This is a genomic window from Devosia sp. (assembly GCF_039927955.1).
Taxonomy (GTDB): Bacteria; Pseudomonadota; Alphaproteobacteria; order Rhizobiales; family Devosiaceae; genus Devosia.
In genome coordinates, this window is sequence record NZ_JBDSUA010000046.1 from 1 (window position 1) to 42299 (window position 42299).

Genomic DNA, 42299 nt, shown 5'->3' on the forward strand with positions numbered 1-42299 from the left:
CGGCTGGGTCCGACAGCATCGGACCCAGCCGCTTCCCGCCTCCGGGAGGAGGTTATGCCGCCACTGTCGCTCCGGGCGCATTCTTGGCGCCAGTCATGAACGCCACTGCGTCCGACATGGTATAGTCCTTGGGGTCGATGACGCAAAGCCGCCGGCCCAGCCGATGCACATGAATGCGGTCGGCCACTTCGAACACATGCGGCATATTGTGGCTGATCAGGATGATCGGAATGCCGCGCGCCCGCACATCCTGGATCAGTTCCAGCACACGGCGCGATTCCTTGACGCCGAGCGCCGCAGTCGGTTCATCAAGGATAATCACCTTGGACCCGAACGCTGCAGCCCGCGCCACCGCCACGCCCTGCCGCTGGCCACCCGACAGGGTTTCCACGGTCTGGTTGATGTTCTGGATCGTCATCAGTCCCAGATCGTTGAGCTTTTCGCGAGCAATCTTTTCCATGCGCGGCCGGTCGAGCTGCCGCAACACATTGCCCATGAATCCCGGCTTGCGCAATTCGCGGCCCATGAACATGTTGTCGGCAATCGACAGCGCCGGCGACATGGCAAGCGTCTGGTAGACGGTCTCGATCCCGGCATTGCGACCATCGATCGGCGAAGTGAAATTCACCTTCTGCCCCTCGAGAAAAATATCGCCGCTGTCTGGCGTTATGGCCCCCGATATCGCCTTGATCAGCGAGGACTTGCCCGCGCCATTATCCCCGATCACCGCCAGGATTTCTCCCGGCATCAGATCGAAATCGCAGTTGTCGAGTGCCGTCACGCGACCATAGCGCTTGGAAAGGTTGCGCGCCTTGAGGATGGGTTCCATTATGCCGATACCTTTCTGATCCACTGGTCAACCGCCACGGCTGCAATGATCAGCGCGCCGATGAGCAAATAGGTCCACTGCGCATCCGCGCCCATCAGGCGTAGCCCCAGCGAGAACACGCCCACGATCAGCGCGCCGAACAGCATGCCCAGGATCGAGCCACGTCCGCCAAACAGCGAGATGCCGCCGATCACCACGGCGGTGATGCTTTCGATATTGGCCGACTGGCCCGAGGTCGGCGACACCGAACCGATGCGCCCGATCAGCGCCCAGCCGGCAAAGGCGCAGATCAGGCCCGAAAGCACATAGACCGAGATCAGGATGCGCTTGGTGTTGACGCCCGACAGCTCCGCCGCATCAAGATCATCGCCCACGGCATAAACATGCCGCCCCCAGGCGGTGTGGCGCAAAACATAGGCCAGCAGCGCTACCAGCAGCACGAAAAAGAACACGCCATAGGTGAATACCGCGCCGCCAAAACTCACGGTCTCGCCAAAAAACTGCAGGATCGGCGCCTGCGTTTCAATGTCCTGGGCGCGGATGGTTTCGTTGCCCGAATAGAGGAAATTGGTCGCCAGCGCGATCTGCCACACACCCAGCGTCACGATAAACGGCGGCAGCTTGACCATGGCAATCAGCCAGCCATTGACGAACCCGACAAACGCCCCGCAGGCGAGTCCGATCACGATCGAAATCCCCGGCGGTATGCCGTAGCGGAAGGTGAACTGGCCCATCACCACTGAACTCAGCACCATGATGGCGCCCACCGACAGGTCAATACCGGCGGTCAGGATCACCAGCGATTGCGCCGCTCCAACGATACCGACAATCGCCACCTGCTGCAGGATCAGCGTCAGCGCGAATGAGGAAAAGAACTTCGATCCCAGCAGCGCACCAAACACCGCGATCGACGCCACCAGTACGATCAGCGGCACCAATGACGGCGTTCCGTGCAGGGCGTGCTGCAAACGCGACATCAGGCCGGACGGGCCTGTATCAAATATGGCAACAGATTCCACGCGCGCAGCGGGCGCAGTTTCCAATTCAGATTCGTTTGTCATGGCCATGTCCTCCGCCACCCACATTACACTGGAGAAGGGGCGAACGTGATGTCCGCCCCTCCAATCCAATTTCCGGCTAGCGAATGCTTAGCCCCAGCAGAGCTTGGCGCCTTCGGCGGCGTCGATGGAGTCAACGCCGGCAACCGGGGCGTCGGTGATCAGCTTCACGCCAGTATCGAAGAAGTCCTTGCCTTCGGTCGGGGTAGGCTTGGTGCCGCTATCGGCCCAGGTCTTGATCGCCTCCACGCCAAGCGCTGCCATCTGCAGCGGATACTGCTGCGAGGTCGCGCCGATGACGCCGTCCTTGACGTTGGCCACGCCCGGGCAACCGCCGTCAACGGAAACGATGGTCACGTCCTTTTCGCGGCCGATCGACTTCAGCGCTTCATAGGCGCCGGCAGCGGCTGGTTCGTTGATGGTATAGACGACGTTGATGGTCGGGTCCTTGGCCAGGAGGTTTTCCATCGCCTTGCGGCCGCCTTCTTCATTACCGGCCGTGATGTCGTGACCAACAATGCGCGGATCGCTTTCATCGCCCCACTTGGCCGGGTCACCCAGATCGATTCCGAAGCCCTTGAGGAAACCCTGGTCGCGCAACACGTCCACCGTCGGCTGGCTGACGGCCAGATCCAGCATGCCGATCTTGGCAGTTGCAGCATCGGCGCCCAGCTTGCCGGCAGCCCATTTGCCGATCAGTTCACCAGCGATGAAGTTGTCGGTGGCAAAGGTCGCATCGGCGGCGTCAGCCGGGCTGAGCGGGGTATCAAGAGCAATCACCAGCAGGCCGGCATCGCGGGCCTTCTTGACCGACTGGACGATGGCCGAGGTGTCCGAAGCGGTGATCAGGATGCCCTTGGCGCCGTCGGCAATACAGGTTTCGATAGCGGCAACCTGGGTTTCGTGGTCGCCGTCGATCTTGCCGGCATAGGACTTCAAAGTCACGCCGAGTTCCTTGGCCTTGGCTTCGGCACCTTCCTTCATTTTCACGAAGAAGGGGTTGGTATCGGTCTTGGTGATCAGGCACGCGCTGACGTCGGCGGCCATCGCCACGCTCGACAGGGCAGCAAAACACAGGGCAGTGCCCAGTAGCAGCTTCTTCATGATGTCTCTCCCTGAGGCTGGCTGCGGAATGGGCTCCTCCCTGTTCCGTCAGCGTCTGGCCCCTTGTTTAACCAGACCATGGTGTCTCAACTTCCCAGCCCCCGTCAATATATAAATCTAATTTATTTATTTATCCACGCCGGACCATCTTCCGCCCCGGCAAACCTGCAACTATGGTGCCGCCATGGACACCGTAAAAATCCGAAGCCTCAGTAGCGGCGTGAACCAGAGTGGCGTGCGCGACTACAATGAGCGCCTGCTGCTGACCCTGCTGCAACGCAACGGCCCCACCGCCGGCAGCGATCTGGCGCGCATGGCGGGCCTTTCCCCGCAGACGGTTTCCATCATCCTGCGCGAAATGGAAGGCGAAGGCCTGTTGGTCAAAGGCACGCCAATCAAGGGCAAGGTCGGCAAGCCATCCGTGCCGATGAGCCTGGCCGATGGTGGTGTTCTATCCTTCGGCTACAAGATCGGCCGCCGCAGCGCCGTGCTGCTGCTCACCGACTTTCGCGGCATCGTGCGCGAAGAATTGCAGCTCACCTACAAATACCCGATGCCCGCCCCGATCTTCCGCTTTCTGGAAGACGGAATGGCGACGATCCTCGCCAAGGCCACCGACGCCGAACGCCAGCGCATCTGCGGCATCGGCATCGCTACCCCGTTCGAGCTGTGGAAATGGAGCGAACTGGTTGGCGCCCCGGCCGAGGAATTCGCCTCCTGGAAAAACGTCGATTTCCGCAAGGAACTGGCCAAATTCACCGGCCTGCCAGTCAGCGTCGTCAATGACGCAACGGCGGGTTGCCAGGCCGAGCATATCTATGGCCGCGGCAAGGAATTTCGTGATTACGCCTATTTCTTCGTTGGCGCCTTTATCGGTGGCGGCATCGTGCTCAACCACTCCGTCTATCAGGGCCATCGCGGCAATGCCGGCGCGCTGGGTTCGCTGCGCAGCTTTGGCCCCCATGGCGAAAGTCAGCAATTGATCGACACCGCCTCGATCCACCTGCTCGAAGCGCGCCTCGCCGAATTCGGCCTCGACCCGCGCCATCTGTGGACCCATCCGCAAGACTGGAGCGAATATATGCGCTTCGTCGAACCCTGGCTTGGCCAGACCGCACAGGAACTGGCCAAAGCCAGTCTGTCGGTCTGCGCCGTGATCGATTTCGAAGCCATCGTCATCGACGGGGCTTTCCCCGACGCCGTCAAGCACGCGCTGGTCGAGCGAACCCGCCGCTATCTCACCAATCAGGACATGCGCGGCCTCATCGCCCCGCAAATTGAGGCCGGCTCCGTCGGCGGCAATGCCCGCGCCATTGGCGCTGCAACAAGTCCATTATTTGACCGCTACTTCATGAACGGTAATATCCGCCTGCAGGCCAGCTAACTGGCTCAGTCGAGAGGCACCGCACAATGAACAGTTTTCCGCGTCACTTGGTCTATGCTTTAGGAATAACGCTCGCCACCGCTGCCCCAACCTTGGCTGAACCAGCCAACTGGGCGATCGCGCCGGGCGAAGACGGCCATTCACTCAATTTCTTTTATGAAGATATCAGCAATGCCGAAGACTTGGGGCTGCGCCTCGTCTGTGCTCACGATGAAGGCGACGCCAGCATCGGCACCTCTCTGATGATCATCTCGGACGACAAGAACGCCACCGCCGCCAAGGCATTGGTGGACTTCAATCCTTTTGGCGACGACGCTGCCGCGCACCTCGTTTTTGGCACCACCGCCATTCCCGCCCCAATCTGGGCCTTCAAGCTTGAAGCCGATGCCATGAACGGAGCCTGGGACCTCACCCTTGATTTCAGCGATGGCGACGGTGAACTGATCAAAAAACTCGCCGCGGCCACCAAGCCGGGACCCATCCAGCTTGTTGTGGTCGGGCAAACCTTCGACCTGACGCCACGGCCCGCAGATTTTGCTGCATTCAAGAAGTTCGCTGCGAAGTGCTAGCGCCCAATGGGCGATAGACAGGCGGCGCGCTGTGGGCGCGCCGCCTGCGTCGATTATTCCGCCGCTGCAACCGGGTCGAGCGACACCTTCATGCGGCTGGCAATGCCCAGGCCATAGGCCGGATCGCAGCGATAGAAGTGCTCGACCTGCCGCTTGATGATGAACACGGGCACCCCATCCATCGCCGCCGCGATATTGTCCATCAACTGGCGCTGCTGATCTGCCGACATTAGCCGGAACAGATCGCCCGGCTGGCGGTAATCATCATTGCCGATGCGGTGGTTGTAGCGCGCCGCATCGCCGGACAGCGCCAGCGGTGGCTCAACAAACTTGGCGTTGTCAGTGGCCCCGCCAAAGCTGTTGGGTTCGTAATAGGCATCCGGATTGGAGTGTCCGCCAGCGCTCATCGCACCGTCGGCATTATAGGTGTGAACGGCGGTGCGCGGCTTGTTTACCGGCAATTGGTGGCTGTTGATGCCCACCCGATAACGATGCGCGTCGCCATAGGAAAACACGCGCGCCTGCAACATCTTGTCGGGCGAATGGCCGATCCCGGGCACCACATTGGCCGGGCTCAGTGCCGCCTGCTCTACTTCGGCGAAGTAGTTTTCCGGGTTTCTGTTCAACTCCAGTTCGCCTACTTCGATCAGTGGGTAATCGGCATGCGGCCATACCTTGGTCAGATCGAACGGGTTGTACCAGTGCTTGTCGGCGTCCGCCTCCGGCATCACCTGCACGCTGAACGTCCATTTCGGGAAGTTGCCCTGTTCGATCGCCTCGAACAGATCACGCTGATGCGACTCGCGGTCGGCCGCGATCACATTGGCGCCTTCGGCATTGGTCCAGTTGGCAATGCCCTGCCTGGTCTTGAAGTGGAACTTGACCCAGAAGCGCTGGTTGGCAGCATTGATGAACGAATAGGTGTGTGAACCAAAGCCATCGATATGGCGATAGCTCTGCGGCAGGCCACGATCCGACATCAGGATGGTCACCTGATGCAGGCTTTCTGGCGACTGCGACCAGAAATCCCACATCGCCGTTGGCGACCGCATATTGGTTTTCGGGTGACGCTTCTGGGTGTGGATGAAGTCGGGGAATTTCAGCGGGTCGCGGACGAAAAACACCGGCGTATTATTGCCCACGATGTCCCAGTTGCCCTGGCCCGTATACATACGCAGCGCAAAACCCCGCACGTCGCGCTCTGCGTCAGCGGCGCCCCGTTCACCCGCGACGGTCGAGAACCGCAGGAAGGTTTCGGTGCTGCGCCCGGGCTGCAATGCATCAGCGGTAGTGAAGCGCGAAATATCGCCCGTGATACGCAACACGCCATACGCCGCTGAGCCCTTGGCGTGTACCGTGCGCTCCGGAATACGCTCGCGATTCTGGTGAGCCAGCTTTTCCAGCAGCTGGAAATCCTGCAGCAGCAGCGGGCCGTGCGCGCCCGCGCTCAAGGAATTCTGGTTGTCGCCCACGGGGGCGCCGCTGGTGGTCGTCATCGTCGGCTTATCGGTCATCTCAACAATCCTTGCTGCTTGCCCCACTTTACAGCGCGCTTCACGATTGGATCAAATCGTATTATCTGTCACTATCGATAAGAAAAACTGATCATGGAAGATTCATGGTTTCACTCAAGCAGCTTCGCTACTTCGACGCCATTGCCCGCACCGGTCATTTCGGCCGTGCGGCTGAAACCGTTGCCGTCAGCCAACCGGCTCTGTCGATGCAGATCCAGGAGCTTGAGCGCGCGCTGGGCCTGAGCCTGATCGAACGCCGGCGTTCCGGCATGCGGCTCACCCCGGCGGGCGTCGAAGTCGCCCAGCGCGCCGCCCGCATTCTCGCCGATGTCCTCGATCTGACCCATTTCGGACAGCATCGCGGCGGCGAACTGACCGGGCGGCTGCAATTTGGCATTATTCCCTCCGTGGCCCCCTATCTGCTGCCGCGCCTGCTGCCGGAATTGCATCGCCATTTCCCGACGCTCGAATTGCAGGTGCGCGAAACCCAGACCCGCCAGTTGCAACGCGAACTGCTGGAAGGCGTTCTCGATGTCATGCTCGTTGCCCTCCCTCTGGAGGACCCCGAAATTGAAACGCTGACGCTGTTTGAGGATCGATTCCTGCTGGCTTTGCCCGCTTCCCGGCAGATCGACAGCCAGGTGCGCGCCACGCCCGATATCTTCAAACAGGATAAATTGCTGCTGCTTGAAGAGGGGCACTGCATGCGCGATCAGGCGCTGACCTATTGCAACCTGCGGCGCGTCGAAAATATCGACACCTTCGGTGTGTCGTCGCTGTCCACGATCGTGCAAATGGTTGCCAACGGGCTGGGGCTGACCCTGCTGCCGGAAATTTGTCTGGATGTGGAGACCGCCAGCGGCCAGCTCAATATCGTACGCTTTGCCGATCCGGAGCCGAGCCGCACCCTTGGTCTGGCCTGGCGAACCACCTCCCCGCGCAAGCCCGATTTCCACCGCCTCGGCGCCCTGATCGGCGCAGCACGCGGCCAGCCTCACGTCAGTCTGGCGAACGCAGCCTCACTGTCCTGACGCAACGAAGCGTCGTTCACGGCGTTGTGTACATGCGCAATACGCGCGTTAACGGAGAGCCCTCATGGGAGCGTCAGTCCTAATCAGCATCCTGATCACCTTCTTGGTGATCGTCCTCATTCTCTGGCTCGTGCAGCGCCTCCCCATCGAGGCGCGCATCCGTCAAATCCTGCAGATCATTGTCATCGTCATCGGCATCGTGTCGATGCTGAAATATCTGGCGATCTTTTAGCACCACTTGCCCATCAGGCGTGCGCCACGGCCCCGGTTTTCCCAAACCGGGGCCGTGGCGTTTGGTGCTAGCCGCCGATCTTGCCGCCCAATTCATCCTCAATATGGATGCGGATGATCTCATCGAAGCTCTGCTCACCTCGAAATCCTAGTCCGTAGGCGCGCTGCGCATCGAACGCCTGCGGCCAGCCGGCGACGATATCGATAATCGTCTGGTTGGCCTCCCGCTTGATCAGCGCCACGGCCTTCGGTCCGGCCACCCGCTCCAATGCCGCAATCTGTTCGCCCACCGTCGCTGCCAGCCCCGGCATCGACAGCGACCGCCGGTTGTCCAGCAGCGTGGTGTCGATCTCGGCGGCGTGGATCAGGAACCCGACAGCCGCGCGCGGGCTGGCAAACCAGTGCCGCACGCTATCGGCCACCGGCAGGATCGCCGCCATGCCCGCCAGCGGTTCACGGATAATCCCCGAGAAAAACCCCGAGGCCGCCTTGTTCGGCTTGCCCGGACGCACCGCAATGGTGGGCAATCGAATCCCCACGCCATCAAAAAACCCGCGCCGCGAGTAATCCGCCAGCAGCAATTCACAGATCGCCTTCTGCGTGCCGTAGCTGGTCAGCGGTGTGCGCTCATGCGTATCGCCGATTACCCCCGGCAGTGGCTCCCCAAACACTGCGATGGACGAGGTAAACACTACCCGAGGATAATACCGCTCCGTTGCGCTCGCCAGCCGGATCGCCTCAAACAGCAGCCGGCTGCCGTCGAGATTGATCCGGTAACCCTTCTCGAAATCCGCCTCAGCCTCGCCCGAAACGATCGCGGCCAGATGGAAGATCACGTCCGGGCGATCGGCCACCAATTGTTTGGCCGCGCCAGGCTGCGACAGGTCTGCGGCCACAACAGTCGAGACTATCGAGCCACCCGGCGCCTCAGGCGCAAACACGTCTGCCAGTGTCAGCCTGGTGATCGCCTGCCCCGAAAGTTTCCCCGACGCCAGCAGCGCGGTCGTCAGCTTGCGGCCAACCATGCCGCCCGCCCCGATGATCAGAATGTGCATATCGGCTCCTCAATCGATCGCAGCCACACTTCTGCCCCGGCGCAACCCGGACGTCCAGCACGACAAAGAAAAACGGCGCCCCGAAGGACGCCGTTTATTGTGGTGTCTGGCCGAACCGCTTAGTTGATGCGGTAGCGCAGCGAGGTGCGGATTTCGTGGATCCAGTTATTCGATGAGGTGAAGCCCATCGGCACAGGCTGGCTGTTGGAGATGCTCGCAAGGTAGATCGCGCGATAGCCCAGATCGGCGGTGAACTTGCCGAAATCGTAGCCAACGCCAACCATGCCTGCGGCCGCGAGTGTGTAGTTGTTGCCGCCAGTAATCGGGTTGGCCACCGGAGCACTGATGGTCACTTCGTTATACGCGCCACCGATACCGGCACCAACATAACCGAAGGCGCCGCCTGCGGCCGAGTAGCCCGCGCCATAGCCGCTGCCACCGAAGGAGAAGTCGTAGTAGACGTTGGCCAGCGCGATAGTGGAGCGCAGGTTCAGCGAATAAACGCCGGCAACGCCCGGGGCAGTCTTGGTGATCGACGCGCCGTTATTGTTGATCAGATCGAGTGTGGCATCAAAACGCAGACCAGTGCCGGTTTCATAGCCGAAGCCTGCACCGACGCTGTAGCCGTAGCCCAGCGTGTTGACCGGAAGCGTAATTGCCGTACAGGCGCAATCGTAGCCGACGATTTCCTTGGACCACAATGCGTTGCCGGCGGCGCTGCCGCGCAGGTAGAACGCGCCCTGCACACCGTAGTCGACGTCCGGAACCTGGATGACCGGAGGATATTCAGGAAAATCCGCGGCCATGGTTGGGCCAGCGAATGCGGCGGCTCCTGCCACCAGGATCGCAGCGATGAGCTTGCGCATGAGACGTTCCTTCAAAATTGCCACGACACCAGTCGATTGACCTTCAATATCGGACAACTTTCTTAAATCTCACTTAACCTAAAGACTTAACCCTAACTCCGTGCCGTTATTGAAACTATTGAGCAAACCGAGGGCGCATCACAATTGGTGCCAAGCAACTCGGCCTTAATCAAAAATAAAGGTCCGGCCGTCACCGCGCGACAACCGGACGGTCCGTTTTCTGCAACCAGGATCAGGCGACGTCTTTGATCGCCGCTTCGATATCGCCCACCACCGCTGTCACCAGCGCTGCATCATCGGCCTCGCCCATCACCCGGATCACCGGCTCGGTGCCCGACTCGCGGATCACCAGCCGCCCGCCAGCGCCCAGCCGCGCCGTACCGTCAGCAATGGCCTGCTTGACCAGTTTGTTTTCCAGCGGCTTGCCCGACTTGAACTTCACGCTGCGCAGCAATTGCGGCACCTTGTCAAAGCGCGCGCAGATTTCCGAAATCGGCCGCTCTTCCTGTTTCAGCACCGCCAGCAGTTGCAGCGCCGCTACCAGGCCATCGCCCGTCGTGGTGAAATCCGACAGGATGATATGGCCCGATTGCTCGCCACCGACGTTGAAACCCTTGTTGCGCATCGCTTCAAGCACGTAGCGATCACCCACCTGCGTGCGCTCCAGCGTCAACCCGATCGAGCCGAGATAGCGCTCCAGCCCCAGATTGGACATCACCGTCGCAACAATGCCGCCGCCAACCAGCATCTGGCGCTGCAGCCAGCTCTGGGCGATCACCGCCATGAACTGGTCCCCATCGACCACATTGCCCTTTTCGTCGACGATGATCACCCGATCGGCGTCGCCATCGAGTGCAATACCGATATCGGCGCGCACTTCCTTGACCTTGGCGGCCACCGCCTCCGGGGCGGTCGATCCGACCTTTTCATTGATGTTGAAGCCGTCGGGCGTGTTGCCGATGGTAAACACCTCGGCGCCCAGTTCCCACAATGCCACCGGGGCAACCTTGTAGGCCGCGCCATTGGCACAATCGAGCACCACGCGCAGGCCGGCCATGTCGATGTTCCGCGGCAGCGTCCGCTTGGCATATTCGATATAGCGCGTGCTGGCGTCCTCGTCGCGATGCGCCCGCCCGATATCGCGGCCATGCGCCAGGAACCGGGTCATGTCGCTATCGATCATCGCCTCGATTTCCAGCTCCAGCTCATCGCTGAGCTTGTAGCCATCGGGTCGGAACAGCTTGATGCCATTGTCTTCATAGGGATTGTGCGAGGCCGAAATCATCACCCCGAGATCAGCCCGCAGCGATCGCGTCAGCATGGCAACCGCCGGGGTCGGCATCGGCCCGAGCTGATAGACGTCCATGCCCACTGCGGTAAAACCTGCCGTCAGCGCCGTCTCCAGCATATAGCCCGAACGGCGCGTATCCTTGCCAATCACCACCCGATTGCGATGATCGCCGCGCACGAATTTCTGGCCGGCGGCCATGCCTATCTTCAGTGCCAGTTCGGGGGTGAGCTTTGCGCCATTGGCCGGCCCGCGAATACCGTCAGTGCCGAAATATTTCCTGCCCATGCAAATTGCCTTTTCATGCCGCCCGGTCATCACGACAGGACGCCGCGTTTACGCGCGGGTCTTGGCGCCCGTTTCGGCGCACTTTGCGCGAAGTTATAGGCGTGCCGCCCCGTCGCCTCAATAAAAAAGGGCCGCCAAACTGGCGGCCCCGGGTTCTTGCAAACTCTTAGTTACCCGGCTGCGGCTCCATGCCGCCTTCCGGTGGCGCCTCGGGACGTTTCTTGCCCGCTTTGCCGGCCGAAGGAACACCGCTGGCCTTGGGCGTACCGCCCTCGCCGTCGTCCGGACGGATCGGCTGCTTGCCATCCATCAAGGCGCGCAGTTCGTCGCCGGTCAGCGTCTCATATTCAAGTAGCGCCTGCGCCACGGCTTCGAACTGGTCAAGGTTGTTCATGATGATGTCGCGGGCCGACTTTTCGCCCTCTTCGATCAGCTTGCGCACTTCCTCGTCGATCAGCTTGGCCGTGTCGTCCGACATATTGTTGGACTGGGTCATCGAATGACCGATGAACACTTCCTGCTCGCTCGATTTGTAGCGCACGCGCCCCAGCCGTTCGGACATGCCCCATTCCATGATCATGGAGCGGGCCAGACTGGTTGCCATCTGGATATCGCCCGAAGCGCCGCTGGTCACCTTTTCGGGGCCGAACTTGTAGATTTCGGCTTCGCGGCCACCAAACAGCATGGTCATCCGGGCCAGCGCCTTTTCGTGGCTGAACGAATAGCTGTCGCTTTCCGGCAGGGTCATCACCATGCCCAGCGCCCGACCACGCGGAATGATGGTGGCCTTGTGGATCGGATCGATACCGGCAACCTTAAGCGCGATGATGGCATGGCCAGCTTCGTGATAGGCAGTCAGCTTCTTTTCGTCCTCGGACATCGCCATGGTGCGGCGCTCGGCGCCCATCATGATCTTGTCCTTGGCATCTTCGAACTCGGCATGGGTCACGAACCGCTTGTTGCGGCGCGCCGCCAGCAAAGCCGCTTCGTTGACCAGGTTCATCAGGTCAGCGCCCGAGAAACCCGGAGTGCCCCGTGCCAAAGTCTTCAGATCCACATCTGGGGCCAGCGGCACCTTACGGACGTGTACCTTGAGAACCTTTTCGCGGCCCGACACGTCAGGGTTCGGCACCACGACCTGACGGTCGAAGCGACCCGGACGCAGCAAAGCCGGATCCAGCACGTCGGGACGGTTGGTCGCCGCGATCAGGATGATGCCTTCATTGGCTTCAAACCCGTCCATCTCCACCAGCAACTGGTTGAGCGTCTGCTCGCGTTCGTCGTTACCGCCACCCAGGCCGGCACCACGCTGGCGACCGACGGCGTCGATTTCGTCGATAAAGATGATGCAGGGCGCATTCTTCTTGGCCTGCTCGAACATGTCGCGGACACGCGAAGCGCCCACGCCGACGAACATTTCCACGAAGTCCGAACCCGAAATCGTAAAGAACGGCACGTTAGCTTCACCAGCCACCGAACGGGCCAGCAGCGTCTTACCGGTACCAGGAGGGCCAACCAGCAGCACACCGCGCGGAATCCGCCCGCCCAGCCGCTGAAACTTGCCGGGGTCACGCAGGAATTCGACGATTTCTTCGAGGTCTTGCTTGGCCTCATCGACGCCGGCGACGTCTTCGAAGGTCACCTTGCCATGCGTTTCCGTAAGCAGCTTGGCGCGCGACTTGCCAAAGCCCATCGCGCCGCCACGGCCACCGCCCTGCATCTGGCGTATGAAGAAAAACCACACGCCAATGATAACGATGAACGGCAGCCAGGAGCTGAGCAGGATCGACCAGAACGGGCTCGATTCCGGCGCACGGGCGGTGATCGACACCTTCTTGGCTTCAAGGCGGCTGATCAGGTCAGCGCCCTGGGGAATCGTGACCTGAAACTGGGAACTATTGTCGAGCATCACGCCCGAAACCACGTTGTCGGTGATCACCACGCTGGCGACCTTGCCCGCGTCCACATCGCTGATGAACTGGCTATAGGTCTTGTCGGCAACCGAAACGGCCCGTGTCGACGACTGGAAGACCTGGAACAGGCCCATCAGCATGAAAAGTATGACGAGCCAGATGGCAAAGTTGCGGAAATTTCCGTTCATCAATCCTGTCCCGGATGTCCGGCGCAAGGAAACGCCGGTTAGTGTGGGCAATGTATGTCCCGCAAAGAGGCGTTACAAGGGCAAGCCCTGCGGCCCTTTGGGTGCTGCGTCCAGCCTTTTTGACACCATTGGGTTAATACGCCCTCACGTTTGAAATGGTTGCATCACCTTCGCGGAGCCAGCTTTTGCGGCCCTGCCAGGCTCCGGCGCCAGCGTGATGACGCCCCTGGCCACCCGGATTTGGCAGCCATGCAAGGTCCGCCCACGGAACGCCGTCTCCGCTACCAGCGCCCGCTGCACCACCTCGACACTGCCGATTGCCCGTGATTTCCGCCCGCCACCAACCTCGGCAAGCAGGCGCGACAGCAGCAGCACGCCAACCGCCTGCGGCAACTCGGCAAATCCCGCTTGCGCCACGGTCATGACCCCATCAATACGCGTCACCAGATCAAGCTCGGCCCGTTCCGCGCTCAGCGCCACCACGTCCTGCGCCTGCCCCGCCCGCCCTGCAAAATCGGCCAGCCGCCTGGCCGTCAGCCCCAGTTCTGCCAGTTGTGGCAACATGGCCCGCCAGCGCACGCGTTCGTAATGGGTGTCGGTGTTGGAAGGGTCCTGCGCCGGCATTAGCCCACCCGCCGCAACCACCGCCTTTAATTCGTCCGGGTCAACGTCGAGCAATGGCCGAAAAATTCGCACGCCTTCGACGCTGGAAAAACTCGACATTCCCCTCAGCCCGTCAACGCCGCTGCCATGCGCCAGCCGCATCAGCACCGTTTCGGCTTGGTCCTGAAGATGATGCGCCGTCAGCAATAGCGTCGCGCCATCTGCCTGCATCGCCGCGCCCATCAGCTGATACCGCGCCTCGCGCGCCGCAGCTTGCACACCGGTCTGTTTATGAGGGCCGGCCCAGGTCAGCCCGCGCGCCGTCAGGCCAAGCCCACTCGCCGCCGCCAGCACCATGGCAACTTCGCTCGCCGCCTCCGGCCGCAAGCCATGGTCAACCGAGTAAACCGCCAGCCGGACCTGCCGGCCTTGTGCCCAGCGCGCCGCCAGCAGCAGCAGCGCCAGACTGTCGGCACCGCCCGAAACCGCCAAAGCCAGCGCCTCAAAGCCAGCGGCCGGGGCAAACAAGTGCTCCAGCCGCGCCGTGTCATCCAGCAAGCTCAGGCCGGCGGACATTGCGCCTTGGCCTGTTCCTGCTTGAGCCGGGTCTGGAACGCTGGCGTCAGGTTGGTGTAGCGCTTGGTCACTTCGGCAAACGTCCGGCAGGCGGTGTCGCGTTCCTTGGCGCCCGAAAGCGAAATGCCCAGGCGCAGAAGCAGGTCCGGTGCGCGCGGCGAATCCGGCTTCTTCTGGAACGCGGTCAGCAGAATATCCGCCGCCTCGTCAAAGGCCTGGCGCTGGATCAGCGCTTCACCCAGCCAGTTGGCCGCATCTGAATATTGCGTGCTGTCGGGATAGAGCTGGATGTACTGGCTGAACTGGTCTTCCGCGAACAAATAGTCCCCGCGCAGGATCGCGTCATAGCCAGCGGCATACTGCGCATCGGCATCCTTGTTGTCGGTGGTCACCGCACCCGGATCAAAATTGAGATCGAGCGGCTGCCCCCCGGTTGCGGGCGCATTGAGCGCGTCCACCTGTGCGCCGGCCTGGTCGGTAAAGCCCGGATCGATCTCGGCTTCTCCCGGCAGTGGCTTGACGCCTTGCTGGGGAATATCGGTCGGTGCAACGGCGGTTTCTGCGGCAGGGGTCGGATCCTGCGGCAACGCCCCGGCGGGCGTCACGCCCCCGGATTGGGTTGCCGCATTATTTTTTCCCGTAGCACCGCCTTCCAGTGCCTGGAAGCGCGCTTCATTGTCCTGGGTCATGCGGTCGATCAGCGTCTGCATATTGGTCAACTGGAAGGTCAAACCATCCACCTGCCCGCTCAGCGTGCGCACCTGTTCCTCGAGCTGCTGGATGCGCACCGTCAGTTCAGCATCCTGCTGCGTCTGTGCCATCTGCATCGGGCGCGGATCGGCATCGCTCAACACCTGCCCGCTCAGATTGGCTGGCGGCAGCATCACCGATGCGGCCGATGCCATGGCCGGCATGGCGACACCAAACATCAGCGCCACGGCGATAGCGCGGCCCTTGGGCCGGATCGTCGAAAACTTCACCTCGAAAACTCCATTCTGCTGCGGCTAGGCCGCACTTTGGTCTCTATGGCAGACCGAATAAAGTCTAATCTTGGCAAAAGAAAGCGCCGGGGCCATTTCGGGCTCCCGGCGCTCTTGCCTCCAGTTTGCACTGGATTGATCAGGTCCCAATAAAGGAACCTGGCTTTCGGTTATTGAACGACCGTGACGGCGCGGCGGTTCTGGCTCCAGCACGAAATGTCGTTGCAGATCGCAACCGGACGTTCCTTGCCGAAAGATTTGGACTGGATACGCTGGGCATTGACGCCACGGGCCACCAGATAGTTGACCACCACCGAAGCGCGGCGGGCGCCCAGGGCGATATTATATTCGCGAGTGCCGCGTTCGTCGGCATGGCCTTCGATCAGAATGCGGTAGTTGGAATACTGGTTCAGCCACGCCGACTGCTTGTCCAGCGTTGCTGTGGCAGTCGACGTAAGCGCCGACGAGTCGGTTTCGAAGAACACGCGGTCGCCGACCGACACGAGGAATTCCTGCTGGCTGCCCGGCGCGCCGCCGCCCGGCCCGAGATTGCCCACCCCGGTCGCCGGAGTACGCGAACACGCCGCGACTGCGACGAGAAGAACGACCAGCGCAAATGTGCGAAGACCGTTGGTGATGGGTGCGAGAGTCAGCATCCGGGTAGCTCCTGAAAGGCGATAATCTTAAGCACTGTATTTACCGCGCTTAATCTTAAGACCGGGTTTTCCGACATAGTTAATGTTTGCCTATTCCGGCGCCAATGTGGCCGAAATCCGGGCTTTTTCGTGATGTTGCATAAAGGCCGCAGCGCCCAACGCGATCACGTTAAGGTTAAGTGGGGAGCGGATTTCATCGGGTGGTGAGGCTGTTTGATAGCTCGCTCCGGTGAGCTAGCTGGCGTGGCTTTCGAGAACCGGAACGCAGCGTACGTTTGTACGTGAGTACCGGAAGCGGAGAAAACCGCGTCAGATGGCCGCCGGAGTAGAGCTGGCAAATGGCCTCAAGCGCGAAGCGCCGACCAGGCCGGATCAGACGCAAAGCTCTCGGTCTTGATCGTCTGCACATTGCGGCCCCAGATATCCACCGACATCAGCTTGGGGCCGTCATTGCCACCCGGGTCTTGGAAGAACATGATGACGCGACCGTTCGGCGCCCAGGTCGGCCCTTCGGCATGGAAGCTGGTGTACAGCATCCGCTCTCCCGACCCGTCCGGGTTCATGATGCCGATATTGAACTGCCCGCCAGACTGGCGGGTAAAGGCGATCAGATCGCCCTTGGGCGCCCAGACCGGGGTCGAATAGCTGCCCTGGCCAAAGCTGATGCGCTGCGGCTGGCCGCCATTGGCGCCCATCATGTAGATCTGCGGCGAACCGCCACGGTCGCTCTCGAAAATGATCCGGGTGCCGTCTGGCGAATAGCATGGGCCGGTATCGATGGCCGCGCCCGACGTCAGCTGCGTCGGCTGCCCGCCGCCAGTGGCGATCGAATAGATATTGGTCGAGCCATTGGCCTCCACCGAAAATGCGATCCGGCCGCCATCGGGCGAAAAGCGCGGCGCGAACGTCATGGCGCCAAACGAGCCCAGCTGCTGCTGCTTGCCGGTCGAAAGCTGCAGCAGGAATACCTGCGGATTGCCTTCGTCAAAGTTCATATAGGTGACCATGTCGTTGTTGGGCGAAAACCGCGGCGTCAGCGCCAGCGTCCGTCCATCGGTCAGATACTGCGCATTGGCGCCGTCCTGGTCCATGATCGCCAGGCGCTTGACGCGATTGGCCTTCGGCCCGCTTTCAGCAACATAAACCACGCGCGTGTCGAAATAGCCCGAACCACCGGTCAGCGATTCATAGATCGCGTCGGCAATGATATGGGCAACCCGGCGCGAGCTGTTGGGATCGGTCGAATAGGATTTGCCCACCACCTGTGCCGCCTGCTGGGTGTCCCATACCCGCACTGATGACTGGATCTGCCCGCCGCGTTCAACCTGCCCCATCACCAGCGCGTCGACATTGATCGTGCGCCAGGCGGCAAAGTCGGGCGAATTGGTCACATCGCCAACCTGGATTGGCAGCGATGCAGGATCGAGCGGCAGAAACAGCCCCGAATTCTGCAGGTCGGCGCGGACGATGCCGGCAATTTCCGCCCCGAACGATGGATCGGACGAGGCAAAGTTCGGAATGGCAATCGGCAGCGGCTGGAAATTGCCGCCGTTCACATTGACTTCCACCAGGGCCGAAGCGGTCCGGCTCGCGGCCAGGGTTACGCCCGTGGCAAGTCCGAGCTTTAAGGCATTGCGGCGGTTAAACAGGGTCATCGTCTCATCCATTGCATCGTTTGGCCGCGAGTGGCGGCAATTACTGGTCTTTGGCGTCAAAATTGACGCGGACGTCCTGGCCGGGCGCCATCGGATAGGGCCCGCAACCCTTGATCGCCCGGATCGCTGCCCCGGCAAACGCCTGGGTCAACTGGTCGGTCGGCTGATCGACAACCCGCGGCGTGCCAGTAACGGCGCCGCTCTCGTCGATCGAAAAGTCCACTTTTACCACAATACCCGCTTCCGCAGCACCCGGCGGGGTAAACAGGCACTGCCGGATTTGCGCACCCAGTGCATCGATCGCCGACTGGCTCAGCGTTGCCGCCGTGCCGGTATCCTTGCCCAGCGTCGGCTCCCCGCCTGAACCCGTCGTCGCGCCGGTGCTTTCATCCTTGTTGATAATGGCAGAAATATCGTCAGCTAACGAGGCATCGAGCTGGCTGGTTGCGTCCTGCTGCTGTTTGGCCTTTTCGGCTGCAGCGGCGGCGGCAACTTTCTTGGCCTCGGCGGCCTTGGCGTCAGCCAGCTTCTTGGCCTCTTCGTCCTTCTTTTTCTGCGCTGCAGCAGCCGCTTCCGCCGCCTGTTCGGCCTTGGCTTCCGCAGCAGCAGCCTCCTGCTGCTTCTTGAACTCGGCCCGCTTGGCTTCGAGGTTGGACGGACGCGTCACCGGGATCGGCGCCAGATTGGTCGGCTCGGGCGTCGTCGGTGTCGCCGCCAGCACCGGATCAGGGGTTGGCGCCGGGTCCGGCGTTGGTGCAGGTGTCGGCTCTGGCGCGGGTGCCGGTGTGGGTGCAGGCACCGGCTTCGGCTCGGGCGCAGGCGCCGGGGTTGGGGCCGGCGTTGGTTCGGGAGCCGGTTCCGGCTTGGGTTCAGGCACCGGCACGGGTTCCGGGCGCGTCGCCGGGGCTGGCGCCGTCTTGGTCACCGGCTGCGGCGTCGGCGTATCGGCATCCTTTGGCTTGGGCTGGTCTTTTTCGGTATTGCCAGTCGGCTTGGCGACCTCGGCGGGCTTGGTATCCTTGACCACCGATGGCGTCTGCGTATCAACGATAGTGCTCTTGAGCGAACCGGCACGGATGCTCGACACTTCAGACAGCGGCACCAGATCAACCGCAATCGACTCGACCGCCGGCGGTTCGAGTTTGTGCGATCCCAGGCTGATCAAACCAATGGTCAGCAGGAATACGTGGGTGATAACCGATGCAGCAACGCCGATGCGCATGGCTCTCCCTACCTCGGCGCCTGTTCCGTGATCAGCCCGATCTTGGAAAAGCCGGCCGCTGACAGCAGACCCATCACCTTCATCACCGAGCCATAATTGGCCGCCGTATCGCCGCGCAGGAAGATGCGGTCATTGGCCGGATCGACGTTTTGCGCTTGCAGCGTCGTGATCAGGTCGGCCTCGGCAACCGCGCTTTCGCCAACGGAAATAACCCCGTCCGGCGTCACCGAAACGGTCACCGGCTGGGTTTCGCTATTGAGTTCCTTGGCCGAGGACTGCGGCAGATCGATGGGCACGCCCGAAGTCATCATTGGGGCGGCCACCATGAACACGATCAGCAGCACCAGCATCACGTCGACCAGCGGCGTCACGTTGATCTCGCTCATCACCCCGCTTGAGCGACGACCACGACGGCCACCGCCGCGTCGCCCGCCACCGCCTCCCCTTCCGCCTGCTGCACCCATGGCCATTGCTATTTACCCCGGGCTTCGAGCTGACGGCTCAGAATGGTCGAGAATTCGTCGGCGAAACCTTCCAGCCGGCCGACCATCTTGCCGGCATCGGACGATAGCTTGTTATAGGCGATAACCGCCGGAATAGCGGCCACCAGGCCGATAGCCGTTGCAAACAGCGCTTCCGCGATTGGCGATGCCACCACCGCCAGATTGGTGCTGGACGATGCCGCGATCGCGGTAAACGCGTTCATGATGCCCCAGACGGTGCCGAACAGCCCGATGAACGGACCGGCCGAACCCACGGTAGCGAGAAACCCCAGGCGCTTTTCCAGATGCTCGCTCTCGCGCGCAATCGCCACGTCGAGCACCTTGTCCAGGCGCTGCTGCATGCCCACGAACGAGGAGGCATTCTGCTCGTGGCTGCGCTTCCATTCCTTCATCGCCGCAACAAACACCGCGCCCAGGCCGCCAGTCGCCTTCTCGGACTGTGCCTGGTAAAGTTCCTCCAGCGACTGGCCGGACCAGAACACGCGCTCGAAGCGGTTCATCTCCGATTGGGCCCGGCGATAGACCAGCGTCTTGTCGACAATGATCGCCCAGCACCAGATCGAAGCGCCGAGCAGGCCCAGCATCACGCACTTGACCACCCAGTCCGCCTGCCAGAACAGACCCCAGATAGAAAAGTCGATATGCGGAGCAGCAGCTCCCGCAGCAACGGCGGCATCCATGAAGTGATCCTTTCGGCCCGGTCCACATGACCGACCCCTGACGGTGTTGCGATGGGGTCGAAATTTGTCAAATTTAAGAGAAATCGCCCGGAATTCCGGCCCTCTCGGACTCGAAGCACCGACAAAGCCCCGTTTGCCGCAATTATGGTCAAGGATTGGTTAACAAAGGCTCACGCCAGCAAAGTGGTGATCGACGGGGCATTGTGCAATCAGCGCATGGCGTTTGGGTAGGGAGCAGGGTTGAGTTCATCAGCGCCACATAAGATCGAATGTGCGGCACCGCCCCTCCCTTCCACCTGCTACCCACCCGCCGCAAACCGCTCCCGCAACTCCCGCGGCAATCTTGCCACGCCGCCACTGGTCTTGATCGCCACCACCAGCACCTTGGCCTGCGTCAGCACCACGCCATCGCGTGATATCGTCTGCTCCAGCGTCAACCGCGCGCCACCGACCCCGGCTACCGTGGTCTCCACCTGCAATAGATCATCGATATGGGCCGCGCCCACAAACTCGATCTGCATCGAGCGCACCGCAAAGGCCATCCCCTGCTTGGCCAGTTCAAAATGATGCACGCCTTGATCGCGCAAAAACTCCGTCCGGCCCCGCTCGAAGAATTTGAGATACGCCGCGTGATAGACATTCCCCGAAAAATCGGTGTCCTCGTAGTAAACCCGCACCGGGAAGCGATGTGCGCTCACGGCCTGTCCGAGTCCTTGTAAACCACATGCTCGGTCGCCGCCGGCAGTCGATCCAGCCCCTGTTGCAGCCAACCCGGCCACAGTTGGAATTCCGCCAGTGCGGGCCCCGTCACCGGCAGCCAGTGGAAGTGCAACATATGCCCTTCATCCGCACGGCTGAGCCATGGCGCCTGCCCGTTCGGCCTCGCATCGGCAGGCAGATCGATCTCGTAGAAAAATCCCAGTTCGTGAAACGCCTGCTCTTCGCGCTCGTAAAAATTCTCTGAGGTATAGAGCAACCGCCCCACCGTCACCGGCATTGCCAACTCCTCGGCCATCTCGCGCTCCAGCGCCAGCCGGCTGGGTTCGCCCATTTCCACGCGCCCTCCCGGCAGCATGCAATAGTCGTCGTCATCTTCCCGGCAGACCAGGATATGCCCATCCCGAATGGCGATCCCCGCCACCCGGTAATTAAACCGCGACCGTCCAGACGGGAAACTCAGGACCACCCGCTCGCTCAAACTTCGGCCTCCGGCTCTTCGAACAGGCTCGCCTGCAAGCCTACAAAACCCTGCGGCACCGCAAAACCGATATGCTGGAATGCCGCCCCCGTCAGCATCCGCCCCCGTGGCGTGCGCTGGATAAACCCCTGCTGGATCAGATAGGGCTCGACAATTTCCTCGATCGCATCGCGCGGCTCGCTCAGCGCTGCGGCAATGGTCTCGATCCCCACCGGCCCACCATTATAAAACTCGGCAATGGTCTTGAGATAACGCCGGTCGAGCTGGTCCAGCCCGCGCGCATCGACATCGAGCCGCAACAGCGCCTTGTCCGCCACCGCCCTTGTGATCTCCTTGACCCCATCCACCAGCGCAAAATCGGTCACCCGCCGCAGCAGCCGCCCCGCAATACGCGGCGTACCGCGCGCCCGGCGGGCAATTTCCATCGCCCCGTCCGAAGCCATCGGCGTGCCCATCAGCCGCGCCCCCCGCTCCACGATCAGCACCAGCTCTTCCGGCGTATAAAAATTGAGCCGCACCGGAATGCCGAACCGGTCACGCAGCGGCGTCGTCAACAGCCCGGCACGCGTCGTCGCGCCCACCAGCGTGAACCGCGCCAGATCGATCCGCACCGAGCGCGCCGAAGGCCCCTCGCCAATGATCAGGTCGAGCTGAAAATCCTCCATCGCCGGATACAGCACTTCCTCGATCGCCGGATTGAGCCGGTGAATTTCGTCGATGAACAGCACATCGCGGTCTTCCAGATTGGTCAACAGCGCCGCCAGATCCCCCGCCTTGGCGATCACCGGCCCCGACGTGGCGCGGAACCCGACACCAAGCTCCTTGGCGATGATCTGCGCCAGCGTCGTCTTGCCCAGCCCCGGCGGTCCGACAAACAACACGTGGTCCAGCGCTGCCCCGCGCCGCTTGGCCGCCTCAATAAACACTTCAAGGTTGGCCCGCGCATCGGCCTGCCCGATAAATTCGGAAAACCCTGACGGCCGCAGCGCCACATCCAGCGGCTCATCGCGCCCGGCTTCGGGAGAGGTCAATGAGATCATCCCAGCACTTCCATTCCTGGCACGCGCTGAGCGGCAACTTTGTCGAAGGTCAATGTTTTCTCGCAGCCAGCAAACTCGGCGGACCCGGCGATCAGTACGTCGGCAAAATCCGCACCCGTTTCCAACGCAATTTCCAGCGCCCGTCGAATCCGATCGCCAGCCTCCAGCACGGCATCCTCGCTGCTCAGCACCAATTGCAGCAATGACAACGCTTCCGCCTGTGTCCGCCGATAAACGCGCTTCAACACCCAGACAAATTCAACAGCAGTTACAACGCTCACATAGGCCGCGTCATCCCGCGTTCGCGCTGCGAAAAACGCCTTGGCCACCCGATGCTGATCTTTGTCATCATCGAGGAACAACCGGAGCAGCACATTTGTATCGACGCCGATCAAGAATCGGCTCGCTTATGCTGCTCTGCGGCTTCATCCAGCACAGCCTCATTCATCTCCTCGACGCTGACCGTGCGGCCCAGCGGATTGCCCAGCATCCCGGCCAGATCGACCAGCCGCCGCGTCCGTGGCTCCACGGTCACATGCCCATCCCGCATGATCCACACCAGTTCGGTGCCGTCTCTCACGTTGAGCGTATCTCGGATTTCCTTGGGAACCGTCGTCTGGCCGCGGCTCGTCACCGTACTCCGCCATTCGAGCCTATCAATCTTGTTCATTTCTGAAGTCCACCAAAAATCTTACTTATCGATAGTAGTAAGATTTATTCTGCGCAACAAGTTTACTGGCTTAATTCCCTTAGCCCCAGCCGGATCAGCTTCTCCGTCGCCGTGTCCTCGCCCTCCCTGGCGATCACCCGCGCCACTGCCGCCGAAGCCTGCGCGCTCGAGTAACCAAGATTGGTCAGCGCCGAGACCGCGTCCGCAACCGGACCCCTGGCAACGCCTTCGCCCAATGCCGCCTGCAGCCCCAGTACGCCCGCATCGATGCCGCTGATTGCCGGCACCTTGCCCTTGAGCTCGGTTACCAAACGCACCGCCAGTTTCGGCCCCACGCCATTGGCGCGCCCGACCATCGCCTTGTCCTGCAACGCGATGGCGCTCGAAAGCTCTGCTGGCGACAGCGCCGAAAGGATCGCCAGCGCCACTTTCGAGCCCACGCCCTGCACCGAGGTCAACAGCTCGAACCAGGCCTTCTCGCCCTCGTTGCCGAAGCCATAGAGCCGGATCAGATCCTCGCGCACCAGCATTTCAATGAACAACACCGCTGCTTCGCCAACCCGTGGCAGGCTTTGCAGCGTCCGCGACGAGCAGAACGCCTGATAGCAAACCCCCTGCACATCGAGCAGAACGTAATCGTCGCCGAAACTGTCGACCATGCCCTTGAGCTTGCCGATCATGCGCTGGCCTTCAGCCGCAGTGCCGCCACCCGATGGTGGGCGTGGCAAATGGCGATCGCCAGCGCGTCGGCGGCGTCGGCGCCTTTGAAATCGGCAGTCGGCATCAGGATTTTGACCATGGCCTGGATTTGTACCTTGTCGGCATGACCGGTGCCCACCACCGATTTCTTGACCAGATTGGTGGCATATTCGAACACTGCGACGCCACGCTGTGCCGGCGTCATCAGCGCCACGCCGCGCGCCTGCCCCAGCAGCAGCGCCGATTGCGGACCCTTGTTGACGAAAGTTTCTTCCACCGCCGCTTCATCGGGCGCGAAGCGATCCATCAGCTCGCCCAGCCCCGCAAACAGCAGCGACAGCCGCTCCGCCAGCGGCAGATCGGTCGGCGGTGTCAAAGTGCCGCAGGCGACAAAACTCAGGCGATTGCCCCGGGTTTCGATCACCCCCCAGCCGCAACGCCGCAAGCCGGGGTCGATACCGATGATTCGTACTAGGTCCGTCATAACCAACCTTTATCTCGCGGCTGCTAGCCTACCAAACCTGATGTGAACAAACCAGAAACAAAAAAGTGGATAACCCTGTGATGGATAAAATTGCCGCCAAAGCGAAAACCCCATCTTCAAACCCCGTCCGTAGTTTGCCGCTCGGGAATGCAGGGGCAATGCGATGAGCGGGACGGATAACCGGCTGACCAAAAAAGCATGGCGCCGCGTCATCCGCTTCACCGGGCTGGTGACGGCGGCCTCGATTGCCGTTTCGGTGATCCTGACCAACGCCATCATGGAAACCATTTCCGCCGGCATCAACGTGCAGGGGCTATTTGTCGCCATCGCCTTGCCCGTGATTCTGGGTACGCCGATGATGTTTTATGTCCGCTACAAGCATGAGCAACTGCGCCTGGCCAATACGCGCCTCAACGTGCTGGCCACCACCGATTGGCTGACCGGCTGCCTCAATCGTGGCGCCTTTACCGAGCGCGCCACCCAGGACCTGACTGAAACTGCGCTATCAAATGGACCTGCGGAAGGGGCGCTGCTGATTATCGACGCCGATGACTTCAAATCGGTCAATGACCGCTTCGGCCATTTACACGGAGACGAGGCATTGCGGCTGATTGCCGGGGCCATCCGGGCCAATGTGCGGTCCACCGATATCGTCGGCCGCCTCGGAGGCGAAGAATTCGGCGTCTATCTTAGTCAGGCTTCGATGGACGTCGCCGACCAGGTTGCCGAGCGCATCCGCAAGGCCGTCGCCGCGCTGGACTTTACGCCCAATGGACATAGTTGCGGCCTGTCGATCAGCATCGGCGGCGCGGTGTTTGCCAAGCCAGGCCAGTTTGACCAACTCTATCGCCTTGCCGATCACCATCTCTATCAAGCCAAAAGCACCGGTCGTGACCGGGTCGCCATGATGCGAGCCGCCTGACCCATGCCACCGAACCACGCCTGATCCAGCCCATGACTTTCGTCCACGGTGCTTCGCCGCACTGCCTCTGTTTCGACATCAGCACTGGAATCCACATCGATGACCGAAAAACAGACAAGTCGCGTGCAAAGCTGGACCAGCGTCGGCCGCTGGACGCTATTGGGCACCTCTGGGTGTATTCTGGCCTCGCTGGCCTTCAACAGCTTTGCCTTTGGTGGACTGGGACAGGAGGCGATGCGCCGATCGCTGGTCAGCGCCACCGTGCTGCCACTGGTGCTGGGCGCCCCGCTGTTCTTTTTCATCAGCGCTCGCATGCGCGGCCTGATGATTTCCAACCGCCGCCTCGGCAAGATTGCCCGCACCGATAGCCTGACGCTCTGCCTCAACCGTGGCGCCTTCACCACCCGCGTCAATGCAGCGCTCGACAGCGACGATCCGGATCAGCTAAAGGGCGCGCTGCTGATGATCGATGCGGACAATTTCAAATCGATCAACGACCAGTTCGGCCACGATGCCGGGGACGAAGCCCTCCGCCTGATCGTGCGCTCAATCCGCTCGGTCCTGCGCACTGGCGATCTGCTTGGCCGCATGGGCGGCGAAGAGTTTGGCGTGTTTTTGCCCCACTCCGATTTCAAGGGTGCCGAAACCGTGGCCGAACGCATTCGTCGCTCGGTCAATCTGGCAGTATTTACCCCCGGTGACGTCTTGCGCCCAATCTCGGTCAGCATTGGTGGCGCGGTCTTTGAAGGCGCCACCACCTTTACCGATCTGTTCCGCATCGCCGATCAACGGCTTTATGGCGCCAAGGATACCGGCCGCAACCGCGTCAAGATCGCCTATGCCACCGACCATCCCGAGATCCTGTCCCGCGCCAGTTAGTCGGTCGCGCCGGTGCCATCCTGGTTTCGGCAAACAGCGCCGCATGGCCGCTCAAAACCAAACCGCCGGGCTCATCACCCGGCGGTTTGCGCTGTCAAATTCGATCTCAGGCGTCGAGCTTGGCCATGTCTTCGTCGCTCATCTCGAAGTTCGAATAGACGTTCTGCACATCATCGTCTTCTTCGAGCAGGCCGATCAGCTTCATCAGCGACGCGCCCTTGTCGGCATCGATCGGCGTATTGGTCTGCGGCTTCCAGATCGCCTTGACCGACTCGGCTTCGCCCAGCACTTTTTCAAGCGCGGCCGCCACATCGACCATGTTTTCGAACGAGGTATAAATCCAGTGGCCGTCTTCGTCGCTTTCGACGTCATCGGCGCCGGCATCGATCGCCGCTTCCATGATCTTGTCGGACGAACCAGCCTTGGCCGGATATTCGATCTCGCCAATCTTGTCGAACATGAAGCCGACCGAATTGGTTTCCCCCATCGCGCCGCCATTCTTGGAGAAGGTCGACCGCACGTTCGATGCAGTCCGATTGCGATTGTCGGTCAGCGTCTCGACAATGATTGCTACCCCGCCCGGGCCATAGCCTTCATAGCGGATTTCTTCGTAGTTCTCGCCATCATTGCCCATCGCCTTCTTGATGGCGCGCTCGATATTGTCGCGCGGCATCGACAGGGCGCGGGCATTGGTCACGGCCAGACGCAGGCGCGAATTGAACGCCGGGTCGGGCATGCCCATCTTTGCCGCGACGGTGATTTCACGCGCCAGCTTGGAAAAGACCTTGGAGCGAACCGCGTCGCTCTTGCCCTTGCGGTGCATGATATTTTTGGCGTGCGAATGGCCTGCCATTCAAGAACCCTCGGATCGTCGAACTACAAAATTTTGCCGCTTATAGCGGCAGCGTGATCAGAAATAAAGGCGCAGCAGACGAATTGCATTCGTTAACCGCGCTAACCCTCATATCTGGCTGCTGCCACGGCCGTAGCATAAAGTCGCCCCAGCATGGGAGGCAGCAATCGGGAATCTCATCTGGTGTTTTCTGTCCTTCCGCGGCCGGCTCGGGCGCGAAGCATTTGCGCTGGCACTGGTCTTTCTCGCGCTGAGCAACTGGTTGCTCGCTGATCTGATCAGGTCAATACTGCATAATACCGGGCCAATTTACTATGAACCAGGCAAACGCACTGCGGCCTTGGCAGCATCGTTGGTCGACGAGGCCTTCGCCGCCATCACCCTGCTATGGCCGAACCTGGCAATAACGGTTAAGCGCGTTCGCGATATCGGCATCCAGGTGCGCTATTATGTCGTTGCCTATATCGCACTGACGGTGCTTGTTATCGCTGCACCGCGCGTCGGCATCGCATTTGCATTCGGCGCCCTGCTGGCAGCAATCTTTACCCCAACCGGCAGCGTCGAGCGGTTTATGCCGCGCAGACGCGACCGCTAGAATACCGGCAGCGCCTGCGCCAGCGTTCCGCCAATCCGCACCGGCAATACCTTGACTGCCAGCCCGGTGCGCGGATCGGTTTCCACCGCCACCCCGCATAGCGTCGCCTCGCCTTCGGCCGGGGTAAACCTTCCGTTCTGCATCCCGGTCAGAAACCGGTGCAACGGTTCCTCCGCATCGACACCGATGATCGAGTCGAAATCCCCACACATCCCGGCATCCGCCATCAGCGCCGTGCCACCCTTGAGCACGCGCTGGTCGGAGGTTGGAATATGGGTATGGGTGCCCACAACCAGGCTCACCTTGCCATCAAGGAAAAACCCCATCGCCTGGATCTCCGAGGTCGCTTCGGTGTGAAAATCCACGATGATCGCGTCGGCCTGTTCACCCAGCGGGCAAGCCGCAATCGCCGCTTCCACCGCCCGGAACGGATCATCGATCGGCGGCAGGAACACCCGCCCCAGCGCATTGATCACCAGCACCCGGTGGCCATTGCGCCCCTCGACAAACATTGCCCCGCGCCCCGGCGTACCCGGCGCCATATTGATCGGCCGAACCAGAGTGGTTTCCCGCTCGATGAAGCTCACTGTCTCGCGCTGGTCGAACGCATGGTCGCCCAGCGTCACGATATCGGCGCCGGCATTGCGGATGGCATTGAAATGGGGCTCGGTCAGCCCCTTGCCATGGCTGGCATTCTCGCCGTTGACCACCACGAAATCAAAGCCATACTCGGCAATGATCCCCGGCAGCCGCTCCGTCACCGCGTCACGACCGGACCGGCCAACCACATCGCCCAGAAACAAAAACTTCATACGCGCTCGCCAAACCGGCGAATCCCCGCCTCGGTGATCACCGCATCGAGTGGCACGTCATGCTCCTCGCGCGGAATGTCTTTGATTTCCTGCGCCGCAAACGCCAGTCCGATCAGTCGTGGCCGCTTGTGCAATCGCGCCAGCGTGCGGTCATAATAACCCCCGCCATAGCCCAGCCGCGTACCCTTGGCATCAAATCCCAGCAGCGGCATCAGCACCACATCGGGCTCCGCCTGCGGCGCCAGCTCGGCCGGCGCCAGCGTGCCGAACCCGGCTTCATACAGCGAAGCTCCCTGCTCCCATACCCGCAGCTGCAGCGGCTCTTTCGGCCCCATCACCACCGGCAGCACCACCGGCTGGAAACTATCCATCAGCCGCACCAGGATCGGCTGGCAATCCAGCTCGTCCCGAATGCGCCAATAGGCAGCCACCACGTCGCCATAGCTGAGTTTAACGCCCTCAAAAAAGAAATTGCAGACCGCCCTGGCCGCATCGGCGCGCATGGCCTGCGGCAGGGCGGCGCGCTGCGCGTGGGCCTGAACCCGAAGCGCCGCCTTGGCCTGCTCGATCTGCTCGTTCACCATGCGGCCACGCCTGTCGCAAAAAATCAGGTGCCGCCCTGGCCGTGGGATACGCGATCCCGGGAACCTACTTTACGTAGGTGGGCGCCGTATGTCTGAGCCCAGGAGCCCAGTCAGGGACAGCTCCCTAAGGATCGTTAAGGCCCCGGGGATAATGGAATCCACACGCGCCGGGCAGCTAGGTTGATATAGGCGCTTTGCCAACGCGTGCAAAGAGCAATGCTATTGAAATGGCTCGTTTTGCCAATCCTGGCTTTGGTGAAAAACGCGGAGCACAACGATGTCTAGATCGTTCATCTCGTAAACGATCAAGTGAGACCCGAAGTATTTTGTTCGGACTGGGCCAGAAACAAATTTGCGCGAGGGCGAGGCGCCTGGATAGGCGGAGGCAAATTCCACGGCATGGCGAAGCAAATCAAGATAGGCGTTGGCCGCCCATTCTCCGAATTCTCGCTTTCCGGATTCGTACAGCCAATAGATATCGTCTGCCGCTCGTTCAGAGATCACATAAGCCACTTTAGGCCGCGTCAGATTTTACATGCGCCGCGCGTTTCTTCGCCTCTACGAAAATCTCCTCCAGCGTCAGAGGACTAATTCCGCTGTCTCGGCCTTCTTGCACCAAACGCTCAAACTCGGCCCATTTTTCTAGCCGTTGTTGATCGCGCCGGATCAAGTCGCGCACATAATCACTGCTGTTGCCAAATTGTCCGCTTGCAACGCGCTCCTCCACCCATTCCTTCATCTGATCGGGGAGCGAAACATTCATCGTGGCCATGGCAAAACTCCTTTGCCTGACCTTAGCAAAGATTGGCAAACTTTGCCATAAGCAGGAACCTAGTTCTGCTGCACTGGCGCCGTCTCGTCGATTGCACTGGCCACTGCTTCCAGCCGGTCGGCAGCCTCGCCCAGCTTGATCGCCAGGCGACGTTCCATCTCCTCGGCCTCGCGGGTCAATTGCTGGCCGGCATCGGTGAGGTCGGCCACCTCGGCCCGCAACACCGCAATCTTGCGCTCGGCTTCGACCAACTCATCCACCATGGCGATCCCCGCCATCACGGTCAGCCGGTTATCGCCGATCTCGCCGACTGCACCCTTCAGCCCCTCGACCTGATCGTTGAGCCGCTTTGCCAGCCCGATCAGATGCTGCTGCTGGCCCTCTTCGCACGCCATGCGATATTTGCGGCCATTGATCTCGACATTGACTTCAGGCATCGGCACTCACCCCTGCGATACGCTATTTGGCCAGCACTTCGCGCACTGTCTCCATCGCCTCGACCAATCGGCGCGACACATCATGCGCGCTGTCATCGAGTCGTTTGGCCCGCGCCGAGGCCTTGTCCAGTTCACTGGCCAATTTAGCCCTTTCCGAGACCAGCCTTTGCGTATCCACTTCGATCCGGTTGATCGAGCGCATCCGTCCGCTGAGGCCCCGCATGCTGTTTTCCAGCCGACCAAGCGCGCGCTCGAACCGCGCAGCCGAGGCTTCGAGCCCGTCTTCAAGCTGATTATCGCTCATTGCCCCTATCGCCCTCGTCCGCCGTCGATTCCGCCCAGTGCAGTAAGCCTTACGCCCGCCCTCAATGCAACGGGAACCGGCGTGATCAGTCACAGCACGGCTGCGGCCACATTTGGGCAACTGCGACATCAAACCGACATTTACGGTCCGGTATCACTTGAACATCGGCACAAGGCCCTGTTATGCCTCAGACCGCCTTGTGGAGGAGGCCTTGCAACCTCCTGTCCCCAGTTTAAGCGCCAGCAGAGAGCGGAACGCCTGATGACGAACACAGCCCAGCAGAACGATTTGGCCAATGCCATCCGGTCCCTCGCCATGGACGCCGTCGAAAAGGCCAATTCCGGTCACCCGGGCCTGCCGATGGGCTGCGCCGATATTGCCACGGTGCTGTTCACCAAGGTGATGAAGTTCGATCCCGCTGACAGCAAGTGGGCCGACCGCGATCGCTTCGTGCTGTCGGCCGGCCATGGCTCGATGCTGCTGTATTCCTCGCTTTACCTGCTGGGCTACGAAGACATGACCATCGACCAGGTCAAGAATTTCCGCCAGCTCGGCTCCAAGACTGCGGGTCACCCCGAATACCACTTTGCCAAGGGCATCGAAACCACCACCGGCCCGCTCGGCCAGGGCATCGGCAATGCTGTCGGCATGGCCATTGCCGAAGCCAAGCTGGCTGCCGAATTCGGTTCCGACATCGTCGATCACCATACCTGGTGCCTCGCCGGTGACGGCTGCCTGATGGAAGGCATTTCCCAGGAAGCCATCGCTTTCGCCGGCCACCTCAAGCTCCACAAGCTGACGGTGATCTGGGACAACAATTCCATCACCATCGATGGCGCCGTGTCCAATTCCGACAGCACCGACCAGATCGCCCGCTTCAAGGCGTCGGGCTGGAACACCATCGAAATCGACGGCCACGATCAGGATGCCATTGAAGCAGCTCTTCTTCAGTCCAAAAAATCCGACAAGCCGACCCTGATCGCCGCCAAGACCACCATCGGCTTCGGCGCCCCCAAGAAGGCCGGCACCGAAAAATCCCACGGCGCCCCGCTCGGTGCTGAAGAACTGGCCGGCGCCAAGCAAAATCTCGGCATCACCTACCCGGCCTTTGAAATTCCGTCGGGCATCCTCGACACTTGGCGCGCCGCCGGCACCCGGTCGCAGAACGTGCGCGGCGAATGGCAGTCGCGCCTGGCCGCCAATTCCAGCAAGAGCGAGTTCGAACGCCGCACCGCCGGCACCCTGCCTGCCGGTTTTGCCGACGCCATGGTCGCCTATAAAAAGAAGCTTTCCGAAGACAAGCCCAAGGTTGCCTCCCGCAAGGCTTCGCAGATGGCGCTCGAAGTCATCAACAAGTTCCTGCCCGAAACCCTGGCTGGCTCTGCCGACCTCACCCATTCCAACCTCACCAACACGCCCGAAACCATCGCCTTCCAGGCCAACAATTATTCGGGCCGCTACATGATGTACGGCATCCGCGAACACGGCATGGCCGCTGCCATGAACGGCATCGCCCTGCATGGCGGTCTGATCCCCTACGGCGGCACCTTCATGTGCTTTACCGATTATGCCCGCCCCTCGATCCGCCTGTCGGCGATCATGGAACAGCGCGTCATCTACGTGATGACCCATGACTCCATCGGTCTGGGCGAAGACGGCCCGACCCATCAGCCGGTCGAACACATGTCGGCCCTGCGCGCCATTCCGCAGCTGCTGGTGTTCCGCCCGGCCGACGCCGTGGAAACCGCCGAATGCTGGCAACTGGCCATCGAAACCGCCGATCGCCCGTCGATCCTGGCCCTGTCGCGCCAGAACCTGCCGACCGTACGCACCGAACACACCGCCGAAAACCTCTCGGCCAAGGGCGCTTACACCCTGGTCGGCCCGGCTGATGCCAAGGCGGTGATCTTTGCCACCGGCTCCGAAGTCGCCATCGCCGTCGAAGGCCAAAAGCTGCTCGCCGAAAAAGGCATCTCGGCCCGCGTCGTCTCGGTGCCGTCGATGGAGCTGTTCCACAACCAGCCCCAGGCCTATCAGGATGAAATCATCGGCAAGGGCGTTGCCCGCGTTGCCGTCGAAGCCGGCATCAAGATGAGCTGGGACTGGATCCTTGGCCGCAAGGGGCGCTTTGTCGGCATGCACGGCTTTGGCGCGTCCGGCCCCATCGAGGCGCTCTACGCGCACTTTGGTATTACGCCACAAGCCGTTGTTGAAGCCGTCACCGCACAGTTGTAAGAGAGCGCTACCTCTCCCCTGATCCTTACCCTCTAGGAGCTCCCATGGCAGTTCGCGTCGCCATCAATGGTTTTGGCCGTATCGGCCGCAATGTTCTGCGCGCCATCATCGAATCTGGCCGCACCGATATCGAAGTCGTTGCCATCAACGACCTCGGCCCGGTGGAAACCAATGCGCACCTGTTCCGCTTCGATAGCGTCCATGGCCGCTTCAACGGCACCGTCACCGTCGATGGCGATACCATCGATGTTGGCCGTGGCCCGATCAAGGTTACTGCAGTCCGCAATCCCGAAGAGCTGCCGCATGCCGCCATGGGCGTCGATATCGCCCTGGAATGCACTGGCATCTTCACCTCCAAGGAAAAAGCCTCGGCCCATCTCAAGGCTGGTGCCAAGAAAGTGCTGATCTCGGCCCCCGGCGATGGCGCTGACCTGACTGTGGTGTTTGGCATCAACCACCACCAGCTGACCCACGACCACATCGTGGTCTCCAACGCCTCGTGTACTACCAATTGCCTGGCGCCCGTTGCCTATGTCCTGCACAAGGAATTCGGCATCGAAAAGGGAATGATGACCACCATCCATTCCTATACCGGTGACCAGCCGACGCTCGACACCATGCACAAGGATCTGTATCGCGGCCGCGCTGCGGCGCTCAGCCAGATTCCGACCTCGACCGGCGCTGCCAAGGCCATTGGCCTGGTGCTCCCCGAGCTCAAGGGTAAACTGGATGGCGTATCGATCCGCGTTCCCACCCCGAACGTGTCCTGCGTTGACTTCAAGTTCATCACCAAGCGCGATGTAACCGCCGACGAAATCAATGCCGCGATCAAGAAATACGCCGATGGCGAGCTCAAGGGCATCCTGGGCTACACCACCCAGCCCAACGTCTCGATCGACTTCAACCACGATAGCCACTCATCCACCCTGGCGTTCGATCAGACCAAGGTGATGGGCGGCAACTTCGCCTCGATCCTGAGCTGGTACGACAACGAATGGGGCTTCTCCAACCGCATGGCCGACACCGCCGTGGCGCTGGGCAAGACGCTCTAATTGCACGCCTTCCACGACGCTATCGGTTCTCCGCCTTCTCCCCTTGTGGGAGAAGGTGCCCGAACGGCGGATGAGGGGTATGCTGCAGTCTGGAGTGGAGCATGATCCTCTCCGCCCGCTGGAAAAGCCCCGACAGCATCGAACACTGCCACATCAATCGCCGCGAATCCGACACCCGCATTCGCGGCGCCATCATCGGCCCTGACTACGGCCTGTTCTACCGCCTCAAGCTCAATGACATCGGCAATGTCCGCGACCTGGTGCTCGAACGCACCGATGGCCGCAGCCTGGAACTCTATTCCGACGGCGCCGGCAACTGGTCCGACGACCGCGCCGAACCGCTGCCCGACCTGCGCGGCTGCATCGACATCGACCTCTCGGCCTCCCCGCTGACCAATTCGCTCCCGATCTGGCGCACCGAACTGCTCATCGACACCCCCCAGCGCTTCCGCATGGCCTGGATTGACGTGGCCACCCTGGCGGTCCAGCCCGACCAGCAGATTTACACCAAACTCGACTCCACCCACCTCCGCTACCAATCCGCCGATGGCAGCTTCGAGCGGATCATCGAAGTCGATGAAAACGATCTCGTGGTGAACTACCCCGGCCTGTTCGAGCGCGGCTGAACTTCCATTTTTTGGAACGAAGGTATCAGTCGACACCTCCCCCTTGCGGGGAACTGTTTACTTGGACTTTTTGGAGGTGCAGCACGCGTCGCCCACCCCCACCCTTGATCCCTCCCCACAAGGGGGAGGGTTTCGACTGCGGATTTTGAGCAGGAACCATCGCAACAGTCAGGTCTCCCTCCCCCTTGTGGGGAGGGGACAGGGGTGGGGGTAGCTAAGCCACGATACCGGAGCGTCGCACCCTTCCCACCAAGAGCCTGCGTGAGGCATTAGCATTGTGAGAAGGTCAAACCTTTCTCTCCGCGAGCGCCTGCGCCATAGTCGATACACGAGCTCATCCGGACCCACCCATGGCCACTCAAATCCTCATCGTCATGATGGCCGCCATCGGGCTGACCATCTTTGCCGAAGCCAGGCAGTTTCAGGCCCCGCTGCTGCTGGTGATCGTGGGCATGATCGTCTCCTACATCCCGGGCATTCCACCCACCGAGATCGAACCCGAAATCATCCTCGGCCTCGTCCTGCCGCCACTGCTGTTCTCGGCCGCGCTGGATTTTTCGTTTTTCAGCTTCATGCGCCGCGTCGGCTCCATCGCCAATCTGGGGATTTTCCTCGTCACCATCACCGCCATCGTCGTCAGCGTGCTGCTCAGCGGCTGGCTGACCGTGCTGACCATCCCCGGCGCGCTGATCCTTGGCGCGGTGATCGCCCCCACCGATGCCGTCAGCGCCATTTCCATTGGCGAGCGCCTCGGCCTCACCAAGCGCTTGATGACGGTGCTGAAGGGCGAAAGCCTGGTCAACGATGCTGCCGCACTGACCCTGTTTACCCTTGCCACCGCTGCCGCCACCGGCGAGAAAACCTTCATCAGCAATGGCGTGCTGTATTTCCTGTTTGCCGCCGGGCTTGGCGCCATTCTCGGCTTGATCCTGGGTAATATCGTGCACGCCATCCGCCGCAAGTTGCACAATGCCACCATGGTCACGGCCCTGACCATCATCACCCCCTTCGCCGCTTATCTGTTGGCCGAAGAGCTGCATATGTCGGGCGTCATGTGCGTGGTGTTCACCGGCTTTGCCCTGGGCTTTCACGCCACCGATCTGAAATTTGATGGCCGCATCCAGCAGCGCGAAGTCATGCAACTGGTCGATGCGCTGCTCGAAGCCTTCGTGTTTTCGTATCTCGGCCTGCAATTTCGCTTCGTGCTCGAAGGCGCCATCAGCAGCGGCACCGATATCTGGTCATTGTTCAAGCTCTCAGGCCTGACGCTGGCCGTGGTCATCGTCGTCCGCATTGTCTGGATCCTGTGCAGCGCCGCCCTCGGACGTCTGATCCATCGCCGTCGCCTCGCCCGCGCCAAAACCCATCCGCCGCGCCGGCCATTGGCCGATCCGCTGAGTTGGAAAGAAAATCTGGTGCTCAGTTGGTCGGGCATGCGCGGCGTCGTCACCGTTGCCGCCGCCGCCGGTACGCCACTGCTCACCTCAACTGGCGAAGCTCTGCCTGATCGCGACCTGATCATCGCCATCGCCTTCCTTGTCGCCATCGGCACGCTGATTTTCCAGGGCCTCAGCCTGCCTTGGCTGATCGGCTGGCTCAAAATCGACAGCAGCAGTGATGCCGCCTATCGCGTCGATCAGTTCGGCATTGCCCGGGCCGCCATGATCAAGGCCGGCAAGGAAGCAGCCGATCGCTTCCGCGCCGCTCATCCCGAAGCCGGCCAGTCCCGCGTCGCTGAACTCGTTCTGTCCGAAAGCCAGCGCGAAGCCATGCTCAAACCGCGTGAGGGCGAAGCCCCGATCGATCGCGACCTGATGTTCACTTTGGTCCGCGACGTCCAATCCGCTCGCCGCGGCGCCCTGATCGCCGAACGCAATGCCGGCCGCCTCAACGACGAAGCCCTGCGCGAACTGCTCGAAGGCATCGACCTCGAACAGGCTCTGATGGCCCGCCGCGGCCAAAACCTGATCGACCAGCAATCCGCCCGCTAACTTGCTCATCCTCAAATCATAAGAACCCGCGTAGCCGCACATCACCCCCGGTTCCATCGTCTCCCTCCCCCTTGTGGGGAGGGGACAGGGGTGGGGTGCTGCATCACCCGTGAACTCCCATCCTGTCACCCCGGAGTCATCAAACCCCGCTATCATGCTCACCGTAAAACGTTGGGTTCAGTCATGTTTCACGTCATGCCCAGGATCATGGCCGCCATTCCGGTGCTGGCCGCCTGCGCCGGCTGGCTCAGCCAGCCACTGCTGCATCTGCTCGCACCGCTCATCGGCGCGCTGTTCCTGCTCTGGCGTGATCGCGCCATTCGCCGCCGCGTCGGCCAATCCGCCTGGCCCAGCGACGGCTTCGCCCGCCACGTGCTGACCGATGATCTGGGCAATCTGCTGGGCCTGACCCTGTTCACCGCACCACTGATGCTGTTGGTCTATGGCCTGCACATGCTGGTCCTGCCGTTTTAGGCAACGCTTCGGACTTCCTTCCCCGATGCCACTCTGCTACGCACGAACCCATTCGCGCATTCGGAGAGCCCACCATGACCGGCACGTTCAAAACCCTTTCTGACCTCGACCTCAAGGGCAAGCGCGTGCTGCTGCGCGCCGATCTCAATGTGCCGGTAGCCGATGGCAAGGTGACCGATGCCACCCGCATCGAGCGCCTCGTCCCCACCATCCGCGAAATCGTCAAGCATGACGGCAAGGCCATCCTGCTCAGCCATTTCGGTCGCCCCAAGGGCAAGGTAGATCCGCAATTTTCGCTCGAAGTCGTCGCCTCCACCGTCGCTGACCTCACCGGCCATCCGGTTGGTTTCATCGCCACCGACTGGGTCGATGTCAGCGCCGCCAAAAAGGCCATCGATGACGCCCCGCCCGGCTCGGTGCTGATCCTGGAAAACACCCGCTTCCATCCCGGCGAAGAAGCCAATGATCTGGAGCTGGCCAGGCGCATGGCCTCGCTGGGCGACGTCTATGTCAACGACGCCTTCTCCGCTGCACACCGCGCCCACGCCTCCACCGAAGCGCTGGCCCACCTGCTTCCCGCTGCCGCGGGCCTTGCCATGCAGGCCGAATTGACCGCGCTCGAAGCCGGCCTCGGCGCGCCGAAAAAGCCGGTCGTCGCCATTGTCGGCGGCGCCAAGGTTTCGTCCAAGATCGATCTTTTGGAAAACCTGGTCACCAAGGTTGATGGTCTGGTGATCGGCGGCGGCATGGCCAACACCTTCCTGCACGCGCTCGGCCACAACATGGGCAAGTCGCTCTGCGAAAAGGATCTTGCCGAAACCGCCCTGCGCATCATGGACAAGGCCGAAAAATCCGGCTGCGCCATCATCCTGCCGATCGACGGTGTCGTCGCCTGGCACTTCAAGGCCAATGCCCCTACGCGCCTTTATGGCGTCGATGCCATCGACCCCGATGGCATGATCCTCGATGTTGGTCCGTCGTCCATCGAACGCATCAAGGGCGCCATTGATGATGCCCATACGGTGGTCTGGAACGGCCCGCTCGGCGCCTTTGAAATGCACCCCTTCGATGCCGGCACCGTCGAAATCGCCAAATTCGTCGCCGCCCGCACCAAGGCCGGCAAGCTGGTATCCGTCGCTGGTGGCGGCGACACCGTCGGCGCCCTCGCCCACGCCGGCGTCAAGGACGCCTTCACCTACGTCTCCACCGCCGGCGGCGCCTTCCTCGAATGGATGGAAGGCAAGCCCTTGCCCGGCGTCGAAGCGCTGAAGGCTTGAAGCCTCAGCGATCGCAGTCATCACCCTCGCCCCTTGCGGGACTTGGAGGTAGTGGCGCAGCCACAAACCGCTCCAGTGAAGCGGTTTGAACCGAACAAGACAGATTTCCTGCGTTCAGCAGGAAATCAGGGTGAGGGGTTGCTCCCGCATACGCCGGTCCGCGACAGATCGATAGGGTCCGCCGCGCTTGGCTCCTTTTCTCGGTAAGGAAAGGAGGCCCGCCGCCACACGTCCTTCCATACAAGTTCCCAATTGGTCGTATAGCCCTTGGTCTAATCGACTCGCCGCCGGAGTGAACCTTAATCTGCGGTTTTAAAGACCAACCATATCGGGACCGCCCAAAATGTCGTTGAACGCAATTGCCCAGAAGCTGATGAAACCTGGAATGGGCATTCTCGCCGCCGACGAATCCGAGCCCACGATCGCCAAGCGCTTCACCAAGATCGGCCTCAATTCGACGCTCGATCTGCGCCGCGACTATCGCGAAATGCTGTTTCGCTCCAAGGAAGCGATGCAGAACTATATTTCCGGCGTCATCCTGACCGAAGAAACCCTTGAACAATCCGCCGTCGATGGCACCGCCTTCCGCGCCATTCTGGCCGAAGCGGATGTTATTCCCGGCATCAAGGTGGATCGCGGCGCGTTCCCGATGCCCGGTGAAGCCGGCGAAAAAATCACCGAAGGGCTCGATGGCCTGCGTCAGCGCCTCGCCCATTACGCCAAGCTCGGCGCCGGTTTTGCCAAATGGCGCGGCGTCATCACCATCAATGACATCGCTCCCACCCGCAACAATATCCGTGCCAATGCCCACGCCTTGGCGCGCTATGCCATTCTCTGCCAGGAAGCCGGCATCGTGCCGATCGTCGAGCCCGAAGTGGTCGGCGATGGCGATCCGGGCGATCACTCGATCCGCAAGACCGAGGACGTGACCGGGGAAACCCTGGAAGCCGTGTTCAAGGAACTGCGTCTTGCCGGCGTCGATCTGGCGGGCATGCTGCTCAAGCCAAACATGGTGCTGGCCGGCACCAAGGCCAAGGATCGCCCCAGCGTCGAGGAAGTCGCCCGCCGCACCGTCGCCATCCTGCGCGAACACGTCCCCGCTGCCGTCCCCGGCATTGCCTTCCTCTCCGGCGGCCAGACCGACGAAGAGGCGACGGCCCACCTCAATGCCATGAACGAAATCGGCGGCCTGCCCTGGCCGCTGACCTTCTCCTATGGCCGCGCCCTGCAAAATGTGGCGCTGGTCACCTGGGCTGGCGAACGGACCAATGTGCCGGCAGCCCAGGCGGCATTCAGCCACCGCGCCAGGATGAATTCGTTGGCCGCCCTCGGCCAGTGGCGCACCGACCTCGACAAAGCTGCCTGATTTCGTCTTGACGTCCCAACGTCACACTGGCCGCATCCTCCCGGGGATGCGGCTTTTCTTTATCCTTAATCCGTTTCACGTTTGCGCTGAATCACCCAAAAACGCGGTGTCATACCGGCGCAGGCCGGTACCCATCTTGATATCTCGGGGTGGGCCCCGGCCTGCGCCGGGGTGACAATCCAGCTCTGGGCTGTTCATTTGAAAGATGAAACGCTCTGGATGCTCCAGATTGCGCAACCCGGCAAATTCGACGTAAGGAACGCATCACCCTTTTGTCGCCCAAATGCGGCGTCATAGCTTGCTCGTATCGATTGTCCGGAAGCCCATGGCCGCTCAACTGTTCCTGCTCACCCCGCTCGATGCCGACCTGCAGAGCTTTCCGCCCCGGCTGATGGCTGCGCTCAGCGCCGCCGAAGTGTCCGCCTTGCTGGTCCGCCGTGGCGCACTGGACGATGCCGCCTATGCGGCGCTGACCAAGTCGCTGATCAATATCGGCCAGGGCGCCGGCTGCGCCGTGCTGGTCGAGGATGACATCGCGCTGGCCAAGCGCCTCGGCGCCGATGGCGTCCACATCACCGGCGATGCCAAGGCGGTCAAGGCCGCCGTCGCGGCGCTCAAGCCCGCCCTCATCGTTGGCGCCGGCCCCTTCGCCACCCGCCACGACGCCATGACCTGCGCCGAACTCAATATCGATTACGTGTTCTTCGGCGCGCTCGATGACCAGCCCGATGCCAAGGGGCTGGAATTGGCCCAATGGTGGGCCGAGACCTTCGAAATCCCCGCCGTGCTCAGCGATCCTGCCGCCACGGCAGAAGCCGCAAACGATCATGGCGCCGAATTCTTCGCCCTATCCAGCAGCCTCTGGGCAACAGCCAGGCCGGAAGCCACACTGGCCGCCATCGCCGAAGCGCTGGCGCCATGAGCCGGCTCCTCGCCACTGCCGCAGCGCTGCTGCTGTTGACCGCTCCGGCCTTTGCCCAGGCCAGTGAAGCTGAAGACATCAGCAGCTCGATCTTTGGCCCGCGCATCCCCACGGACGACGCCTATGGCGCCTTCCAGCGCGGCTATTACCTGACAGCCCTTGCCGCTGCCCTGCCCCGCGCCGAAAAGCAGGATGCCGCCGCCCAGACCCTGATTGCCGAAATCTACGCCAAGGGCCTTGGCGTCGCCGAAAACCCCGCCCGCGCCGCTGGCTGGTATCAACTGGCCAGCAATAATGGCGACAAGCTTGCCAGCTTCGAACTCGCTTTGCTTTATGAAAATGGCGATGGCGTGCCGGAAAACCGCGAACGCGCCGCCGCCCTGTTCGTCAAGGCCGCCGACGCCGGCTACGTTCCGGCCAAATACAATGTCGCTTTGCTGATGGTCGAAGGCCGCTATGCCAAGCCTGACCTGCTCAAGGCCGCCGCGCTGATGAAGGAAGCTGCCGACGCCGAACTGCCCGAAGCGCAGTACGATTACGGCACCATGCTGGTCCAGGGTGCCGGCATTGCCCCCGACAGCAAGCAGGGCGCCCACTATATCGGACTCGCCGCCGAACAGGGCCTGATCAGCGCCCAGATCGATTATGCCACCATCCTGTATCTGGGCGATGGCGTCCCCAAGGATCTCGAAGGCGCCGTCAAATGGTATGCTGCCGCCGCCGGCGCCGGCAACGCCGTGGCGCAGAACCGCTATGCCAAGTTGCTCGCCGCCGGCGAGGGCGTCACCGCCAATCTGCAGGACGCCGCCATGTGGCGCGCGCTCGCCCGCCGCCAGGGCCTCAACGATACCAGTCTTGATCGCCTGCTCGGCAAGATCGACAAGGATGATCTGGCCAAGGGCGAAGAACGCGCCCGCTTCTGGCCCTCCACGCCACCCACCCAAACTGCCGCTGCTGCCCCGCTCGATGCGCCGGTTCCAGCGACCCCGCCGGTCGTCGAACCGCAAAAGCCTTGAACAAAGCCCCATTCTGAGGCAATAAGCGCCCGCGTCCGCCTCACGTCCGGGCCAATCATTTCGTTCCTAGCGCCCACACCCGACGAGCCGCTCCGGCTTTCGGCGCTTTGGCGCTCCAGCAAGAAGTCACCTCAATGGCCAAAATCAACGGCAATGAAGTCCGCCCCGGCATGGCAATCATGCACCAGGATCGCCTGTGGGTCGCGGTCAAGGTCGATCACGTCAAGCCCGGCAAGGGCGGCGCCTATGCCCAGGTTGAACTCAAGGCCATTCTGGGCGGCACCAAGCTCAACGAGCGCTTCCGCTCCGCCGAAACCGTCGAGCAGGTTGACCTCGAATTCCGTGACTTCACCTATCTCTACGAGCAGGGCGACAGCCTGGTATTCATGGACCAGGACAGCTACGAGCAGATCGAATTGCTCAAGGAATTCGTCGGCGACCGCGCCGCCTTCCTGCAGGATGGCATGAAGATCACGGTCGAAATGCACGAAGAGACCCCGCTGGGCGTGCGTTTCCCCGCCAACGTCGTCCTCGAAGTCGTCGAAGCCGATCCGGTGGTCAAGGGTCAGACCTCGTCCAACCAGTTCAAGCCGGCCAAGCTGTCCAACGGCCTCAAGGTCATGGTGCCGCCGTTCATCTCCACGGGCGAGCGCATCGTCGTCGACACCACCGAAGTCACCTACATGCGCCGGGCCGACTAAGCCATGGCACGCTCGGCAATTCTGCACGTCATGGTCCAGGCCGCCATCAAGGCAGGCAAGTCGCTCACCAAGGACTTTGGCGAGGTCGAAAATCTGCAGGTCTCGCGCAAGGGTCCGGCCGATTTCGTCTCCAATGCCGATCGGCGGGCCGAGCAGATCTGCTTTGAGGAACTCAAGAAGGCGCGCCCCACCTACGC

At 61.6% G+C, this 42299-nt stretch carries 47 protein-coding genes and 1 other RNA gene; 18 read left to right on the plus strand and 30 right to left on the minus strand.

Going from position 1 to position 42299, the window contains the following annotated elements; genetic code table 11:
- Positions 1 to 52 precede the first annotated feature (52 nt).
- From ABIT12_RS12240 to ABIT12_RS12250, 3 genes are all read right to left on the minus strand, one after another.
- The gene (locus ABIT12_RS12240; RefSeq protein WP_348042142.1) at positions 53 to 829 is read right to left on the minus strand and encodes an ATP-binding cassette domain-containing protein; all 777 of its coding nucleotides are present in this window, start codon (positions 827 to 829) and stop codon (positions 53 to 55) included.
- The gene (locus tag ABIT12_RS12245) at positions 829 to 1890 is read right to left on the minus strand and encodes an ABC transporter permease (RefSeq protein WP_348042143.1); all 1062 of its coding nucleotides are present in this window, start codon (positions 1888 to 1890) and stop codon (positions 829 to 831) included. Before ABIT12_RS12245 ends, ABIT12_RS12240 begins: the two co-directional genes overlap by 1 nt.
- An 87-nt stretch (positions 1891 to 1977) precedes the next feature.
- On the minus strand, positions 1978 to 2991 hold the full coding sequence (locus tag ABIT12_RS12250) for a sugar ABC transporter substrate-binding protein (protein ID WP_348042144.1): 1014 nt from the start codon (positions 2989 to 2991) through the stop codon (positions 1978 to 1980).
- 184 nt (positions 2992 to 3175) lie between these two features.
- On the opposite strand from ABIT12_RS12250, the gene ABIT12_RS12255 reads away from it, so the two are divergent.
- Together ABIT12_RS12255 and ABIT12_RS12260 are read left to right on the plus strand one after the other, a co-directional pair.
- Positions 3176 to 4375: an ROK family transcriptional regulator gene (locus tag ABIT12_RS12255; RefSeq protein ID WP_348042145.1), complete on the plus strand. Its 1200-nt coding sequence runs from the start codon at positions 3176 to 3178 to the stop codon at positions 4373 to 4375.
- Positions 4376 to 4401: 26 nt separating this feature from the next.
- On the plus strand, positions 4402 to 4944 hold the full coding sequence (locus ABIT12_RS12260; RefSeq protein ID WP_348042146.1) for a hypothetical protein: 543 nt from the start codon (positions 4402 to 4404) through the stop codon (positions 4942 to 4944).
- A 53-nt stretch (positions 4945 to 4997) separates the two neighbouring features.
- On the opposite strand, the gene ABIT12_RS12265 is transcribed toward ABIT12_RS12260, so the two are convergent.
- Entirely contained in the window at positions 4998 to 6458 is a 1461-nt protein-coding gene (locus ABIT12_RS12265; RefSeq protein ID WP_348042147.1) for a catalase, read from the minus strand.
- A gap of 104 nt (positions 6459 to 6562) precedes the next feature.
- On the opposite strand from ABIT12_RS12265, the gene ABIT12_RS12270 reads away from it, so the two are divergent.
- Both ABIT12_RS12270 and ABIT12_RS12275 read left to right on the plus strand, forming a co-directional pair.
- Positions 6563 to 7489, plus strand: a complete 927-nt coding sequence (locus tag ABIT12_RS12270) for a LysR substrate-binding domain-containing protein (RefSeq protein ID WP_348042148.1) — start codon at positions 6563 to 6565, stop codon at positions 7487 to 7489.
- A 64-nt stretch (positions 7490 to 7553) separates the two neighbouring features.
- Positions 7554 to 7721 carry a Thivi_2564 family membrane protein gene (locus tag ABIT12_RS12275; RefSeq protein WP_348042149.1) on the plus strand — a complete coding sequence of 56 codons (168 nt, stop codon included), beginning with the start codon at positions 7554 to 7556 and terminating at the stop codon, positions 7719 to 7721.
- 67 nt (positions 7722 to 7788) lie between these two features.
- Here ABIT12_RS12275 and denD read toward each other — a convergent pair whose 3' ends face one another.
- The 18 genes from denD to ruvC form a co-directional block, all read right to left on the minus strand.
- Positions 7789 to 8775: a D-erythronate dehydrogenase gene (gene denD, locus ABIT12_RS12280; RefSeq protein ID WP_348042150.1), complete on the minus strand. Its 987-nt coding sequence runs from the start codon at positions 8773 to 8775 to the stop codon at positions 7789 to 7791.
- Positions 8776 to 8894: 119 nt separating this feature from the next.
- Positions 8895 to 9641 carry a hypothetical protein gene (locus ABIT12_RS12285; protein ID WP_348042151.1) on the minus strand — a complete coding sequence of 249 codons (747 nt, stop codon included), beginning with the start codon at positions 9639 to 9641 and terminating at the stop codon, positions 8895 to 8897.
- Between the two features lie 232 nt (positions 9642 to 9873).
- On the minus strand, positions 9874 to 11217 hold the full coding sequence (gene glmM, locus ABIT12_RS12290; protein ID WP_348042152.1) for a phosphoglucosamine mutase: 1344 nt from the start codon (positions 11215 to 11217) through the stop codon (positions 9874 to 9876).
- 166 nt (positions 11218 to 11383) lie between these two features.
- Positions 11384 to 13318, minus strand: a complete 1935-nt coding sequence (gene ftsH, locus ABIT12_RS12295) for an ATP-dependent zinc metalloprotease FtsH (RefSeq protein ID WP_348042153.1) — start codon at positions 13316 to 13318, stop codon at positions 11384 to 11386.
- A 144-nt stretch (positions 13319 to 13462) separates the two neighbouring features.
- Positions 13463 to 14497 (minus strand): tRNA lysidine(34) synthetase TilS, encoded by a 1035-nt coding sequence (gene tilS, locus ABIT12_RS12300; RefSeq protein WP_348042154.1) that lies wholly within the window; start codon positions 14495 to 14497, stop codon positions 13463 to 13465.
- Entirely contained in the window at positions 14482 to 15477 is a 996-nt protein-coding gene (gene ybgF, locus ABIT12_RS12305) for a tol-pal system protein YbgF (protein WP_348042155.1), read from the minus strand. Before ybgF ends, tilS begins: the two co-directional genes overlap by 16 nt.
- A 170-nt stretch (positions 15478 to 15647) precedes the next feature.
- Entirely contained in the window at positions 15648 to 16133 is a 486-nt protein-coding gene (pal, locus tag ABIT12_RS12310; RefSeq protein WP_348042156.1) for a peptidoglycan-associated lipoprotein Pal, read from the minus strand.
- A gap of 344 nt (positions 16134 to 16477) precedes the next feature.
- The gene (tolB, locus tag ABIT12_RS12315) at positions 16478 to 17788 is read right to left on the minus strand and encodes a Tol-Pal system beta propeller repeat protein TolB (RefSeq protein WP_348042157.1); all 1311 of its coding nucleotides are present in this window, start codon (positions 17786 to 17788) and stop codon (positions 16478 to 16480) included.
- Between the two features lie 40 nt (positions 17789 to 17828).
- On the minus strand, positions 17829 to 19010 hold the full coding sequence (locus ABIT12_RS12320) for a hypothetical protein (protein ID WP_348042158.1): 1182 nt from the start codon (positions 19008 to 19010) through the stop codon (positions 17829 to 17831).
- Positions 19011 to 19018: 8 nt separating this feature from the next.
- Positions 19019 to 19480, minus strand: a complete 462-nt coding sequence (tolR, locus tag ABIT12_RS12325) for a protein TolR (protein ID WP_407065617.1) — start codon at positions 19478 to 19480, stop codon at positions 19019 to 19021.
- 2 nt (positions 19481 to 19482) lie between these two features.
- On the minus strand, positions 19483 to 20193 hold the full coding sequence (tolQ, locus tag ABIT12_RS12330) for a protein TolQ (RefSeq protein ID WP_348042159.1): 711 nt from the start codon (positions 20191 to 20193) through the stop codon (positions 19483 to 19485).
- A gap of 299 nt (positions 20194 to 20492) precedes the next feature.
- Positions 20493 to 20891 (minus strand): tol-pal system-associated acyl-CoA thioesterase, encoded by a 399-nt coding sequence (gene ybgC, locus ABIT12_RS12335; RefSeq protein WP_348042160.1) that lies wholly within the window; start codon positions 20889 to 20891, stop codon positions 20493 to 20495.
- On the minus strand, positions 20888 to 21391 hold the full coding sequence (locus ABIT12_RS12340; protein WP_348042161.1) for an NUDIX hydrolase: 504 nt from the start codon (positions 21389 to 21391) through the stop codon (positions 20888 to 20890). Before ABIT12_RS12340 ends, ybgC begins: the two co-directional genes overlap by 4 nt.
- The gene (ruvB, locus tag ABIT12_RS12345) at positions 21388 to 22431 is read right to left on the minus strand and encodes a Holliday junction branch migration DNA helicase RuvB (protein ID WP_348042162.1); all 1044 of its coding nucleotides are present in this window, start codon (positions 22429 to 22431) and stop codon (positions 21388 to 21390) included. The genes ABIT12_RS12340 and ruvB overlap by 4 nt, the downstream gene beginning before the upstream one ends.
- Positions 22428 to 22826 (minus strand): PIN domain-containing protein, encoded by a 399-nt coding sequence (locus ABIT12_RS12350; RefSeq protein WP_348042163.1) that lies wholly within the window; start codon positions 22824 to 22826, stop codon positions 22428 to 22430. Before ABIT12_RS12350 ends, ruvB begins: the two co-directional genes overlap by 4 nt.
- A complete protein-coding gene (locus tag ABIT12_RS12355; protein WP_348042164.1) occupies positions 22823 to 23101 on the minus strand; it encodes an AbrB/MazE/SpoVT family DNA-binding domain-containing protein in 279 nt (92 codons plus the stop codon). Before ABIT12_RS12355 ends, ABIT12_RS12350 begins: the two co-directional genes overlap by 4 nt.
- Positions 23102 to 23163: 62 nt before the next feature.
- Positions 23164 to 23781, minus strand: coding sequence for a Holliday junction branch migration protein RuvA (gene ruvA, locus ABIT12_RS12360; protein WP_348042186.1), 618 nt, complete (start codon positions 23779 to 23781; stop codon positions 23164 to 23166).
- Positions 23778 to 24284 (minus strand): crossover junction endodeoxyribonuclease RuvC, encoded by a 507-nt coding sequence (gene ruvC / locus ABIT12_RS12365; protein WP_348042165.1) that lies wholly within the window; start codon positions 24282 to 24284, stop codon positions 23778 to 23780. Before ruvC ends, ruvA begins: the two co-directional genes overlap by 4 nt.
- A 163-nt stretch (positions 24285 to 24447) precedes the next feature.
- Here ruvC and ABIT12_RS12370 point away from each other — a divergent pair, with 163 nt between their 5' ends.
- Both ABIT12_RS12370 and ABIT12_RS12375 read left to right on the plus strand, forming a co-directional pair.
- Positions 24448 to 25206 carry a GGDEF domain-containing protein gene (locus ABIT12_RS12370; RefSeq protein WP_348042166.1) on the plus strand — a complete coding sequence of 253 codons (759 nt, stop codon included), beginning with the start codon at positions 24448 to 24450 and terminating at the stop codon, positions 25204 to 25206.
- A gap of 99 nt (positions 25207 to 25305) precedes the next feature.
- Positions 25306 to 26085: a GGDEF domain-containing protein gene (locus tag ABIT12_RS12375; protein WP_348042167.1), complete on the plus strand. Its 780-nt coding sequence runs from the start codon at positions 25306 to 25308 to the stop codon at positions 26083 to 26085.
- Between the two features lie 106 nt (positions 26086 to 26191).
- Here ABIT12_RS12375 and ABIT12_RS12380 read toward each other — a convergent pair whose 3' ends face one another.
- Positions 26192 to 26938, minus strand: coding sequence for a YebC/PmpR family DNA-binding transcriptional regulator (locus ABIT12_RS12380; RefSeq protein WP_348042168.1), 747 nt, complete (start codon positions 26936 to 26938; stop codon positions 26192 to 26194).
- Between the two features lie 190 nt (positions 26939 to 27128).
- On the opposite strand from ABIT12_RS12380, the gene ABIT12_RS12385 reads away from it, so the two are divergent.
- The gene (locus ABIT12_RS12385) at positions 27129 to 27533 is read left to right on the plus strand and encodes a DUF805 domain-containing protein (protein ID WP_348042187.1); all 405 of its coding nucleotides are present in this window, start codon (positions 27129 to 27131) and stop codon (positions 27531 to 27533) included.
- On the opposite strand, the gene ABIT12_RS12390 is transcribed toward ABIT12_RS12385, so the two are convergent.
- The 7 genes from ABIT12_RS12390 to ABIT12_RS12420 all read right to left on the minus strand — a co-directional run bounded on the left by ABIT12_RS12390 (position 27530) and on the right by ABIT12_RS12420 (position 30442).
- Complete coding sequence (locus ABIT12_RS12390) at positions 27530 to 28345, minus strand: TIGR00282 family metallophosphoesterase (RefSeq protein ID WP_348042169.1); 816 nt, start codon at positions 28343 to 28345, stop codon at positions 27530 to 27532. The two genes, ABIT12_RS12385 and ABIT12_RS12390, sit on opposite strands and share 4 nt — an antisense overlap.
- Positions 28342 to 28929, minus strand: a complete 588-nt coding sequence (locus ABIT12_RS12395; protein ID WP_348042170.1) for a 5-formyltetrahydrofolate cyclo-ligase — start codon at positions 28927 to 28929, stop codon at positions 28342 to 28344. The genes ABIT12_RS12390 and ABIT12_RS12395 overlap by 4 nt, the downstream gene beginning before the upstream one ends.
- A 23-nt stretch (positions 28930 to 28952) precedes the next feature.
- Positions 28953 to 29110, minus strand: a non-coding RNA gene (gene ssrS, locus ABIT12_RS12400) — 6S RNA.
- 38 nt (positions 29111 to 29148) lie between these two features.
- Complete coding sequence (locus ABIT12_RS12405) at positions 29149 to 29442, minus strand: type II toxin-antitoxin system RelE/ParE family toxin (protein ID WP_348042171.1); 294 nt, start codon at positions 29440 to 29442, stop codon at positions 29149 to 29151.
- 1 nt (position 29443) lies between these two features.
- Positions 29444 to 29701, minus strand: a complete 258-nt coding sequence (locus ABIT12_RS12410; RefSeq protein WP_348042172.1) for a type II toxin-antitoxin system ParD family antitoxin — start codon at positions 29699 to 29701, stop codon at positions 29444 to 29446.
- A gap of 59 nt (positions 29702 to 29760) precedes the next feature.
- Positions 29761 to 30138 (minus strand): cell division protein ZapA, encoded by a 378-nt coding sequence (locus ABIT12_RS12415; RefSeq protein ID WP_348042173.1) that lies wholly within the window; start codon positions 30136 to 30138, stop codon positions 29761 to 29763.
- A gap of 22 nt (positions 30139 to 30160) precedes the next feature.
- Complete coding sequence (locus ABIT12_RS12420; protein ID WP_348042174.1) at positions 30161 to 30442, minus strand: DUF4164 family protein; 282 nt, start codon at positions 30440 to 30442, stop codon at positions 30161 to 30163.
- A 261-nt stretch (positions 30443 to 30703) separates the two neighbouring features.
- Between ABIT12_RS12420 and tkt the strand changes: the two genes are divergently transcribed.
- From tkt to ABIT12_RS12475, 11 genes are all read left to right on the plus strand, one after another.
- Positions 30704 to 32677: a transketolase gene (gene tkt / locus ABIT12_RS12425; protein WP_348042175.1), complete on the plus strand. Its 1974-nt coding sequence runs from the start codon at positions 30704 to 30706 to the stop codon at positions 32675 to 32677.
- A gap of 44 nt (positions 32678 to 32721) precedes the next feature.
- A complete protein-coding gene (gene gap / locus ABIT12_RS12430) occupies positions 32722 to 33729 on the plus strand; it encodes a type I glyceraldehyde-3-phosphate dehydrogenase (RefSeq protein WP_348042176.1) in 1008 nt (335 codons plus the stop codon).
- Between the two features lie 101 nt (positions 33730 to 33830).
- Positions 33831 to 34355, plus strand: a complete 525-nt coding sequence (locus ABIT12_RS12435) for a putative glycolipid-binding domain-containing protein (RefSeq protein WP_348042177.1) — start codon at positions 33831 to 33833, stop codon at positions 34353 to 34355.
- 350 nt (positions 34356 to 34705) lie between these two features.
- A complete protein-coding gene (locus ABIT12_RS12440; RefSeq protein ID WP_348042178.1) occupies positions 34706 to 36346 on the plus strand; it encodes a sodium:proton antiporter in 1641 nt (546 codons plus the stop codon).
- Between the two features lie 183 nt (positions 36347 to 36529).
- On the plus strand, positions 36530 to 36820 hold the full coding sequence (locus ABIT12_RS12445; RefSeq protein WP_348042179.1) for a hypothetical protein: 291 nt from the start codon (positions 36530 to 36532) through the stop codon (positions 36818 to 36820).
- Between the two features lie 74 nt (positions 36821 to 36894).
- Entirely contained in the window at positions 36895 to 38097 is a 1203-nt protein-coding gene (locus ABIT12_RS12450) for a phosphoglycerate kinase (protein WP_348042180.1), read from the plus strand.
- Between the two features lie 343 nt (positions 38098 to 38440).
- Positions 38441 to 39463, plus strand: coding sequence for a class I fructose-bisphosphate aldolase (locus ABIT12_RS12455; RefSeq protein WP_348042181.1), 1023 nt, complete (start codon positions 38441 to 38443; stop codon positions 39461 to 39463).
- 325 nt (positions 39464 to 39788) lie between these two features.
- On the plus strand, positions 39789 to 40385 hold the full coding sequence (locus ABIT12_RS12460) for a thiamine phosphate synthase (RefSeq protein ID WP_348042182.1): 597 nt from the start codon (positions 39789 to 39791) through the stop codon (positions 40383 to 40385).
- A complete protein-coding gene (locus tag ABIT12_RS12465; protein ID WP_348042183.1) occupies positions 40382 to 41401 on the plus strand; it encodes a sel1 repeat family protein in 1020 nt (339 codons plus the stop codon). Before ABIT12_RS12460 ends, ABIT12_RS12465 begins: the two co-directional genes overlap by 4 nt.
- Before the next feature lie 134 nt (positions 41402 to 41535).
- Positions 41536 to 42102, plus strand: coding sequence for an elongation factor P (gene efp / locus ABIT12_RS12470; RefSeq protein ID WP_348042184.1), 567 nt, complete (start codon positions 41536 to 41538; stop codon positions 42100 to 42102).
- A 3-nt stretch (positions 42103 to 42105) separates the two neighbouring features.
- The coding region (locus tag ABIT12_RS12475) for an inositol monophosphatase family protein (RefSeq protein ID WP_407065618.1) at positions 42106 to 42299 on the plus strand (194 nt) is incomplete at its 3' end.

Bases quoted from the DNA above. Each gene is read 5' to 3' on its own strand.
- ftsH (WP_348042153.1), bottom strand. From the start codon at position 13,318: ATGAACGGAAATTTCCGCAACTTTGCCATCTGGCTCGTCATACTTTTC.
- ABIT12_RS12455 (WP_348042181.1), top strand. From the start codon at position 38,441: ATGTCGTTGAACGCAATTGCCCAGAAGCTGATGAAACCTGGAATGGGC.
- ABIT12_RS12260 (WP_348042146.1), top strand. From the start codon at position 4,402: ATGAACAGTTTTCCGCGTCACTTGGTCTATGCTTTAGGAATAACGCTC.
- ABIT12_RS12380 (WP_348042168.1), bottom strand. From the start codon at position 26,938: ATGGCAGGCCATTCGCACGCCAAAAATATCATGCACCGCAAGGGCAAG.
- ABIT12_RS12250 (WP_348042144.1), bottom strand. From the start codon at position 2,991: ATGAAGAAGCTGCTACTGGGCACTGCCCTGTGTTTTGCTGCCCTGTCG.
- tkt (WP_348042175.1), top strand. From the start codon at position 30,704: ATGACGAACACAGCCCAGCAGAACGATTTGGCCAATGCCATCCGGTCC.
- ruvB (WP_348042162.1), bottom strand. From the start codon at position 22,431: ATGATCTCATTGACCTCTCCCGAAGCCGGGCGCGATGAGCCGCTGGAT.
- ABIT12_RS12415 (WP_348042173.1), bottom strand. From the start codon at position 30,138: ATGCCTGAAGTCAATGTCGAGATCAATGGCCGCAAATATCGCATGGCG.
- ABIT12_RS12355 (WP_348042164.1), bottom strand. From the start codon at position 23,101: ATGAACAAGATTGATAGGCTCGAATGGCGGAGTACGGTGACGAGCCGC.
- ABIT12_RS12255 (WP_348042145.1), top strand. From the start codon at position 3,176: ATGGACACCGTAAAAATCCGAAGCCTCAGTAGCGGCGTGAACCAGAGT.
- tilS (WP_348042154.1), bottom strand. From the start codon at position 14,497: ATGTCCGCCGGCCTGAGCTTGCTGGATGACACGGCGCGGCTGGAGCAC.
- ABIT12_RS12270 (WP_348042148.1), top strand. From the start codon at position 6,563: ATGGTTTCACTCAAGCAGCTTCGCTACTTCGACGCCATTGCCCGCACC.
- gap (WP_348042176.1), top strand. From the start codon at position 32,722: ATGGCAGTTCGCGTCGCCATCAATGGTTTTGGCCGTATCGGCCGCAAT.
- tolR (WP_407065617.1), bottom strand. From the start codon at position 19,480: ATGGCCATGGGTGCAGCAGGCGGAAGGGGAGGCGGTGGCGGGCGACGC.
- ABIT12_RS12370 (WP_348042166.1), top strand. From the start codon at position 24,448: ATGAGCGGGACGGATAACCGGCTGACCAAAAAAGCATGGCGCCGCGTC.
- ABIT12_RS12460 (WP_348042182.1), top strand. From the start codon at position 39,789: ATGGCCGCTCAACTGTTCCTGCTCACCCCGCTCGATGCCGACCTGCAG.
- ABIT12_RS12420 (WP_348042174.1), bottom strand. From the start codon at position 30,442: ATGAGCGATAATCAGCTTGAAGACGGGCTCGAAGCCTCGGCTGCGCGG.
- ABIT12_RS12440 (WP_348042178.1), top strand. From the start codon at position 34,706: ATGGCCACTCAAATCCTCATCGTCATGATGGCCGCCATCGGGCTGACC.
- pal (WP_348042156.1), bottom strand. From the start codon at position 16,133: ATGCTGACTCTCGCACCCATCACCAACGGTCTTCGCACATTTGCGCTG.
- ABIT12_RS12275 (WP_348042149.1), top strand. From the start codon at position 7,554: ATGGGAGCGTCAGTCCTAATCAGCATCCTGATCACCTTCTTGGTGATC.
- ABIT12_RS12285 (WP_348042151.1), bottom strand. From the start codon at position 9,641: ATGCGCAAGCTCATCGCTGCGATCCTGGTGGCAGGAGCCGCCGCATTC.
- ruvC (WP_348042165.1), bottom strand. From the start codon at position 24,284: ATGACGGACCTAGTACGAATCATCGGTATCGACCCCGGCTTGCGGCGT.
- ruvA (WP_348042186.1), bottom strand. From the start codon at position 23,781: ATGATCGGCAAGCTCAAGGGCATGGTCGACAGTTTCGGCGACGATTAC.
- tolQ (WP_348042159.1), bottom strand. From the start codon at position 20,193: ATGGATGCCGCCGTTGCTGCGGGAGCTGCTGCTCCGCATATCGACTTT.
- ABIT12_RS12245 (WP_348042143.1), bottom strand. From the start codon at position 1,890: ATGACAAACGAATCTGAATTGGAAACTGCGCCCGCTGCGCGCGTGGAA.
- ABIT12_RS12240 (WP_348042142.1), bottom strand. From the start codon at position 829: ATGGAACCCATCCTCAAGGCGCGCAACCTTTCCAAGCGCTATGGTCGC.
- efp (WP_348042184.1), top strand. From the start codon at position 41,536: ATGGCCAAAATCAACGGCAATGAAGTCCGCCCCGGCATGGCAATCATG.
- ABIT12_RS12410 (WP_348042172.1), bottom strand. From the start codon at position 29,701: ATGGCCACGATGAATGTTTCGCTCCCCGATCAGATGAAGGAATGGGTG.
- ABIT12_RS12390 (WP_348042169.1), bottom strand. From the start codon at position 28,345: ATGAAGTTTTTGTTTCTGGGCGATGTGGTTGGCCGGTCCGGTCGTGAC.
- ABIT12_RS12320 (WP_348042158.1), bottom strand. From the start codon at position 19,010: ATGCGCATCGGCGTTGCTGCATCGGTTATCACCCACGTATTCCTGCTG.
- ABIT12_RS12395 (WP_348042170.1), bottom strand. From the start codon at position 28,929: ATGGTGAACGAGCAGATCGAGCAGGCCAAGGCGGCGCTTCGGGTTCAG.
- tolB (WP_348042157.1), bottom strand. From the start codon at position 17,788: ATGACCCTGTTTAACCGCCGCAATGCCTTAAAGCTCGGACTTGCCACG.
- denD (WP_348042150.1), bottom strand. From the start codon at position 8,775: ATGCACATTCTGATCATCGGGGCGGGCGGCATGGTTGGCCGCAAGCTG.
- ABIT12_RS12375 (WP_348042167.1), top strand. From the start codon at position 25,306: ATGACCGAAAAACAGACAAGTCGCGTGCAAAGCTGGACCAGCGTCGGC.
- ABIT12_RS12435 (WP_348042177.1), top strand. From the start codon at position 33,831: ATGATCCTCTCCGCCCGCTGGAAAAGCCCCGACAGCATCGAACACTGC.
- ABIT12_RS12450 (WP_348042180.1), top strand. From the start codon at position 36,895: ATGACCGGCACGTTCAAAACCCTTTCTGACCTCGACCTCAAGGGCAAG.
- ABIT12_RS12465 (WP_348042183.1), top strand. From the start codon at position 40,382: ATGAGCCGGCTCCTCGCCACTGCCGCAGCGCTGCTGCTGTTGACCGCT.
- glmM (WP_348042152.1), bottom strand. From the start codon at position 11,217: ATGGGCAGGAAATATTTCGGCACTGACGGTATTCGCGGGCCGGCCAAT.
- ABIT12_RS12445 (WP_348042179.1), top strand. From the start codon at position 36,530: ATGTTTCACGTCATGCCCAGGATCATGGCCGCCATTCCGGTGCTGGCC.
- ABIT12_RS12265 (WP_348042147.1), bottom strand. From the start codon at position 6,458: ATGACCGATAAGCCGACGATGACGACCACCAGCGGCGCCCCCGTGGGC.